The 57,671-nt window shown below is 41.5% G+C and carries 49 protein-coding genes and 8 pseudogenes (2 of these 57 only partly in view); 39 read left to right on the top strand and 18 right to left on the bottom strand.

The window, feature by feature from the left end; genetic code table 11:
• On the bottom strand, positions 1-610 hold the start of the coding sequence (locus tag K8P02_RS14645) for a TolC family protein (RefSeq protein WP_025867477.1). The gene continues 860 nt to the left of window position 1, outside the view; the window shows 610 of its 1,470 coding nt (coding positions 1-610); the start codon lies at positions 608-610; its stop codon lies off the left edge, out of view.
• Between the two features lie 550 nt (positions 611-1,160).
• On the opposite strand from K8P02_RS14645, the gene K8P02_RS14640 reads away from it, so the two are divergent.
• The 5 genes from K8P02_RS14640 to K8P02_RS14620 all read left to right on the top strand — a co-directional run bounded on the left by K8P02_RS14640 (position 1,161) and on the right by K8P02_RS14620 (position 12,910).
• A complete protein-coding gene (locus K8P02_RS14640; RefSeq protein WP_025867479.1) occupies positions 1,161-4,631 on the top strand; it encodes a SusC/RagA family TonB-linked outer membrane protein in 3,471 nt (1,156 codons plus the stop codon).
• A 33-nt stretch (positions 4,632-4,664) separates the two neighbouring features.
• Positions 4,665-6,416: a SusD/RagB family nutrient-binding outer membrane lipoprotein gene (locus tag K8P02_RS14635; RefSeq protein ID WP_025867480.1), complete on the top strand. Its 1,752-nt coding sequence runs from the start codon at positions 4,665-4,667 to the stop codon at positions 6,414-6,416.
• A gap of 12 nt (positions 6,417-6,428) precedes the next feature.
• Positions 6,429-8,357: a hypothetical protein gene (locus K8P02_RS14630; protein WP_025867481.1), complete on the top strand. Its 1,929-nt coding sequence runs from the start codon at positions 6,429-6,431 to the stop codon at positions 8,355-8,357.
• A gap of 120 nt (positions 8,358-8,477) precedes the next feature.
• Complete coding sequence (locus K8P02_RS14625; protein WP_223381441.1) at positions 8,478-12,218, top strand: LamG-like jellyroll fold domain-containing protein; 3,741 nt, start codon at positions 8,478-8,480, stop codon at positions 12,216-12,218.
• Positions 12,219-12,484: 266 nt separating this feature from the next.
• Positions 12,485-12,910 (top strand): hypothetical protein, encoded by a 426-nt coding sequence (locus K8P02_RS14620; RefSeq protein WP_025867482.1) that lies wholly within the window; start codon positions 12,485-12,487, stop codon positions 12,908-12,910.
• A gap of 332 nt (positions 12,911-13,242) precedes the next feature.
• On the opposite strand, the gene K8P02_RS14615 is transcribed toward K8P02_RS14620, so the two are convergent.
• Positions 13,243-14,115, bottom strand: a complete 873-nt coding sequence (locus K8P02_RS14615; protein WP_002562212.1) for a hypothetical protein — start codon at positions 14,113-14,115, stop codon at positions 13,243-13,245.
• A 353-nt stretch (positions 14,116-14,468) separates the two neighbouring features.
• Here K8P02_RS14615 and mdh point away from each other — a divergent pair, with 353 nt between their 5' ends.
• The gene (mdh, locus tag K8P02_RS14610; protein WP_002562211.1) at positions 14,469-15,410 is read left to right on the top strand and encodes a malate dehydrogenase; all 942 of its coding nucleotides are present in this window, start codon (positions 14,469-14,471) and stop codon (positions 15,408-15,410) included.
• Positions 15,411-15,558: 148 nt separating this feature from the next.
• Here the strand turns inward: mdh and K8P02_RS14605 are convergent, their stop codons facing one another.
• Positions 15,559-17,622: a HelD family protein gene (locus tag K8P02_RS14605; RefSeq protein WP_025867483.1), complete on the bottom strand. Its 2,064-nt coding sequence runs from the start codon at positions 17,620-17,622 to the stop codon at positions 15,559-15,561.
• A gap of 138 nt (positions 17,623-17,760) precedes the next feature.
• On the opposite strand from K8P02_RS14605, the gene K8P02_RS14600 reads away from it, so the two are divergent.
• Positions 17,761-18,345 carry a hypothetical protein gene (locus K8P02_RS14600; RefSeq protein WP_025867484.1) on the top strand — a complete coding sequence of 195 codons (585 nt, stop codon included), beginning with the start codon at positions 17,761-17,763 and terminating at the stop codon, positions 18,343-18,345.
• Positions 18,346-18,361: 16 nt separating this feature from the next.
• Here the strand turns inward: K8P02_RS14600 and K8P02_RS14595 are convergent, their stop codons facing one another.
• A complete protein-coding gene (locus tag K8P02_RS14595; protein ID WP_025867485.1) occupies positions 18,362-19,129 on the bottom strand; it encodes a LuxR C-terminal-related transcriptional regulator in 768 nt (255 codons plus the stop codon).
• Between the two features lie 235 nt (positions 19,130-19,364).
• Between K8P02_RS14595 and K8P02_RS14590 the strand changes: the two genes are divergently transcribed.
• Positions 19,365-19,805: a DUF6078 family protein gene (locus tag K8P02_RS14590; RefSeq protein ID WP_002562207.1), complete on the top strand. Its 441-nt coding sequence runs from the start codon at positions 19,365-19,367 to the stop codon at positions 19,803-19,805.
• Between the two features lie 248 nt (positions 19,806-20,053).
• On the opposite strand, the gene K8P02_RS14585 is transcribed toward K8P02_RS14590, so the two are convergent.
• Positions 20,054-25,729, bottom strand: coding sequence for a C10 family peptidase (locus tag K8P02_RS14585; protein WP_223381439.1), 5,676 nt, complete (start codon positions 25,727-25,729; stop codon positions 20,054-20,056).
• A gap of 650 nt (positions 25,730-26,379) precedes the next feature.
• Between K8P02_RS14585 and K8P02_RS14580 the strand changes: the two genes are divergently transcribed.
• From K8P02_RS14580 to K8P02_RS14565, 4 genes and pseudogenes are all read left to right on the top strand, one after another.
• On the top strand, positions 26,380-26,706 hold the full coding sequence (locus K8P02_RS14580) for a hypothetical protein (RefSeq protein ID WP_223381437.1): 327 nt from the start codon (positions 26,380-26,382) through the stop codon (positions 26,704-26,706).
• An 88-nt stretch (positions 26,707-26,794) separates the two neighbouring features.
• Positions 26,795-27,181 (top strand): annotated as a pseudogene (locus K8P02_RS14575) (epoxyqueuosine reductase); the annotation flags it as partial.
• Between the two features lie 390 nt (positions 27,182-27,571).
• Positions 27,572-27,868 (top strand): MerR family transcriptional regulator, encoded by a 297-nt coding sequence (locus tag K8P02_RS14570; RefSeq protein WP_025867487.1) that lies wholly within the window; start codon positions 27,572-27,574, stop codon positions 27,866-27,868.
• Between the two features lie 5 nt (positions 27,869-27,873).
• On the top strand, positions 27,874-28,203 hold the full coding sequence (locus K8P02_RS14565; protein WP_025867488.1) for a hypothetical protein: 330 nt from the start codon (positions 27,874-27,876) through the stop codon (positions 28,201-28,203).
• 389 nt (positions 28,204-28,592) lie between these two features.
• Here K8P02_RS14565 and K8P02_RS14560 read toward each other — a convergent pair whose 3' ends face one another.
• The 3 genes from K8P02_RS14560 to K8P02_RS14550 all read right to left on the bottom strand — a co-directional run bounded on the left by K8P02_RS14560 (position 28,593) and on the right by K8P02_RS14550 (position 30,641).
• The gene (locus K8P02_RS14560) at positions 28,593-28,991 is read right to left on the bottom strand and encodes a radical SAM family protein (RefSeq protein ID WP_394373213.1); all 399 of its coding nucleotides are present in this window, start codon (positions 28,989-28,991) and stop codon (positions 28,593-28,595) included.
• A gap of 72 nt (positions 28,992-29,063) precedes the next feature.
• On the bottom strand, positions 29,064-29,258 hold the full coding sequence (locus tag K8P02_RS14555) for a hypothetical protein (protein WP_016268107.1): 195 nt from the start codon (positions 29,256-29,258) through the stop codon (positions 29,064-29,066).
• Between the two features lie 93 nt (positions 29,259-29,351).
• Positions 29,352-30,641, bottom strand: coding sequence for a DUF3945 domain-containing protein (locus tag K8P02_RS14550; protein ID WP_223381433.1), 1,290 nt, complete (start codon positions 30,639-30,641; stop codon positions 29,352-29,354).
• A 257-nt stretch (positions 30,642-30,898) separates the two neighbouring features.
• Between K8P02_RS14550 and K8P02_RS14545 the strand changes: the two genes are divergently transcribed.
• Positions 30,899-31,672 (top strand): hypothetical protein, encoded by a 774-nt coding sequence (locus K8P02_RS14545; protein WP_025867489.1) that lies wholly within the window; start codon positions 30,899-30,901, stop codon positions 31,670-31,672.
• Positions 31,673-31,855: 183 nt separating this feature from the next.
• On the opposite strand, the pseudogene K8P02_RS14540 reads toward K8P02_RS14545, so the two are convergent.
• The 7 genes and pseudogenes from K8P02_RS14540 to K8P02_RS14510 all read right to left on the bottom strand — a co-directional run.
• Positions 31,856-32,529, bottom strand: a pseudogene (locus K8P02_RS14540) (TraM recognition domain-containing protein); the annotation flags it as partial.
• A 204-nt stretch (positions 32,530-32,733) separates the two neighbouring features.
• The gene (locus K8P02_RS14535) at positions 32,734-32,871 is read right to left on the bottom strand and encodes a hypothetical protein (protein ID WP_223381431.1); all 138 of its coding nucleotides are present in this window, start codon (positions 32,869-32,871) and stop codon (positions 32,734-32,736) included.
• Positions 32,872-32,969: 98 nt separating this feature from the next.
• Positions 32,970-33,254 (bottom strand): hypothetical protein, encoded by a 285-nt coding sequence (locus tag K8P02_RS14530; protein WP_025867490.1) that lies wholly within the window; start codon positions 33,252-33,254, stop codon positions 32,970-32,972.
• The gene (locus tag K8P02_RS14525) at positions 33,251-33,964 is read right to left on the bottom strand and encodes a hypothetical protein (RefSeq protein WP_025867491.1); all 714 of its coding nucleotides are present in this window, start codon (positions 33,962-33,964) and stop codon (positions 33,251-33,253) included. Before K8P02_RS14525 ends, K8P02_RS14530 begins: the two co-directional genes overlap by 4 nt.
• Positions 33,965-33,989: 25 nt before the next feature.
• On the bottom strand, positions 33,990-34,403 hold the full coding sequence (locus tag K8P02_RS14520) for a hypothetical protein (protein WP_223381429.1): 414 nt from the start codon (positions 34,401-34,403) through the stop codon (positions 33,990-33,992).
• Positions 34,396-35,622, bottom strand: a complete 1,227-nt coding sequence (locus tag K8P02_RS14515; RefSeq protein ID WP_025867493.1) for a nucleotidyltransferase domain-containing protein — start codon at positions 35,620-35,622, stop codon at positions 34,396-34,398. The genes K8P02_RS14520 and K8P02_RS14515 overlap by 8 nt, the downstream gene beginning before the upstream one ends.
• Positions 35,623-35,624: 2 nt before the next feature.
• Positions 35,625-36,749 carry an SAVED domain-containing protein gene (locus K8P02_RS14510; RefSeq protein ID WP_025867494.1) on the bottom strand — a complete coding sequence of 375 codons (1,125 nt, stop codon included), beginning with the start codon at positions 36,747-36,749 and terminating at the stop codon, positions 35,625-35,627.
• A 201-nt stretch (positions 36,750-36,950) separates the two neighbouring features.
• On the opposite strand from K8P02_RS14510, the gene K8P02_RS14505 reads away from it, so the two are divergent.
• From K8P02_RS14505 to K8P02_RS14495, 3 genes are read left to right on the top strand one after another with little or no spacing between them, the layout of a single operon-like run.
• Positions 36,951-37,469 (top strand): sigma-70 RNA polymerase sigma factor region 4 domain-containing protein, encoded by a 519-nt coding sequence (locus tag K8P02_RS14505; protein WP_025867495.1) that lies wholly within the window; start codon positions 36,951-36,953, stop codon positions 37,467-37,469.
• Positions 37,466-37,861 carry a hypothetical protein gene (locus tag K8P02_RS14500; RefSeq protein WP_025867496.1) on the top strand — a complete coding sequence of 132 codons (396 nt, stop codon included), beginning with the start codon at positions 37,466-37,468 and terminating at the stop codon, positions 37,859-37,861. Before K8P02_RS14505 ends, K8P02_RS14500 begins: the two co-directional genes overlap by 4 nt.
• Complete coding sequence (locus K8P02_RS14495; RefSeq protein WP_025867497.1) at positions 37,848-38,648, top strand: ImmA/IrrE family metallo-endopeptidase; 801 nt, start codon at positions 37,848-37,850, stop codon at positions 38,646-38,648. Before K8P02_RS14500 ends, K8P02_RS14495 begins: the two co-directional genes overlap by 14 nt.
• Before the next feature lie 88 nt (positions 38,649-38,736).
• Here K8P02_RS14495 and mobC read toward each other — a convergent pair.
• The 3 genes and pseudogenes from mobC to mobA all read right to left on the bottom strand — a co-directional run bounded on the left by mobC (position 38,737) and on the right by mobA (position 42,562).
• A pseudogene (gene mobC, locus K8P02_RS14490) lies at positions 38,737-40,749 on the bottom strand (conjugal transfer protein MobC).
• A 48-nt stretch (positions 40,750-40,797) separates the two neighbouring features.
• The gene (gene mobB / locus K8P02_RS14485) at positions 40,798-41,991 is read right to left on the bottom strand and encodes a conjugal transfer protein MobB (RefSeq protein ID WP_155921459.1); all 1,194 of its coding nucleotides are present in this window, start codon (positions 41,989-41,991) and stop codon (positions 40,798-40,800) included.
• A gap of 136 nt (positions 41,992-42,127) precedes the next feature.
• Positions 42,128-42,562, bottom strand: a pseudogene (gene mobA, locus K8P02_RS14480) (conjugal transfer protein MobA).
• A gap of 739 nt (positions 42,563-43,301) precedes the next feature.
• On the opposite strand from mobA, the gene K8P02_RS21810 reads away from it, so the two are divergent.
• The 23 genes and pseudogenes from K8P02_RS21810 to K8P02_RS14380 form a co-directional block, all read left to right on the top strand.
• The gene (locus K8P02_RS21810; RefSeq protein ID WP_138342084.1) at positions 43,302-43,394 is read left to right on the top strand and encodes a ParA family protein; all 93 of its coding nucleotides are present in this window, start codon (positions 43,302-43,304) and stop codon (positions 43,392-43,394) included.
• Between the two features lie 9 nt (positions 43,395-43,403).
• The gene (locus K8P02_RS14475; RefSeq protein ID WP_025867500.1) at positions 43,404-43,598 is read left to right on the top strand and encodes a hypothetical protein; all 195 of its coding nucleotides are present in this window, start codon (positions 43,404-43,406) and stop codon (positions 43,596-43,598) included.
• A 63-nt stretch (positions 43,599-43,661) separates the two neighbouring features.
• Positions 43,662-44,072 carry a ParA family protein gene (locus K8P02_RS14470; protein ID WP_025867501.1) on the top strand — a complete coding sequence of 137 codons (411 nt, stop codon included), beginning with the start codon at positions 43,662-43,664 and terminating at the stop codon, positions 44,070-44,072.
• A 2-nt stretch (positions 44,073-44,074) separates the two neighbouring features.
• Positions 44,075-44,503, top strand: coding sequence for a DUF3408 domain-containing protein (locus K8P02_RS14465; RefSeq protein WP_025867502.1), 429 nt, complete (start codon positions 44,075-44,077; stop codon positions 44,501-44,503).
• 3 nt (positions 44,504-44,506) lie between these two features.
• On the top strand, positions 44,507-45,388 hold the full coding sequence (locus K8P02_RS14460; protein ID WP_223381427.1) for a hypothetical protein: 882 nt from the start codon (positions 44,507-44,509) through the stop codon (positions 45,386-45,388).
• A gap of 355 nt (positions 45,389-45,743) precedes the next feature.
• On the top strand, positions 45,744-46,199 hold the full coding sequence (locus K8P02_RS14455; RefSeq protein WP_008781884.1) for a hypothetical protein: 456 nt from the start codon (positions 45,744-45,746) through the stop codon (positions 46,197-46,199).
• Complete coding sequence (locus tag K8P02_RS14450) at positions 46,196-46,351, top strand: hypothetical protein (protein WP_223382482.1); 156 nt, start codon at positions 46,196-46,198, stop codon at positions 46,349-46,351. Before K8P02_RS14455 ends, K8P02_RS14450 begins: the two co-directional genes overlap by 4 nt.
• Entirely contained in the window at positions 46,293-46,649 is a 357-nt protein-coding gene (locus tag K8P02_RS14445) for a hypothetical protein (protein ID WP_223382435.1), read from the top strand. The genes K8P02_RS14450 and K8P02_RS14445 overlap by 59 nt, the downstream gene beginning before the upstream one ends.
• A gap of 264 nt (positions 46,650-46,913) precedes the next feature.
• Positions 46,914-47,099: pseudogene (locus K8P02_RS14440) on the top strand (DUF4134 family protein); the annotation flags it as partial.
• A gap of 211 nt (positions 47,100-47,310) precedes the next feature.
• Positions 47,311-47,478 carry a hypothetical protein gene (locus K8P02_RS14435; protein ID WP_162173732.1) on the top strand — a complete coding sequence of 56 codons (168 nt, stop codon included), beginning with the start codon at positions 47,311-47,313 and terminating at the stop codon, positions 47,476-47,478.
• A 164-nt stretch (positions 47,479-47,642) separates the two neighbouring features.
• The gene (gene ltrA / locus K8P02_RS14430; RefSeq protein ID WP_223381425.1) at positions 47,643-48,911 is read left to right on the top strand and encodes a group II intron reverse transcriptase/maturase; all 1,269 of its coding nucleotides are present in this window, start codon (positions 47,643-47,645) and stop codon (positions 48,909-48,911) included.
• Positions 48,912-49,017: 106 nt separating this feature from the next.
• Positions 49,018-49,125: pseudogene (locus tag K8P02_RS14425) on the top strand (DUF4134 family protein); the annotation flags it as partial.
• Between the two features lie 23 nt (positions 49,126-49,148).
• Entirely contained in the window at positions 49,149-49,469 is a 321-nt protein-coding gene (locus tag K8P02_RS14420; protein ID WP_025868277.1) for a DUF4133 domain-containing protein, read from the top strand.
• Positions 49,470-49,472: 3 nt separating this feature from the next.
• Positions 49,473-51,992: pseudogene (locus K8P02_RS14415) on the top strand (TraG family conjugative transposon ATPase).
• Positions 51,993-51,998: 6 nt separating this feature from the next.
• Positions 51,999-52,130 (top strand): hypothetical protein, encoded by a 132-nt coding sequence (locus tag K8P02_RS21805; RefSeq protein WP_005655090.1) that lies wholly within the window; start codon positions 51,999-52,001, stop codon positions 52,128-52,130.
• Positions 52,131-52,406 (top strand): hypothetical protein, encoded by a 276-nt coding sequence (locus tag K8P02_RS14410; protein WP_025868276.1) that lies wholly within the window; start codon positions 52,131-52,133, stop codon positions 52,404-52,406. It begins immediately after the preceding gene.
• A 4-nt stretch (positions 52,407-52,410) separates the two neighbouring features.
• Positions 52,411-53,040, top strand: coding sequence for a DUF4141 domain-containing protein (locus K8P02_RS14405; protein WP_025868275.1), 630 nt, complete (start codon positions 52,411-52,413; stop codon positions 53,038-53,040).
• Positions 53,041-53,071: 31 nt separating this feature from the next.
• Positions 53,072-54,085, top strand: coding sequence for a conjugative transposon protein TraJ (gene traJ, locus K8P02_RS14400; protein WP_025868274.1), 1,014 nt, complete (start codon positions 53,072-53,074; stop codon positions 54,083-54,085).
• Between the two features lie 49 nt (positions 54,086-54,134).
• A pseudogene (gene traK / locus K8P02_RS14395) lies at positions 54,135-54,758 on the top strand (conjugative transposon protein TraK).
• Between the two features lie 263 nt (positions 54,759-55,021).
• On the top strand, positions 55,022-55,858 hold the full coding sequence (locus tag K8P02_RS14390) for a conjugative transposon protein TraM (RefSeq protein ID WP_025868272.1): 837 nt from the start codon (positions 55,022-55,024) through the stop codon (positions 55,856-55,858).
• A gap of 30 nt (positions 55,859-55,888) precedes the next feature.
• On the top strand, positions 55,889-56,275 hold the full coding sequence (gene traM, locus K8P02_RS21855) for a conjugative transposon protein TraM (protein WP_008781896.1): 387 nt from the start codon (positions 55,889-55,891) through the stop codon (positions 56,273-56,275).
• Between the two features lie 4 nt (positions 56,276-56,279).
• A complete protein-coding gene (gene traN, locus K8P02_RS14385) occupies positions 56,280-57,179 on the top strand; it encodes a conjugative transposon protein TraN (RefSeq protein ID WP_025868270.1) in 900 nt (299 codons plus the stop codon).
• Between the two features lie 18 nt (positions 57,180-57,197).
• Positions 57,198-57,671 carry the 5' portion of a conjugal transfer protein TraO gene (locus K8P02_RS14380; protein WP_008781898.1) on the top strand. Its footprint extends 117 nt past the window's final position, so only the first 474 of its 591 coding nucleotides appear in the window; the start codon lies at positions 57,198-57,200; its stop codon lies off the right edge, out of view.

Below are 57,671 nucleotides of genomic sequence, written 5' to 3'. Positions count from 1 at the left end.
CTTGCCAGTAAGCTTGATCTGTACTTAAAATAACTTCTTGTAAGCCAGAATGGTGTTGCTGGCGCGCTAGCTCTTCAGCATATTTAGTGATTTTGTTGTAAGCACGGATTTTACCTCCCATATATAGGGGTTGTGTCAATGTAATGGCACCTGCATATACATTTCGGGTGTCAGTGCGAAAGGCATCTACCAAAGATTCTCCTGCTCCGTTGAGAGCAGGGATCATTTCGTTTCCCATTTGTGTGATGACCGGGGCGAGCTTTTGTGCTAATTCAGGGGGGAGTTGTCCTAAAACGGCTTGTCCTGCTTGTTGTAAAGGACCTCCTATACTGTTACCTAATCCTGATAACGCACCCTTTTGAGCATCATTTAATAGCGAAAACTCTTTTTGATTTCTCATGTAGGCTCCCGTTGCCGAGATATTGGGAAGGTAGTTGGTAAAAGCAGCCTTTCGCTGGTAATGTGCAGCATTTATTTTCTCATTACTGATGAGCAACTCTTTATTATTAGCCAAAGCCAATGCACGGCAACTATCTAAGTTGAGTATACTCTGTGCTTTTGTTGAAAAGAAAATGCTTAGCAGAATTGTCAGAATGAATATTTTTTTCATTGCATCTTGCGTATTATAAAGGTGATACTTCTTTTTTTACAACATAAAATTCAAGTATTTTGTTTATGAAGATTTCCTGTTTTTCTCTTGCGATTAGCAGAATATTAATTGCATAAACAACGAAACAAAAGTAGAGGCTTTCTATGAATTGACAAAATGATTTAAGTTTTTTTGAGTATAATAATAAAGATACTTCTTTTATAGGATAATAAGACGGAATTACGGAACTAATGATAGATACTATCTTTTGTGTGTTGATCTTACTCATCAAAGGATTTACTTTACTTAGTTTGCTACATTTATTTTTCAATAATCAGGTTTGGGTACAAAAAATTTAATAAAATACTTTTCTTGTTTAGTATCATTTGTTTTTGGATTGTAATATTAATATATAACCTTAAAATGAGAATTAAAATTAATATATATTGTTTTATATTGAATAATGAAGAACATGAATGAAAAAAGTTAATGGAAGAAAATTTGTATTTGGTACAAAATGTACATCTACGATTAAGGTAATAAGTATTTTGTTAACGTTAAAAAATGCCCAATGAAAAAAAATCTAAAGTACAAGATTGAACTCTTGTTGTTTTCCCTATTTCTTTTTGTTCCATTCTTTACATATGCTACAGCACAAAATGATGTAGAAATAAGTTTGGATTTTACGAATGTTTCTTTAAGTAAAGTATTGAATGAGATTGGTCGTCAAGCTTCATTACGTATCGTGTATAATACTAAAGATGTGAATCCGGACCAAATTGTTTCAGTGAAAGCAAATTATCAGAAACTGTCTTCTGTTATGGCAAATTTACTGGAAAACACTAATGTAACATTTACGGTAAAGAATGATTATCTGGTGCTTTATTCTTCTAAAGGTACTAATGCTGTAAAGGAAGATGTTCAACAGAATAAGCGTATTATTAAAGGTTTGGTTTCTGATAATTATGGAGAGCCATTGATAGGGGTAAGTGTATTAGTGAAAGGAACTGCTACGGGAACTATAACTGATATTAACGGCAATTATTCTATAGAAGTTCCGGATGATAAGGCTGTACTTGAGTTTAGTTACATAGGTTATCAAAAGGCTATATTATCAATAGCTGGTATTAGTTCTTTTGATGTTGTTTTGAAAGAAGATACTCAGGTTTTGAATGAGGTGGTTGTGACAGCTATGGGAATCACCCGCGAAGCCAAAACTCTTACTTATGCAGCACAAACGATTAAAAATGATGAAGTAACTCGTATTAAAGAAACCAATTTCATTAATTCACTTCAGGGAAAAAGTGCGGGACTTACTATAACTCCTAATAATGCGGGTGCAGGTGGTGGAGCTTCTAAAATTGTACTCCGCGGTTCCACTTCTATTCTTGGAACCAATCAGCCATTAATTGTTATTGACGGTGTACCTATGCAAGATGGTATGGGGTCCCAGGTCACTGATGGAATAGCTTATGGCGGTGGACGTAGTGGCGACGATTTACTGTCTACTATTAATCCTGAGGACATTGAAAATATGACTATTCTTAAAGGACCGAATGCTGCTGCACTTTATGGTAGTGCTGCTAATAATGGTGTGATTGTTATCACCACCAAATCTGGTGCTTCCGGTACTGTAAAAGTAGATGTTTCCAGTAGTACATCTGTTGAGACAATCGCTATGTATCCTCATACTCAGCAACTTTTTGGTATTAGTGATAATAATCAGTGGTCGGCATGGGGACCTGAAATCGGTACACGTTCGGCAGATGATGTGGCGTCTGCTCCATATCTAATGAACTCTGCCCGTAATTCTATAAAAGACTTTTTTAATTTAGGTGTAACGCTTAATAACGGTATAACGCTAAGTGGTGGTACGGAAAATTCCCGTACATATTTCTCTTATAATAATACGTATCAAACAGGACTTATTCCTAATAATGATTTCCGTCGTAACAATGTGATGCTCAAGGAGGCATTCTCTTTGTTTGATAAACGTGTCAATATCAGTACAAGTCTTAACTGGATACATCAAAAAACAAATAATGCTCCGGTAGTTGGTAAGGCTTTGAGTACGCTTTATCCATTGTATCGTACTCCTGCTGATATTGATATGCGCTATTTTAAGCATAATTATAAACATATTGGAACAAGAGCGGATAATATAGTAAGCGATCCGGAAAAAGGAAATCCTAAGTTGGCAGGACAACCTGTACAGACTTGGTATTGGTATGATCAATATTTAAATAATCCATATTGGGTAGCTAATATGTATAATGATGTACAGAAGCGTGATCGTATAATGGGGAACATCACTTTGGATGCTATCATCTGGAAAAATATAAAATATCAGACGCGGTTTAGTGTAGACTATGTACTTCAAAATAATCTGAATGAAGAATATGCAGGAATGAATCGTGTAGGCTTTGATTATGTAGGTGGTAAATATTATTCAAGTGACTCACGTACAAGTGATATTTATAACGATCATATGGTTTCCTATAACGAACGTCTGGATGATAAAGTAGATGTTAATGTAGCAGTGGGTACTAGTTTTACTCGACATTATAGTCGTAATACATCTATCACTACTAATATTGATACTTGTGGTATACCCAATGCATTTGTTCCTCAAAATAGTAAGTATAGTCGTCCCAATAATCCAAATGGTAGTGCGACATCCGCTAATGATAGTTGGAATTATTCCGATTGGAGTACAGCTGTTTTTGCAACAGCTTCTATTGGACTGTTTGATAAAGTGTACTTGGACGGTAGTTATCGTTTAGAGTGGGCACAATCATTTCAACAGTTTACTCAAGGGTCTGGATACAAGTCTTTCGATTACTATTCAGCTGGTGTTAATGTGCTTCTGGATAAATTCTTACCTCATTTAGATTGGCTTAATCAGTTAAAATGGCGTGGAAGTTGGTCTGTTGTGGGTAATCCTATACCCAACACTCTTTTTTCCCGCCAAAGTTATAATTTCAGTAATGGTACTATAAATACTCGTCCGCCATTATTTGATGATCCTAAACCTGAAACTACGACTTCTTTTGAAACAGGTCTTGATGTATGGTTATTTGATAATAAATTCAATTTTGATATTACCTATTATAATTCTACACTTCGTAATCAATTTCTTTACGTTAGTACAGCCAATGGTGAATCTAAACCTGTGAATACTGGTAAGATTCGTAATTATGGTCTTGAGTTTTCTGCAGGTTACCGTTGGAATATTAGTCATGATTGGCGTTGGCAAACAGGTTTTAATTTTGCTTGGAACGACAATCGTATTTTGGAAACTTATAAAACAGAAAGTGGAGCACCTTACATCGTAGAAATGGGAACCAATGCATTTAAGATTAAGTATATAGAAGGAGGACGTTATGGAGATATTTATGTAAACTCTTTTGCTCGTGACGAAAACGGACATATAAAAATAAACGGTGCAGGTGATTATGAGAACGCTGTACCTGTGATGGAATCTGGTAAATATGAGACTTATGTAGGTAATACCACTTCTCCTGTTACTCTTGGATGGAACAATACTTTCTCTTGGAAGAATTTTAATTTGTATTTCCTTATTGACGGACGTATTGGTGGAAAGGTTATGTCTCTTACAGAACCTGACCTTGATTTGTTCGGTCTTTCCGAACGCTCGGCTCACGATCGTTTGAAAGGTGAGCGTGTTACGCAAAACGGAAAAGAATATGTTTTAAAAGAGCTTCCTGATGGTTCTGGTAATAAGGTTCCTGTTGAGAACTATTATACTACTATTGGTGCTTATCCTATGGAAGATCATGTTTACAATGCTACCAATTTGCGTATGCGTGATATTTCTTTAAGTTATAACTTTTCTAACTTACTTGGTAAGAATACGGGATTGACTGCACAGTTTTCAATAAAGAATGCATTCTTTATTTATAAAGATTCGCCAATTGATCCAGATATCTCTGTATCAGCGGCTAATGGTTATTCTGGTATTGATTGTTATTCATTGCCAACTACACGTAGTTATGCATTGACACTAAAATTCAGCTTCTAAATAAGTATGACTTCTTAAAAATAAAATACAAAAATGAAAAAAATAATATATTCAATTGGTTTCATTGCCGGGTCTTTACTGTCAACAGGTATGTTTATCAGTTGTGGTGACCAGTTTCAGGAAGAATATCCTTGGATGATAGGCAAGCAAGAAGATATGGATAATAGCAATGAAGCGGGTGCGGGAGCCACTGATATTACTGTTCTTGAGAAAGAACTTCGTGGTGCTATTCCTTTTATGATTAATTATTCTCATGAACCTAATGGTAGTTGGGCTCCTCATAAGTATCAATATTATCGTGCCAATAGTATTGACAACTATGCCGGATATTGGACTACTTCGAAAGGTACTTTTACTTTTGGTGGTCCGCTACCTACTCTTTATACATATCCCAATGACTACCTTGGTGGTCCTATGGATAATCAGATTTTTACACAGTCCGTTAACGCTATTTTCCATGCTACAGAACTAGGGAAACCAGAATGGCGTGCTGTCGGGTTGATAATTCAAGCGTATTCTGCACATGAAATTGTCGATTTTTATGGGGCTGCTCCTTTTACTGACTGGCGTAATGTAAATCGTATTCCACCGTTGACTTATGAAAAAGGAGCTGATATTTATGATATTATTTTTAAAGATCTTGATGAGGCTATCACTATCCTTAAAGAACGACAGCCATCAAAAGCTGAATTAGAAAAGATAGAAGATCCTAATAAGACAATTTCTTATGGTGATTGGCGACGTTGGGTGAAGTTTGCTAATAGTATCAAACTTCGTATGGCTATGAATATAGTGAAGTATGATGTTGGTAAAGCCCAACAAAAAGCTGAAGAAGCAGTAGCCGATGAGATCGGTGTCTTAACCCTAAACGATGATAAAGATATAGCATACTATCCAACCAGTGAGATTTCATGTTGCTTATGGAGGATTTGTAATGAATGGCATGATCTTCGTTTGGGTGCGTCATTGGAAAATATTCTTAAACACTTTGGAAATCCACTATTGACACGTTGGTTTGATACGAATGCATATCCTATTAAAGACAAAAATTCGGGTGTGGCGGCTCCTATTGACGTATATGGGATGCGTCCTGGTATTAATATGAGAAATAATAATACTACGGGAAAAGATAAAGGTGGTTATGGCCCTTTTGCTACATTAACCGACGAATTTAAATATATGCATCAGTCTTTTTTCAAGCGTACAGAATGTTTGTTACTACGTGCCGAAGGTGCTCTAAGAGGATGGAATATGGGAGGTACTGCTAAAGATTTTTATGAAGCCGGTATTCGTCTTGCTTTAGAAGAGAATGGAGTTACTGATCAGAATACAATTAATGAATATATCAATCGGACAGAGGTTAAGGATGTAGATTATAAGGACCCGCTTAATGAAATTCATAATATTAAAGGGCGTGTGAAAGTGGATGTAAAATGGAATGATGCAGATTCTGATGAGCTGAAACTGGAAAAAATCATTACTCAGAAGTATATTGCTAATTTTCCGATGAGCGCAGAGGCATGGACTACATTCCGTCGTACGGGATATCCGCGTTTGTTCCCTGTTTTTCTTAACAATATGCCGGGAGTGGATACTGAACTTCAACTACGTCGGATTCCTTTGGTAGAAACCTCTAATAACACTCTTGAGATAGCTTCACTTGTGGAAGCCCTTGGTGGTCCTAATAACGGTGGTACGCGAGTATTTTGGGATGTGCCGACTGAACAGCGTGGGGAAACGAGTGAAGATAATGATTATCAGATAGTAATTCCAGTAAACTTTTAATAAATATATCAGATGAAACTATATAGAAACATAATATTCTTTTTGATAGCCATCCTATGTATGGGGATTTTCGTCGGATGTAATGAAGACGATACGCTTGACGGTGCAACTGAGGTATATATAACCCTTAATCCAACGGATATTATTTTGAGAGTGGGGGATACGATAAAAATATCGGCATTAGTTACTAATTTGAGTGGTGATCGCATCAATACACCGGTTGTATGGTCTGTGTTGGATGAAAAAGTTGCAAAAATACTTGGTGATACAGCAATCGTTTGTGTGTTAGGTGCACAAGGGAAAGAGACTAAACTTAAAGCGGAGCTTGTAAATGGTAAATATGCTCTTACTTCTGTGACTGTTACTACCAATCTTCCTAAAGGTATTACTCCTGTAAATGAAGAGGGGCTTGTAATTTCCTCCAAACGTAGTTATGATATTACTCATGATTCTGTATTATTTGCAGTTTCACCTAAAGAACTTCTTGAAGATTTTACACCTCAATATACAATAGAAGGGCTTGAAGAGTACAAAATTCCGATGACAATAGATAAAGAAGCGGGACTTGTGGCGATTCATTATGCTGCCCCACGTAGTGCCGGTGAAGGTAAAATTACTGTTTCGATAGGGGAACAGGCCACCGCTCAGAGTGCAAGTTGCAGTGTTCTATTAATGCCGGTGATTTATGCTACTTTCTATGGTGAAAAATATGCTGATATGCCTTATCTTGATACAAGACCTGATAAAAGTGTACTACCACAATGGTTTGCCTATACTAATGAAACGAATATGGATATAAATTCGGAAGCTACGATACGTGTGGCCATGAATATTGAAAGCGGGGCTAAGGAGGATATTGAAGCTGCTTATAAGGCATATCGTTGGGAAGTAATATCAGGTAGTTCAGTGGTAGTTACAAGAATGGAGGAAGAATTTGTTGAGAACCAAGGATTTGATGCCGTGTTGACTGTACGTTCGGGGATTGATGAAGGGGAAGCGGAATTTCATTGTATTACTCCGGATACGGTACTGGTGGCAACTTTTACAGTTCAGAATTATAAAACCCGTTATCCTGTAGATGAAATTACAGTAGATCGTTCTTCGGTTTCTATGTCTATGGGTGATGTACTTATGTTGACTACAGGAGTTGTTCCTTCTACTTCTTATGCTTACCATAAACCAAAAGTGATAGCGGAAGATCCTACGGTTGTAGAAGTAGGCAAATATGATGGAAATATGATAACTCTGAAAGGACTTAAGGTGGGTACAACAAAGCTTGTATTGACATCCAGTGACAAGACACTCGAAATACCTGTTACTATTACTGAATCCATCAAGAGTGTATTGTGGGAATCTACTAATAATCGTACTCTGTTTGTCGGCCAGTCTGTTGAGTGGGGTGTTAATGTTACTACAGTTTCAGGTGGGCCTAATCCTTATGATGTGATTTGGAAATCATTTGATCCATCCATACTTACTGCGACCCCAGTAGAAGGAAGTAGAGGTATAATTACTGCTATTGCTGAAGGTACAACTACGGTTAGGGTGGAAGTAAATGGTGTTAGATCTGATGCAGCTTCTGTTAAAGTGATTGGTTTACAGGAGAATCTGTTGTATACTTCTTCTAATACAGATTATGAAAATACCGTTGTGTATTCTGACAAAGATGATCTTGTGATATTGGTTACTCCTGAATCCGGCTATGAACTTATTATGATTACATTGGCCGGTGTGGGTAAAGATGATAACTATGATGGAACTTATTCTGTCAGTGATCACCAAACAGATATTGAAATTGATGGGGCAAAAGTAAGTGCGACTTCAGGAAGTGTGACTATTGCTTCTCGCAATGCAGATGCATTGATTTCGTTTGATCTTTCATTTGAAGTTGATAATAAAACATTTACGCTTAAAGCAGAAAATGTATTAGGAGTTCGATAACACATTGGTAGGAGGTTTGAAACTTAGATATTTTGAGCCTCCTGCTTCAATATGAACAAATATTTGAAATTACTTCCAATTTGTTTAAATTAATTATTTTTTAACTTAAAAACTATTCCCATGAAAAGAAATTTACTTTTAATTTCCGGAATTGTGGCACTTTCTTTTTCTGCCAATGCGCAGCAACTGAAAGAAGAGTACATGTTTTGGCCTAATAGCGCAGGTTTAGCTGGCTATGTGAATGATTGGACTCCCGGTACTCCTTTATTTGAAGATGAAAACTTCTACATTTCTCGTGTGAAACCTAAAGAGCGTTTTCGTAATTCTGCAACTCAGATTAATGAATCTTTAACTGAGGCTAATGACAAAAAACTTGTTTTTTGGGTTCCTGTAGGTACTGCTACCGGAGGTAATGTGAATGCACGTCCAAACGGTGTATTTGATTCAGAAGTATTTAGTACATGGTCTTATGTAACTCATTATGGTAACTGGACTTCACCTCATGGTTGGGTACCTGGTGGTTTTGCAGATGTTGCCCATAAAAATGGTGTAGGTGTATCTGGTGTTGCAAGTATTCCTAATGCAGGTATTAGTGCAAATGACGGTGCTTGGGGACAAGCTTTAAATGATCAAGTTGCTCTTGATAATGAAAAATTGGCAAAATTTCTTTATTATCATGGAGTAGATGGACTTGGTTATAATTCAGAGTTTTATGGTATGGCCAGTGCTTTACCTCTTCTTCGTACTCAACATGAATTTATTCATAAATATCTTGTTGAGCATGGTAATCAATTGGCAGAAAACTTCTGGTATGACGGAACCAATGATAATGGTGGTATAAGTTTCGATACAGGTATTGGTAATCATAATAAAGAAACATTTGGAGATGGTGAACATATACGTACATCTCTTTTCTTTAATTACAATTGGTGGAGTTCAAGAGTATTAAATTCTCTTTCCAATATTGAAACTGTTGCTCCCGGTCGTAATCCATTGGATATTTATGCCGGATTCAATATGCAGGGAGGAGATCCTTCTACTTGGACTACTCTTACTCAGTATCCGATGTCTATTGGTCTGTGGGGAGCTCATGATTACAACATGCTTTGGGCCGGACGTTCTAAAAAAGGTAGTTCGGACATGGCTAAACAGGCTACATACCAAGAGATTCTTGATATGTTTTTTACTAACGGTAATCGTAATCCGGTGAAAGAAATCGAGGTTTATAATTCACGTAGTCACTTCCCCGATGAAAAGTGGTTTGGTATGTCAGCATTTATGTCTGCACGCAGCTCTTTGAAATGGGATCTTTCTGAAGAACCGTTTGTAACATTCTTTAATCTTGGTAATGGTCGTTTCTTCAATTGGAAAGGTGAACGTCAGAATAACAATGAATGGTATAATATAGGTGTACAAGATTATCTTCCTACGTGGCGTTATTGGTTTGCTTCTTCATTCATGGGTAAAGAGACTGTGGCTAATGGATTAGATGCCCAGTTTACGTGGGATGATGCTTATGTAGGTGGTTCTTGTCTTCGTATCTTCGGATCGAGTGCCAATGAATATCTGCATCTTTTCAAAACAGAGTTTGGGTTGAAAACTAATGATGTAATTACTGTTCGTTATAAACTTGTGAATGGACAGACTGATGTTAACTTGATTTTATCTGCTAAAGGTAATGAAACAGAAATTTTGCGCGAAAGTAATCTTAAGATAATTTCTGCTTCAGACAAGGCCGATGATGAGGTTTGGGTTGAAAAGACATTTAAAGTTAGCGGTACTCTTATAGCACTTAATAATAAAGAGATCGCGATGATTGGTCTTCATTTTACGAATGCTGAAAATCTGGAACTCTATCTTGGAGAGTTTTCTATTACCCGTGGTGCAGTTACTGTTCCTTCCAAACCTGAAATTACTGTAGCGAAAGTACTTGGTAATCACTATAAAGGGGTTGATGCTAAAGTGATTTTCAATATGGCTAACAATAAAGAAACCAGTTCTCCTGTTTATAATATCGATGTAAACGCTTCTATGTTTAAGTTGTATGCACAACAAGAAGGTGGTGAACCTGTATTTATGGGTATTACTACTTCTTGGGCAGGTATGTATTATTCTATTCCTACTGACATGGAGGGAGTACAACGTATACGTCTTGGTGTGTCGGCTGTATCGGTTGATACTAAAACTGACTCTGAAATAGCATGGAGTGACTATATGGATATGGGTGACTATACTACTATGGATGATATCCAGATTAATAAAACTACAATTAAACCAGGTGAAGATTTTGAAATCTCTTATGTAGATCCTCGTCATGCTGCTGCTGACTGGAAACTTTATAATAGTGATGGTAATGTTGTGGCCCAAGCAAGTGAAACTGTTAAATTTTCTGTAGCAAATGGTATTGAAGAACTTGGCGGATATGATCTTGAGGTAATCGAGTCAAACGGTACCCGTCGTTTTAATTATTACGTACAGATTACAGGTTGGGATGTAGGTGCTTTGCCTCAAATCCAAAGCTTGACAGTTGGTAGTGAGGAAGCAGGAGAATCATCTGTTAAAATCGAAGTCGGTGATAAATTGACTCTTGGCTATACAGGTAGAAAAGCGAATGGTGCTGCATCACGTGGTGTAGAAATTGATGAAGGTTGGGTAGGTGGCCCGGTTCAACCCTTAGGAATAGGTTCTTACCAGTCATTCTCTGTGTCTGCATGGGTAAGATTTACCTCTTTACCAGGTAGTACGGCATTCTTTAGTATTGAAGACCGTACAGCTACTTGGCCTGTTAATAACTGGGGTTGGTTCTGGTCTAATATTAACTCTGAAGGTAAATTGGATTCATATACTTTCCGTAGTTCAACTGCCGGTGGTTCTGCTGAACTTAAATATGTATTCCCTGAAACTATAGTTACACCTAATGGATGGAATCACATTGTATTGACATTTGAATACAACGAGGATAGTAAATTCCGTTCTAAATTCTATCTTAACGGTATTTTGCAGGAGTCCACATGGGAGTTTGCTAATGCAAAAGGAACAACTGAAGATTGGTGCTCTATACGTTTTGCTCTTCCTTCCACCTATTGGATGGGCTTAGGTGGAGGTCGTGGATCGAATCCTACTTTCAATAATGGTATAGTGGACGAATTGCAGGTTTGGAACGGAGTTATGAGTGAAGAAGATATTCAGGCTTCTAAAGCTGGGCTTAATGCTGATAATCTTCCGGAAAATGTATTGGCTTATTGGGATTTTGATACAGATACAGATGAAAGTAACTTCTTTGCAGCGAAGGGTACTAAACCTGAAGCGAAGGCTTGTGTATTTAAAATTGCCGCAGGAGAATTGGAAGGCTCAGGAACTCAAACTCCTCAGAATCCTCTTTATATTTCCGGTACTCCGTTTATTCCCGGATCTGCATATAAGATCGAAACATTACCTACGTGGAAAACTAAACGTGCTATAATCAGTGACGCTACCGGTAATGATATTGTTGGTTCTGCTAAGCTTACTTATGCAGAGAAAGGTGATTATACTGTAACTTTGACACTTGAAAACACACTTGGATTAGATTCTAAGGATTATCCGGTATTCTCCGTTATTGATCCTACGGGAATTGAAGAAAAAGAAGCGGGTGAGCTGCATACTTATACCGTAGATGATGTTCTCTTTGTAGAATTTGCTGAAGATGGTAACTATCAGGTTGCTGTGTATAATGTTTCCGGAATGCTTGTTACCCAGAAGGCAGAGGCTATTTATGCAGGTCAAAACATGCGTATTACTCTTGGAACTAATGGAATTTACTTGATTAAAGTAATGAAAGAAGGTAAAGAGGTTCGTACAATCAAAGTTCTTAAGAATTGATTTGCTATAAGATTAGATATTATTTGTAATAAATAGAGACTGAAAACATCTCTGTTGAGTTGGACGAATTAATATTTCTAACGAGTATAAGAGCCTGGTATTATACCGGGCTCTTTCCTTTTTTACATATTAATATTTTGATAATATAGTAGTTTCCTTATTTTTTTATTTGTCGATTTAAATTCAATAGGACTATTGATTGGTAACATTACCTCTTCAAATGTTTTATATAAACACGATTGTATCATCCTTTAAAACTTACGTTTATGAAAATCACAAAAATTATGTTATTACTTTTGGTCTTTTTATGTACATCCAACCTATGGGGGCAATTGAATAAAGATTGGCCTCAAAACCTTATTACGGAAAATAGAGTCATAAAAGAGATGAAAATCTATGTATCTAATCCCAACTGGAATGGGATGTTGATTATAGAATTAGATGGAAAACCATTGTGTACGGATTATGGTCAAGGAATATTGCTGTTGACTGGTCAGAATTTAATTGAACGCACAGCAGAAATTGATGTTTATTCAGGTGGTATACTTTCAATTCGAGCTTACAGAGACGGTATAGGAAATACCAATGTAATTTCATTGATAATTCCAGAAGATGAAATAGATCCAATATTAATCGTAGAATGTACCCCTAGTACCCATCTTCCTCTAAAAGCATATTTCGGCAAATACTGATAATTGTAAGATACTTATTTGAATAAACAGGCTGTTCGGAAAGTTTTGGTGATTAATTACGGAATCATCTTGGAGCTGACTAAAAAACTTTTCTTGGAAAAAGATCTTTTATCCGCTGATATGAGAGAATTTTAAAATATATCTGGACAGCCGGGCAATATAAATATACGAATCACATTTGTCATTATATACAACGTCCCATTACATATATTGTTATTTGCAATAACATATATTGTAATGGGACGTCAAATATATTGGTATTTTCCTTACAAAATCATTTTTTGAATAAATACTTTAATTGTTTGTCATACCTTTGGCGTATGGAAAAGCATTTATTCGAGGGTGAACCGTTGTGAACCAATCATAGTACCATCTGCAAAAATATCTACGCGGTATGTACCAGCAGAGAGATACTCTTCTACATTCCAAAAAACGGTGATGGGCTGTTCTTCTCCGTTGTATTCAATATACTTTTTGATAGAGTAGGGGAGTGAACGATTTTCATATTCAAACGTATTGGCAGCGTTCTTTGTCAGCACTTCATTGTTGGGCTTGTAGATATTGATATACAATGTACGTTCACCTGTTTCTGCAGTAATGTTCTTGACAATGGTAAAACCGATAGTAAACTTTACTACATCTTTTACCTTTTTCACTTTCTTGTCACGTTTGTTCTTGGGTTCTACCCAAATATTGGTAGCATCCAGTTGAGCAGCCAGAGTTACTTTCTTATTCAGATTCTTCTTCTCTTCCGACAGATTGTTTATCTGGCGTGAAGCAGCGTTATATTTCTGTGTTACTTCAGCGATCACTTGTTTCTGTTGGTTGGTCAGTTTATTGAGTGAGTCAATCTGGTTGATATAGCCAATCATAATTTTACGTAACGAGCTTAACTCTTTTTTCAGACGGCGAATTTCAGTGGCGTTACTACTCTTGACTGTACGTAGCTCTTCAAGAAGACGCTGGGTTTTAATTTGCTCCTGCTCTAATAAGACGGACAGTGAATCATTGGATACTGTAAGTTTCAGTTCATCATATTGCTGGGCAAAACGGGTATATTCGTTTTCCAGATCCTCTTTCTCAAGAGCAAATTCTTCAACCAGTTCGCGATTATTCTGCTTTTCGGTGAACAGTAGATACGTGATGCCGACAAGAGCAATCACCAATACCGATACGGCGATAATGAGCAGGGTCTTTTTATTCATGTTTCTTTAGTTAGATGATAATTCGCCGCAAATTTAATCATTTCACTACATAGTAACACAGCGTTTCACGTAGTTTTTTCTTTTAAGAGTTTGTTTAAGTTTTCTTTTCCTGAACACGTAAGTTAATAATCGGATGAATTGTAGCTGTTATTCGGACGGAGTACGATTGGCACTCGGATGAAGTGTAACTACTGATTTAATAAAAGAGAAGTATTAGTACAACTACATATTGGCAGGAGTTGTCTCTTTAACTAAAATTATTACGGAAATATTTCTTTAATAACGATTATCGTTGTACTTTTGTCGTCGCAAAAAGATAGAACTAATTATCAACTTTTTAAAATATAAGTATTATGTCAAAAGTAACCGTAGTAGGCGCAGGTAACGTAGGTGCTACATGTGCAAATGTACTTGCTTTCAATGAAGTAGCAGACGAAGTAGTAATGCTGGACGTAAAAGAAGGCGTTTCAGAAGGTAAGGCAATGGATATGATGCAGACAGCTCAACTGTTGGGATTCGACACTACCATTGTTGGTTGCACCAATGATTATGCTCAGACTGCAAACTCTGACGTTGTTGTTATCACTTCTGGTATTCCTCGTAAACCGGGTATGACTCGCGAAGAACTGATTGGTGTGAATGCTGGTATCGTGAAATCAGTAGCTGAAAACATCCTGAAATATTCTCCTAACGCTATTATCGTAGTTATCTCTAACCCGATGGATACAATGACTTACTTGTCACTGAAAGCTTTGGGTGTACCCAAGAATCGTATCATTGGTATGGGTGGTGCTTTGGATAGCTCACGTTTCAAATATTTCTTGTCTCAGGCTTTGGGTTGCAATGCTAACGAAGTAGAAGGTATGGTTATCGGTGGTCATGGTGATACTACTATGATTCCTTTGACTCGTTTTGCTACTTACAAAGGTATGCCGGTTTCTAACTTCCTGTCAGCAGAACAGTTGGAGAAAGTTGCGGCTGACACAATGGTAGGTGGTGCTACACTGACTAAACTATTGGGTACTTCTGCATGGTATGCACCGGGTGCAGCAGGAGCATTTGTAGTGGAATCTATCATCCGTGATCAGAAGAAGATGATTCCTTGCTCTGTAGCTTTGGAAGGTGAATATGGGGAAAACGATCTTTGCTGTGGAGTACCTGTAATTCTGGGTAAGAACGGTATCGAGAAAATCGTGGAACTTCCGTTGAACGAAGAAGAAATGGCTAAGTTCAAAGCAAGTGCTGAGGCTGTTCGCAAAACAAATGCAGCTTTGAAAGAAGTAGGTGCTCTTTAATAAAGAAGGGGTTATATACTTGAAATAATAAAAAGGACGGTTCTTCTGTAAGGGGGGAATCGTCCTTTTTCTGTCTGGTCTTTTGCTTTTAAAACCCTATTTGTAATCCAGCTGAAATATAATCAATACTAAGAAGAGTTACCTGAATTTAAGGAATAAATTTACTTAACTTTCCACAATGGGTTATTGTTAATTTATGCATAGCTCTTGTCACTGCTACATAAAGCATACTTTTATCAATTGCCGAACAATAGTTTCTATCATTCATCTGTGGTATAATAACTTCGTCAAACTCCAGTCCTTTCGCCATGTGCGACGAAGTGATGAGGATACCTTTTACAAAAGCCGAACTTTGGTTCGACAGGAAATAAACATTTTCTATGTATGTCTGAAGTTTTTCTGCAAGGGATTTTGCCTGAACTTCTGTTTTACATACAATCCCAAGTGATTTATAATTTGATTTCTTAAAAGTGAATATTAAATCTGTAATACCGGATATCTCTTCTTCTGTATTTCTGTATTGAAGAATCACTGGTTGTTTACCATGTCTTACGATAGGTTCTAACTCTTCATTGAGCAGAATTTTTTGTGCAAAACAGGTAATTTCAAAAGTAGAACGATAACTTTTGCATAGTTTCATCACCTCTCCCGTTGTAAATACTCTTTGAATCATATCAGCAGTGGATGAGCCATAGGGATTGACTGATTGGGATGCATCACCCAGAATCGTCTTCCGGCAAGGATAAAGTTTTTGAATGACTTTATACTGTATAGGAGAATAATCTTGCATTTCGTCTATCAGGATATGCTTGACATGACTGTGAGTTTTTTTTCCCTCCAATGCTATATGTAGGTATGCTAAAGGAGCTAAATCAGAATATTCCAACGTATGACTTTTGCGCATCCTTAACATTTCGCTTTTTCCTGCCCATTCAAAAAAGTTCTTATAGACCTGAATATCATTATTGCCGGCAAACATTTTTCTTACTTCTTTTTTCAACAGATTTTTCTCTGCGGTAGTAACTGTAAAATTGTATTTGATTGTCATCATTTCCAGAATATAATCGGTCATCGTCTCAAAACGTTGGCGCATTGGGTAGCGGCTGAATCGCCTGAATTGTTCATCAATAAATTCGGCCGGAATAGTGATGTGTCTGGTTAGTTTTACGTCTGTTGCTCTGAAATAGTTATTTTCCATATATAGAATAAACTTATCGAGGAGTGAGATGAAATCAAATGAAGCCTTATACTGTATCCTTTCGATAAATCCTTCTGTAGGCTTTTCAAGTAATTCTGTTACTTGTTCAAAGAAGTTCTGGTATTTATATTTGTGACCGAGTACATCCGAAAGAATATATTCCATACTGGTTTCGGGAACAGTCTCCTCACCAAGTTCCGGGAGTACATTAGAGATGTAATCGGTAAAAACTTTGTTGGGCGAAACCACCAATATGTTTTTGGAGGAAATATCTCCTTTCAGTGTATAAAGAAGATAAGCGATGCGATGTAAGGCGATGGAGGTTTTACCCGATCCGGCAACTCCTTGTATGATAAGTACGTGTGCATCTTCATTACGAATAATGCGGTTCTGTTCCCGCTGAATGGTTGTGACAATGTTTTTCATTTTATCATCAGCGTTCGAACTTAGTTCTTTCTGTAAAATATCGTCATGTACAGTCAGAGAGCTTTCAAGCATATATTCCATTTTGCCATTACGGATATGGTACTGACGTTTCAGTAAAATCTCTCCGCTTATTTCACCCAAAGGGGATGAATATGTAGCTTTCCCCAGTTCATTGTCGTAAAACATGCCTGCGATGGGAGCTCTCCAGTCATATATCCGGTTTATCTTTTTGTTGGTGTCATAAAATGTGTGTATTCCTATATAAACCGGTATTGTCGTCTGGCTTTTCTTCCTTTCTTCTTTAAAATCTATCCGGCCGAAGTAAGGACTGTCTACTATTTTATTCAGTCTTTTGCGCTTGTCAATCACATTTTCACCCAATGCAAAATGATTTAAGATACTTTCTCTCATAGAACGAATTTCATGTGGATCAATATCTTTATTTGACCATAAATACTCTTTGTACTCTTGTAGTGTATCTACGTGTTCTTTCACTGATACACTCGTATTATTAATCACGTCGTTGAGGGTATTAATTATCTCCTGCAAATATTCTTTCTCTTGCTCTTCTGTTTTATTAAATACCATAACTCTTTCATTATTATATTAAAACGGTCTGAAAAGACAGCAAAGTTAGTTCATTCCATTGGGGCGATAAATAGTTATTTATAGCTATATATCCAGCCTTTTTTCTACTTTTGTATACTTTATTTCAAATGCGGAAAGATGGATATTCTTGATATGGCGGGACGGAACCAGCAAAAAGCCTGGGAGATAATAGAGAGTACCGGTGTTATCCCGATATGGGAAAGTATTGGTGCAAAAGTGAATTTGGTGGGTTCCTTGAGTACAGGGTTATTAATGAAACACCGGGATATTGATTTGCATATTTATACCTCGCCTTTGAGCCTGGCTGACAGTTTCCGGGCAATGGCGAAACTTTCAGAAAATATAGCTATAAAGAAGATGGAGTGTGTAAATCTTTTGCATACTGTTGAAGCCTGTGTGGAGTGGCATGCCTGGTATCAGGATTCTGAGAGTGAACTTTGGCAGATTGATATGATTCATATCCGGAAAGGTTCCCGATATGATGGCTATTTTGAAAAAGTGGCGGAACGTTTGAGAGCTGTTTTGACTGACGAAACAAGACTGGCTATTTTGAAATTGAAGTATGAAACTCCTGAAACGGAAAAGATTATAGGGATAGAATATTATCAGGCTGTTATTCGGGATGGAGTAAGAAGTTATGCGGAATTTGAGGTATGGCGGCAAGAGCATCCGGTTACAGGCATTGTAGAATGGATGCCATGATGTGTCGATATGAGATTTAACTCAACAGCCCCAGTTTCAATCCGGTATTAATGGCTTCAATAGAATTTTGTACACCTAATTTATGTAATAGATTCTGCCGATGGATATGAACCGTATGGATACTGATACAAAGTTTGTCAGCTATCTCTTTACTTAGAAGCCCTTTCTGAATATACTGTAAGATTTCGGTTTCACGTTGCGTCAGAATTATTTGTGTTGTTGATAATAGAGAGGGAGAGAATATTTCTCCGTTTTTAAGATTTAGTACAGCACAATCTACTTGATTGGATTCCTTTTGATTGGGGGCAATATCCATATTTCCTATTATGAGCCAGGCTTTTCCGTTATGAGCCTGTTCTAAAACCTGCTGTTTGCTGATAACTCGTATATATTGTTGTCTGGCATTACGTACCCGGAAACTATAGATATTACAGTAATCATTCCTTTGTTCGATAGGTAAACTGAATATAAACTTACCAAGATCAACCTGCAACCGTTTTAGTTGTGATAAATCATCAGGATGAATGCGTGATTCTAAATAATCACCTTGTCTTTCCAATGTGGCTATCTTGTGGCTGTCATATCCCAGTAAATCTACGAAGTTGGAGGATGCGAAAGCATACCTGCATTTATAAACATCAACAACAAATGTACAGTTGTGACTTAGTTTAGACATGCGGTGAAGCATGCTTTTGTCACGTTCCCAAAGACAGTAATCAATGTCTGATGCTGATAGATGCTGCTTTGCCCACATTTCTTCCCTGGTTATATTCATTGACCTCATATAGTATGGCTATAAATTATTGTTTTTGTTCCACAAAGGTAAAATTAATCTTTAATGATGGAAATAATTATAGAGGTTAGATACTGTTTTATTATTGGGAATGGTGTAGTTTTACTTTAGCTAAGTTTTCTTTTATACTCATTTAATGATAGAATAAAGAAAGAATACACTTATCTTTGTATTAGTGATTGTTTGTAACCGGAATATTACAATAATGCCGGGTGATAATAAAATTATGAAGACAAAAGAAATAGATCGTTTTTCGGAAGTTCCACAAGACTATCCTCTGTGCATTAATTATCAATGTCCTCGGGCGTCTACTTGTTTGAGGCAATTAGTTGCACAGGAAGCTGCTGATAGTATAAAGTTTTTAATGATTATCAATCCGAAGCATCAAGCTACTTTGAAAAAAGATTGCCCTTATTATCGTTCAAGTACCAAAGTTCGCTTTGCCAAAGGTTTTATGAATATCATAGAGAATCTGACTCAAAAGCAAATACGGGAAGTTATTCCTCAACTGATAAATCGATTCAGTGAAAGAACATATTATCGTATTCGTAAAGGAGAGCGCTTACTCTCACCTGCCGAGCAACAAAGTGTGGTGAATATTTTCAAAAAGTATGGGCTGACCGAGCCGATTGTATTTGATGATTATATAGAGGACTATGAGTGGTAGAACTGGCTATAGTATAATGTACTTTTTGCCATCACATTGGCAGGACTCTGCCAATGTGATGGCAAGGTGTTGCCAATAGGTTGGCAAAGTCTTGCCAGTACGATGGCAAAAGAGGATATAATATCTGTGTAAATATCGAATTACGTATAGGCTCTAAGAAAATAATAAAAGTTGGTTATAAAGGTTTGAAAAACCTTTATAACCAACTTTTATTATTTTTCAATCCGTATTTGTCGGATAGGCTATGATTAGAAAATCACTTTAATACCATCGATTATGTAAACACCCGGATTAAGGGTAACCGTGTTAGAACCGGGTTTAACGGAGATTGATACGACAGGTATACCTGAGATGGCAAATATGTCGATATCTTGTTCCACATCCGAAATTATCACAAGGTTTGAACCTTCTTTGATAAGTTTTATTTTTTCTCCTTGAGGGAGTGTCTGGTTGTCAGTACCTGTAATGTTTACTTTACCAACTTCGAATGAATCTTCGACTCCGAAAGTATTAGCCTTAGCATAAACCGAGAAAGGCGCGATCATAAGGTCTGTTTCTTCATCGGCGATACGGTTAAAGCTGTAACCTTCATCATCAAGTAAGTATGTGTCTGGAGCAACGTTGGTGGAAGTATAGTTACCAAACAGAGTGAAATCCTTACCCGCTTTTGTGATAGATTCTGCCACCGGAGTCATAGGTACGTCAAACATAAGCGATTCGTCTGCTTGTGTGGCAGGACTACCATTCGCACGGAATGTAAAGTCGACAGTATCATCCACTTCTCCGTTAAGATGTATCATATAAGGTTTATTAGCTTCAATCGAGGGCTGGTTCTCAAGTATTATAGCGTCTTCGTTGAATGATAATATACTGACTGTATGGTTACCCGAAGTACCAATCGTATAGTCATTACCTTTTCCATCCGACATGTACTTGGGTACGAACGGTAAGACTATACCTTTCCATTCTTTACTTTCATTTCCGGTTGGGTAGTTCAGTTTGACTGACAGTGAGATATTTTTTTCACCGAGATTAAAACTTGCCGGAGCATTGAAAGCAAAACCGTCAGTGAGGACAATGTCGGTTGAAGCCACGCGTGAACCACCACTGTTGATCACAATGTTTGATTTTGAAGAGATTGATTTTTCCAAACCTTCTGCAAGATATATTATACAGTTGGGGTTTATACCCTCAAACGATTGATCGTTTATGCCTGTGGTATTACGTACACGGGTAGAACTTTGATCCTTGTCAGACTGTGAGTTTCCAAAAAGCGTGATACTCGTCAACGAAGAACATCCGTCAAAAGCTCCGGCGTCTATCGCATCGACCGAATTGAGTGTTAGCGATTCGAGTTGCGAACAGCCGGCGAACGCATTTTTTCCTATAGAGGTAACGTTTTCCGGAATCACTACATTTGTGAGGTTTTCCATTCCGGCAAATGCATTTGAAGGTATTTCGCTGTTTTCAATGGCAGACATGTCAATGGTTTCCAAAGACGTGAAGTTTTCACGTATGTGTTCAAAGGCCTTATCGGTCATTTCTCCCGACAATCCGAGTTCAACAATCCCATCGGCTTCTTCTTTATCAATATGGATCACTTCTTCCGGTTTAAGAACCGCACCTTCAACAGGAACCATCGTGATTTCAACTTCCATATCCGACTGTAGGTTAGTGATCACATAAATACCGTTTTCATCTGGAAGAGCAACTTCACCGGCTATTTTGACTTTAGGAGTCATATTCGGAGTTTCGGAAACGACCGTAAATTTGTAATCGCAACCTTCCTTGTAGAGGGTTTTACGTTCATTAGAACCTTGAACAAACAGAGCCATATTGACACCATTCCATACATTTACCTCATTAAGGTTTACAAAGTTGACTTTAGATTTTCCGGACACATCTTTGACCTTGATATCATAATGGAACACCACGTCAATGATATGGTTTTGCGGACAAGATAGATATTTCGGATCTGTTACATTACCATAGAATTTCACTAGATAATAACCGCCGGGATTGAAGAAATCAGTGGGATCGAGTGGATCAAGCTGATTTGTTACATCTTGTTTATTGTCATAAAGTTTAAATGCAACTCCAGGACGGTAGGTCGGATTGGGTTTATAAGAGGTTGGCTTAAAATTGGGCAAGCCAAGCATTACAGTTTTAGTTGCACTTCCTACAGGTCCCTCAATTTGGGTCAATGGTTCTCTTTCCGAATATTGGAAAGTTCTGTCCGGGTCAATCTGAATGTTATAGAATACTTTTGAAGTTGTATGTTGGAGTTCTTTCCAGAATTCACTGTTCGTATATGCCGATTCAGTACCTTTGGGCACTTCAAGGGTTATTTGAGTATTCGTTGGGAATGGATTACTTTTCAATGGTACCGGAGTTTTTGACAGAACAACTATCTTTTCAAGTTTAATGCATGCTGCGAAAGCGCCACTTCCAATATAAGCTACTTTTTCCGGAATTGTAATTTCTTTTACATTGATACAACGATAGAATGCATTTTCTTCTATACTCTCCAGATTCTTAGGCAGAAGGATTGTTGACAGAGCCGTTTTTCCCATCGGATTTGATGCTGCAAAAGCATTTGTAGGCAGTGAGTTTGGAGTGGGCAGACTTTTTATTGTCACATCGGTCAAGTCAAGAGCTACAAGTTTATCTGCATTCTTCTGCAATGTCGCAAAATCGGAGGCATTCATCTCACCCATTAGTTTGAGTCGTGAAGGGAAAACTTCGGAAGTTTTTGATGCAAGCTCTCCTGCATGGAGGTTCATAGCTGTATAAGTTTCGTCTCCGGCAGCCACTACTTGTATGGCTATGTCAAGATCTTCACGTACACTTTCAACCTTTATTTGGGCTACTCCCTGACGATCAGCCACAATCTTACCATTGATCGACACCGTTATTGCGTCGGCAACAGAAACCGGCATGATCTTACATGTAAAGTCCATACCATGGACGATCTGATCAATAGCCCCCTGGATAGTGGCTCCCTGAACAGAAGATGGCATAGTGATCTTGTGGTACAACACCTCATTACCTACAGCCTTGATTGAATCTTTTACGTTTTCATTTATTCCTTTGACGAGATGCCATTCTTTCTTGTTGTACGAAGTTGCGACACGTACAAGATTGCCCTCACGTACCGAAGCTTCTTTCACCTGACAACTGAAGCTACATGGCAGGTCGCCGTAATTCGTTCCTGAGTTAGTAAACACAGGCGAAATGAATTCTTTAATAGCACCATTAGCATCCGTAAGTACGGCAGCATAGAACATTAAGGCGTCATCCTGAGGAATAGCCAATGCGTTGGCACGTATGGTAAATGTCTTGCCGGAAATAACATTGATTGCGTCGGTTACCAGTCCTACACCACCCCTTGAATCAGTTAACTTCCACGAAGATATGCGAGTAGTAGGTTGTGGCTGAACAAAATTAGCGTGAATCATAGTGTTGGCGTTGACGGTGATGGTATATCTGTTATCAGTTCCGGCATTCAATTTGGTTGTATTGGCGAAAACTTCCATTCTGGCATCACCAAAACGATTGTCAGTTTCAACGGTGAATGAGAACAATGAACCGGGTGTCACTTCAAGACTTTCGGAATCAGGAGTGATCTTTACACCTTCTGTCTCCTCAAGAACAATCATATAGGAAGAAGCCGGAACAGGATTTTCTTCAACGATCTCTTTGAAATCCTGCCAGTTCTCCTTTGACGAATATGCTGTTTTTGCGTTAACCGGTACTACAAGTTTAGATTTAGGTGTTCCTGTGAACACACACCAGTTGATCCATGCCGGCGATTGACGGCGTACAATGACTTCTCTCAGATTACTGCAATTTAAGAATATATTGTATTCGTAAGTACCCACTGATGCCGGAATTTCGATTTTTTGCAGACCAGTGGCATTGAAACAGCCATTTTTCAAAATGGTGAGAGACTTTGGCAACTTAATATGTTGTAACGAATGGTAGCCACTGAATGCTTTAGTGGGGATAGCGTTAGCAGGATTCGAACCATTGGCTACTATGTTCACACCAGAAATATCAAGCATGGTTAGCTTCATACGTTCGCGTATAAATGTGAAATCACGGACGTCGATCGTTCCATAAAGTGTCAGTTCCTTAATCGTTCCGGCATCGGCTTCACTGATAAGCTTTTCAAGGTTACCGGCAGTTACCCATAGATTACGTTTATTCACTACATCCTCCATTGACTGTACGATAATACGGATTTGCTGGTCAGTGGTGACATTTTCAATTTTGTAAACATTATCGGCACTTGGAGTCAGGATGAATCCGTTTGCTTTGACTGTAACAACCTTGTCAGGGGAAGCGGATTGGACTTTAAATGTGTAGTCGCGACCTTTGATTACTTTTACATCGGCATACGATATGATAGCTCCGTCTACGTTGAGCGGTATGTCAATTGAAAAATACGGTATGGAATTGTTTTTTGCTTTAATCTCATTTATTGTGATGAGGTCGCCGGTAACGGGCAACCACTCGTCAGAGCCGTTGGCTATAGTGACCATACGGATTATATCATCGTTAGCGACAACGGTTTCGGCAGGTACCGAACATGTAAAATCAGAATAAAGTCTTGGCATCATCACCTGCATTGCTTGAAGTGATAGCCCTTTACCATCATGCAGTAATGTTTTCAATTTCCCATTAGCAGAGAAAAGAGCCACAGAAATTTTTCCTGAGAAATTTTCATATGAAACGTTTTTAAAGGCACCTGCTCTTATGCTGAACTTCATTCCAGGGTTGATATCTACTGCGTCGGAAGTTATACCGATCTGACGTTCGTCGGCTGTGATATGAACAGGTGACCACTTGACTGTTGTTTCGGCAGGTTTGATATTATAGATGATAGTGGTCTGGTCGTTGAAACTGTGTGATGTACTTACAGTGGGGTTGAGAGCGTCGGAAGAAAAATAACCGTTGGCCGAACCACCCCAGCCCCAATTGATGTGGAAATAAGGTACTGAACCTTTTATCTCATATCCGTCGCACACAAAAGCATGACCTACTGAGACATCTTGACCACTATAGATCACTGGTCGTCCGGCATTGATCTCGTCAACAATTATGGCATCCCATACAGTACGGTCGGTTTCCGAACGCTTTTTATAGGATACCCCTGGGTCATATCCGAAAAATGATATAAGGGCGGCAGGAACACGTACTTCAAAGGCACTCGAACCATACATTCCGAAATCTGTTTTTATTGATATAGCACAATGAGCCATCAGTGTAGCCACAGCATCAGCTTCGGCTGTAGAATATCCTGAACGATAGTTATCCATTCTCATATTACCCCAATCATATTGGGTATTGAAATCAGTACCGTCAAGTGAGCCATTACCCATTGAGGGGTAATTATAATATTTCATAACGGTAGCCATGGCAGTACCAACGCAACCTACAAGGCGGCGGTTAGGTATCTGACTGTTGAATGGAGCTTCCTGACTCCATTCCGGAGTTTTGATAGACTTTGTCAGTGAAGTTTGCATACTTACACGCTTGCGAAGCTCGGTGATATTATTTCCAACCGGTTTTACAGCATTGTTAAGCATCATTGTAGTGACATCAGATATTTCATCTGGCACATATGAAGACTCATAGGAGTATCCAACAACCGGGATTGCCTTGTCATCAGCCGATATGATGATAAATCCTTGTCCATCCTTGGCATTAAATACATAATAAATAGGTGTTCCGTCACTTTTTTGTGAGGTATACACCAATTCAAAAGCACTGGGAGAGCTTAGTCGCGAAATGTTACCAGCATTAAAAAAATTAGCAGCGGCTTCAGCAGCTTCTTCTGTAGTCAACATTTTGGCATGGAGGCTGTACGGGTAAACAGCACACACCAGAAGAAGCAGTACTTGTAAAAACTGTTTCAGCATAAGATAAATAGCTTTTAATTAAGTTATAAATAATATAAATGTTTAATATGAATACGGCAAACCTGTGAGGCGTATAGGTTATGAATCAATAAACATAAATTCGCTCATTATTAGTGTCTTATTTTATCGATAGGACACTTGATTTTTATCAAAAACTATTACGGGGTGCAAATTTAACTATATTTTCATAACAAACTATCTCATTTTTTTATTAAAAAATACAAATAGATGTCCAAAATCAGGTGATATAATAAAGGATAAAAATAGTTATTCAGGTCAGAAGATGATAAAGAAATGGAAAACTCAAATCACTCAGTATGATTCAAGGTTTCGATCTGATTGTTAATGTCACCTAAAAAAACTTTATGCTTATAAATAAATTGGTGGAAGGGAAGCTTTCGAGTATATTGCCAAAGTATTCGTACGTTGTTAATGAAGAAATTCAAAATATTTTTGGCTGTTTTATAGAATAGTTAAGAACTGCCAGTCCATTTAAGCAAGATTATTTCGAAATTTTTGGGATACTGGATATTACTTATCGTTGATTAATATATCAAGGTATTCTATTCTTATTATATCGAGAGGGAGATAAATTCAATGGTGTATAATTGTTATGAAATGAAGTCTTTCCTTTTCAAAATTAAAGTAAAATGAAAAAGATTAATTACTATTATTTCGTTGCTGGATTTTTAGCGATTCTATTTTCTATAACGCATGAATTGAATGGACAACAAGTCTTACTTCCAGCTCTATATACCGGGGAATTAGATATAACAACTGTAACGACATTCAAATATATTTGGCATATAATTACAGCTGAGAATTTTGTTTTTGGTATTATGTTTATTATCATGGCATTTTATAAAAAACAAGAACAAGTGAGGTTTGCTGCATGGTTGATTTGTGTAATCCTGTTGATTCGTTTATTTGTTATTGTGATTACAACTTTGATGATGGGAGGTAAATGGACAATTTAGGCATTGATATAATTGCGATAATAGTCTATACAACGATTATTCTTTTGGGAACACGCGCCGGGAATAGAATTAAAGTAAATGGATAGAAATGAAATATTTAAATCGGGAAATAGAAACTCTATTAAAAAAAAGAGGAGCAGAATTGATACGATGTGTCAGCATATCCCATTTAGATCAAAGGCAAAGCAGGCGATTTTCTCATGCCATTGTTTTCACATTTCCACTAACCGCTAAATATATTAGAGAGGTGGCCGATACTCCCAATTATGTCCAGGCGCGAATAGATGATAATTTTAATTTTGATGATGATGAATACTTACAAGTTGAACTCAAAACAGGAAAAATAGCAGATGAATTAGCAAGATTGCTTAATGCCAAGGGCTATAAATCTATATCTCAATCTGATGAGGAATTGATAACAGAAGGAGCATTTGATTTTGATACAAAAACTTCTGTTTTACCTCATAAAACAATGTATTTTAATGTAACTCTCTGAAAATAAAGAAAATATAGAGAGTTTAAAAGATGCAGGTAACGATTTAGTGATGGAAGTCCTGCTTCGGGTTACACTGCTTTGCATAGTTTCAAATAACTCATATACAAATGTAGGCAAAATTTGGAATAGAACAAAATATACTGCTAAATATTTTTGTATGAATCTGATTATTAATATATTAAGAATTTAGAGTGTAACTCATTGATGCTTACTTACCATAGAATAGCCGGGGACAGTGCCTCCCGGCTATTTTTTTGTCTCCAATTGGCGTTTTCTGTCTTTTTTTGTCGGTTGCTCAACGGTTGAGTAACCAATGGCCTTATAATATCTCCGTAGTATTGCACCATAAACAATAAAAATAAGGTCAATATGAATAACAGAAGAACTGCACCGGGTGGACAAACAGCCCACATGCTTAGTGCCATACTTGCTAAAGTTACCAACATTGAAAAATTATTGGCTCCTGCCGTACATAATTTGCCGGACAGCGAGATACTGGATTCAAAAGGCGTGCGCCTGCTCACCAAGATGTCGGACAGGACACTTTTAAGACGGCGCAATGATGGGACACTTCCCTTTCACAGAGACAAGGGGAAGATATATTACCGCCGTTCGGACGTACTCCGTGCCATGTTACTGGAAAAAGAAGAACACTCTAAAAAATAAGCGTTATGAAAAAGATGATTAAAATTGAAAGCGGTTCTTTCGCTGCACTCGTGAGAAGTTATAAGAAGTCGTTGAACATGTTGGCCGTCCTGCAACATATCTGTCAGGAAAATGATGTGGCGCTTTCCATGCTGCCCGATGAAGTCTGCGAACTGATAAATCTCAATCCGGCAGAGATTGAGAAACAACGTTTGAGCGGACGGTTACGTTTTGCGGAAGAAGAGAACGGGACAAGGCATTATTCGATTGTGGATATAATCAATTTGAAGGATACGATTGATTGCAAGGCAATAAACAGGCAGGTTGAAGAGCTTTCCTTTGAGGAAGAAGAATGATGTGTTCCATTCCCCATAGACAAGGGAACGGCTGGCAAGGTCGGATTTATCCGGGTACCAGCCGTGCCTTTGTCTTTTCCTGAAAAGCGGCACATTGCTGTAACCTGCGGAAGCTACGCAGGCTTCACTTCCGCAGGTTACAGCAATGTGCCGTGGGAAAAGTACCTATATTAAGATTATTTTTTGCTGAGATTGCAACAATCAAGGGGATTCGGATTTATTTTGTTTTTCCAGTATTCGTAATGCTCCGTCACATCTTCACAAACAGTCAACTGCTTAAATCCGCTGATTTGTTCGAGGTATTTAATCTTCAGTTCAAGTGGCAGGTGCTGATAACCACTTTGTTTGAAAGTATATTCTGAATAGTCAATATTGAACCATTGTTTTATTCAGGTATTCACTCTTAGAAATTCCACTAATATTTTGTCACATTTGATTGTATTCAATTTTTTGAAATCTATGTATTGCGGAATAAAAGGTGATAATCTTAAAGATACGTCAAAATTATGTTGCTGTAATTTCTCAAGCGCATTTATCCTTTGTGACGGCACGCAGGCTCTTTCATATGTCCGTGACAGGTCATCGTCCATCGTTGTTATGGATATTTGGATATGTGCAAGTTTTTTGTCCATTAATCTGATATATTTATCATCAGCCACCATTGATGATTTGGTAACTATCAGATAGCCGATACCTTGTTTGTTCAGTTCCTTTATAGCTTCATAGGTTACGTGGCAGCGGCTTTCAATGGGCTGGAAACAGTCAGTCATACCTCCAAGCCTGACGATGGAACCGGATGGGATTTTACGGATAACCTTTAATACCTTATTAATATCTGCTACTGCCGGATGTTCCGCATCTCATAGTTTGCGGAAGTTCAACAATGATTTTGCATAACAATAGGAACAATCATGATAACAGCCTTTTCCGTAAAGGTCTAAACGTGTCGGATAATTACATTTTTCTCCTTCATTTCCTCCGACTGATTTATAAAAGGATTTATATTCGGAATGCCCCGGAGAAGACTGGATATTCTTTTGTTTTTTCAATTCCATAATTATGGGGTTATTAGATGATACATTAAATATATACCCGACATCCATAACGACAATCGGGTATATAAATTGAGTAAGCCGGTTCCCTGTCGGCTATACGACAGAAAAACTATTTTTCTTGCCTTTAGACTTAATGGTAGCAACATGCCGGGGTGTCTGCTTGGTTTCTTGTTGTTTGCCCTTTTTCGGTTCATCCAACTTCGGCTTGTATTCACGGGCGTTGCGTCCTATCAATAGTTGGTTGCTCTTGTTGCTGAAACGTACATCATCGGAAAATACCCTGCCTTTGTAGCGCATATTCTCAACGAACACCATTTCATGGTTTTGGAGCATCTTCTTCTGTTCAGGTGTAATTCTGGCACCCATGATAGTATCGTTGACTTTCAATTGTTCGCCGGACTGCTTGAATGCGATATCCATTATTTTCGGATCGACGAAAGCAACGCCGGAAAGCAGCGTGTCATTTTTACGCTGTATGTCGTTGATGGGAAGCTGGCCTCCTGACGCAAGGATTTGCTTCTGTTTGTCATCCAGCCTTTTTCCGTAGATATAATCGGGTATCTTGATGGCATCCACCGGCATGGTGATGATACGGTTGCTCGGTTCATGAAAGGATACATAACAGTTGCAGACCGTTCCCGTATGGGTATCTTTCATCTCTTTGATTGTCCCTAATATCCCGGTGTCTTTAAGCGACTGCTTTTCCTCGTCCGTGAATACTCCTTTATAGGCGGGCAGGTCGTACTGCGGTTTGTCGAGCCTACTTAGAGTTTTCAGTTGCACCTTGCCGTCCTCCCCTTTGACACAGAGAAAACAGGCTTCTCCCATATCCTTCTTTTCTCCGTTCACTTCCTTGCTGATGGGAAAAGCCATAGAGGTAATTCTACCTTTCAGCATCTCACCCATGCAGTGGTTATCAAAGAGTAATTGCTTGTCAACTCCCAATGCGGCAAGTTCTTTCCACGGGAGCTGGTGTTCGTCGAACTTATACCTTCGGGCAAGTTTGGCGATACGCCCTTCATCGTTGAGTTCGCTGTTCTCCACCAGTTTTTTACCGTCTGCTCCGGGGTCTTCCCCTTTCCGGATCTGGATAACGGCATTCAGTGTCTTTTCCAAAAGTACGAGAGGTACAAGGAAAAAACTGAAACTCGTGGGATTTTCGTACTGGTTTTTGAAATTCGTGAAGAATAGTTCCAGCGGTGAAGTACGATCCAGTTTGAGGAAGCTGCCGCTGTTCTTCTTGTCGGGTGGCACGATTTCGAGACTGCCGTCCTGCTCGTTCATTTTAGAAACGACTGCGGTCTTGTTCGTTCGCTTGTCAAGGATGACCATTACATGCTCGTCCTGACTCTGTTCTTGTTGTTCTTGCTTTTTCTTAGCCATAAAATCAATAATTTAAGTGATACAATAATTAATCAATACCGGGTAAACTTTAGCCCGTCGGTGCGAATGTAGAGGTTTAATTGATAGGTTATTATGGTTTAGGACGCAGTGGGAATGAATGGCGGCATTTGGCATTTCTTGGCGAGTTATACAAATAAGATTTAGAGATTGCAATTCAGAAACTAATAGTATAAAAGTCAAAAAGTTATTGTTTTTTTGGTATATTTGTACATGAATATTTTTATAAAATATATCAAATGGATACAAATAACTTATCTCACTTAGCTAAAATAATTTCAGACTTAGCCAATAGTAATCTTGAACAGCTACAAGGTAAATGTCAAGATGAAAAAGATATGCAGGATTATTATTTAGGTATTTTACAAAAACAAGCCCTCTTATTGTTAGACTTATCTACAATTCTGAAAAATAGGCAAAGCAAATATATATCAACGCCATATATTATTCTTAGGAGTTTATTGGATGATTTCATGCATCTTATGTATTTGGAACTTTCTAACAATAAGGAAGAAGAGATTATTAAAATTAATGCCGAAGCATATAAACATTGTTTTGTTTCTTTGCAAAACTTAACGGATTCTAATTATGAACATTTTGATGGTAAATACCCTTTTTATTTAAAACAAGAAGAAGTGGAAAAAGTAAAAAATCAATTTGTTAATAAAGATAAAAACAAGAAATATTTTAAAGAGATTACAAGGTTTAAATTTAAGTCATTTATGACTTTCAATACATTGGTTGGTCGAATCAACCATTCTCGTGAAATAAAGATTTATAGGGATAGAGCATATTATTTATGGAAAGAGTTTTCTGAATTTGTCCATTATTCAACTTTCTCCTTTAAAATGGAGCAACAGGATACTCCTGAAAATATGAATAAAATAGATGAATCATTTCAATATTGTTATAATTCTATTTATCTGTCGTTTAAATATTTCGCCTCTGAATATGATCTAAATTTTATAGATAATGAGGCATTAAGAAAGAGATATGGTATTATACTTCCATAATTATGGTAAAAACGCCCAATTAGAGATAGGAGCATGGCAGGCCGGTCGGACTTGTCCGGGTGTCTGCCATGCTTTTATCCTTTCCTGAAAACGGCTCTTTACGGCAATCTACGGAAGTGAAGCCTGCGTAGCTTCCGGGATTGCCGTAATGTGCCGTGGGAAACATACTGTTATGACACTGTTTTAGGCCTGACCCGGTTCCTCTTCGTTATTTCCCAACAGATGTTTGAGTTCCGGGTCATTCTCTATGCGGATCAGTTCGTTTTCCACCAGTTCCACAATATCCTGCTTGATTTGTCGGTAGTTGGCTTGTATCTGCTGCTCCTTGTATCATTACCATCCTCGTCCAGAAAGCTGCTGATTTCAGGAATGGGTTGATAGGCCGCCGTCTCTTTCTGTACCGCTTCATTATCCACTACTATCTGCGCATGGAAAATCTTCTGTTCTATCGTCTCTCCGAAATTGTCCGTTACGGCACCGACAAACCTCCCTTGCGAAAGTGTACTGATTTTGCTGGCAGGTATCAGACTGTCAAGTTGCGTGCTGATGGAAGTGGAAGTGTCACTGCGGTTGATGCTAACAGACTCACGTTTTTGCAGGATTTTTCCAAACCTTTCTGACAAAGTCTTGGCAGTTTCACCCACCACTTGACCGCTAAAAACATTACCCACAGTTGACATGATTACAGTAGCCTCCTTGTCTCCGTAATCCCTTTTCAATTGCGAAAAGTCCTGAAGGCCTAACACGACCGCCACTTTGTTGCTTCATGCCGTGGCAATCAGATTATCCAGACCTTTAAAGAAAATTGTTGCTAACTCATTAATAATCATGCAGCTTTTCAGTTGTTTCTTCTTGTTGGCGGTAGTAAATAGCTAAAAGAAGCTAAAAAGACGACCCATAAAACTAGATTGTCTTTTCTTTATATAATAATGTGACTCTCGCTAAAAAACGGAACGGGTGTTTCTTCTTTCAGTTTAATTTAACGCTTACGACGAGAAGAAGAGTAAATATTAAAAGAGCGTAGCTCAAAATAAATCTCTCTACGCTCTTTTTGGGGCTGCTTATTTTCTTTTTCTACTTTTTTCTCTTTGAGAGAGTGCACTTCCTGCGGCGGTTTTGCTTGCGGCACTTGTCCGTCCATCTCTCAATACTTTTGAAGCGGCACTAGCAGCGATTTTTCCAGTAACTTTTTTAGCCATTACTTTTAAATTTTATTTCCAATCCGAACAATGCAGGTGGATTGATTCCTGTCGAAAATCTTTCTTGTGTAGCGGATTTTTTGACGCTACGCTTAATGCTAAAATAGTGCAGCCCAGCCAGGTATCTTTTGGGCCAATTTAATCGCTGAAGAACCTAAATCTTTTATTTTAGATATAAGTTGGGCTTGTGCCAAATTATTTTTGGAAGCTTTCTCTACAACTTCAACTAATGCTTGATAGGTTTGCATACTATTTGATGCTGGTATGATCGCATCAATTTCTTCCTTTGATAATCCTTTTAACAGTTTTAGTTCAACACCATACATATCGTTAAATACTGCATCTGCATTCGCAAATGATTCAGAAAATCTGTTTGTTTTCATTTTGCTGTTTTTTTAGTTAATTCTTTGATTTTGTTTACTATATCTTCGATTTGCTGTTGAGCCTCATTGCTTTTAATATCAATCTGTTCCCCTTTTTCAAGAGCCATATCTACAAATCCTGACAACTCGACCAATCTGTTAGTAACCGTAGTGTCTAAACCATTAAGGCCAACTATGCTCAGTGCTTCGTTTTGACTTTCTTTGATTTTCTGAACCGATACAAGGTAAGCTGTAAGGGTCGTATTGGCGTATATTGTATTTTGATAGGATTGGTCAATTGCATTCAATATTTCTCTCTCTTGCTCTAATATAGGAAAAAGCAATTCATTCCTTTTTGCATTTATTTGTTGATTCGCAGCTTCTTGAAATTCCAACATAACATTCAAGGCTTCTTTCGTCTCAGCCTTACCACCCGTTTTTCCAGCGTTTTCTATAATGCCATATATGGATGCTTCCCCTCTTATATGCTGGTTTAGCTCTGCTTCCAAAACATGATGAATAACGAATGTAGCATACACATCGTCGATGAACGTATTTACATTGAGCTTAATTCTGTTATAATACAGTTGTACCATATTTCGGTGAGAGTCATGCAAAATCTGCAAATCTGAGCCTATCGTTTTCGACAGGATTATAGTTTCTTTAGGTATTGAGGCACACGATACCAGTAATAACGAAGAAAAAATAACGGTTAAAATCTTATTGTTCATATTTTCTGTAGTTTAAATTATTCTTTTAATGTATTCCTCCACCATGCCAAGTACCAGTGGTTACCCAAATTTCATAATGAAATAACCATTCACTCGTCCACGGTATAATCGTTTTTGCAATCATTTTACGTTCATTCCATTCATTCATTAGTCTATGATATAAACATAAATGCTGCTTTTCGTGATTATAAGTATGGGGAAGTTTAGTCGCATCCTTTGCCAAAGGCAAAGGATTGGGGCTAATTACATATATATTGGGATTATATCCGATATTATACTCTATCCTAATATCATAAGTTATACTTAAATTAGTTGGTTGAAGCTTTCCTACCCAAATTAGCCCTTTATCATATCCAACGATTTTCAAGGTAGAGTTAGGGAAGAAATGTCGAAGCATTCCTCCCTGAGCATGTACTGAAATTCGTTTCTTTTTAGTCATTTCCATGAAAATTGTGGGTCGCAGCGGTCACAGAGCCAACCGAACTGAGAATACCTGTTCCTATTGCCATTTTCAAAGCTCCACTTTCTCGAAGATTAAGATTCCTTTCGCCTAAAGTGGAGAACGTTTTCGTAACAGTTTGTTCCCCGAAAGGCTTTTTCATTGCTTCAGCTATATATTGCAATCCTCGTTTGTGAACAATTGTTTGTACATCGTATTCTACTTGGTCGAGCCATTTGTAGAAGTTCTTTTCCCTCTGAGGATGCTCGACCCATTTATCTGCAAAATTTTCTTCAGGATTTACCGGGTTTGGAATCCATTTAACCATCCTGCCGGCATTTGAATCATAGCGGCTTTCGATATAGTTACGCATATTGGAAACTACATTTGTCAATGCATCTATGATAGATGTTTCTTTGTTATATCCCCTTGAAGCTAAAGTTGTAATAATAATGGATATGGGTTTGTCTTCATCTCCGTTAAACATCATATCCCGATGTCGTTTCAGAATTTGGACAACCCGCTGAAGTGGTAACTTCTCTTTATTATATTTTGGAACAGGATTTACAGCTTCCGACAACATTATGGATTTACGTAATGATAAAACATCGGCTGCATTGAAAAACCATCTACCATAACCGAATGGATTGCTTTTCATCCAGTTTTCGGCAATCGTATCGGTATAATAGTTGTTTTGCTTATTATCTGTTATACGTATTGCCAATGATTCGTAATCTTTATCCAATGTTGTATTCGAGAAGGCTTTTTCAAGCACAATATTATATCCATTACAAACAAGGCTGGGAAGTATATCCATGTGATAATTCGCACTATCGGAATACATCAATGTCCAACATCTTCGTCCCTCCTCATCAAGCATATTTTTGTAGGTTTCGTTATCTTTAAGTCGATTCCCTACCACTTGTTTGAGATGATATTGTGTCCACTGTGGATTCTTGCCGGTCAGTTCACACACTAAGTCAATATCCAAATCGTCTTCTTCACAAATAGGTTTAATCATTGTTCCAAGCATGAATGAACCTTGCGGACGAACGACCGGTTTATATGGAGCAAGTGATGATTCTGGTTTTGCAAGCCATTCACCTACTGCACCATAACTACTAACTGCGGCGTTATATTGGGTTTCTGTGATGTCCAATGTTTGCCCGAGTGTTTCTAAAATTTCACTGAATTGTTTTTTTTCTTCTTGTGTCAGCATATTTATTTTATTGTTATTGTCTTATAAAAATCGTTCTTTACCTTATTTGCATCATAGATTACCATAGGCATATCAACTTTAGGCATCCATACTCTACCCAATTCAACGGATGCAGAAACAGGCATAGCAGGAAAAATGTGTAGTTCCGTACAACCATGATGCGATTTGATTTTATCAAAAGTATGTCGGACAATGCGGCGAAAGTCAGTTAGTAATCTTTCTGTTTTCAAGAAATCGTTATATGGTGTACTATTTATTGTGATTTCCCATATACTTGTATTCTCACCTAATACTTTTTGTATTCTATCATGTGTTATTGTTGCACTCAAACTCAATATGAGAACAGGAACTTTCCTTTTTTCAATAGGCTCGTGAAGGATATATTCAATATCAGAAGGAATTGTTTGCCATTCCCAGGTAAAAGGTTCCCTATGCTTTTGATATACTTTTACATTATTCAAATCGTTTAATAGAACTCCAAATTTTATTAGCAACGGCTGTGGTGCAATGGCAAATATGGAATAGTGGTCTGTATTACCTTGCATCAGCCGATGTTTGATTTTTTGATTAAACTGTAAAATAAGGTTAGCTTCCTCTGCTGTCCAATAAGTATCTGTATCATCTGTGAAAGGGGAATTTCTTAATCCCAACTCAATGGGATAATCATTTGCTGGATAATAATTGTATAATAAAGCCTCCCGAGCCAATTGATAAGATAAAGGAGAATTGTTTGCACCTATGTTTGCTCCATAAAGAATTATCTCACTAGACATGTTAGAGGCAATATCTGTTATTCGTTTGATACGCTCCTCATGTTGTTGTTTCATAGCTAACAATCTTATCTCTGAATGCCCCTCTACATCTACTTTATCTATCAAATTGTGATGTTCATTGCATAATAACATCAAATTGTTAATGTCATCACAGAGTAACCCTGAACGTTCAATGTCACCTCTTGGCCCATTAGGCTTATCTGCAACTATATGGGCGATATAAGCACTATTATATTTCTTTTTAGTTAGGATATCCCTATGTAGGACTTTATTGCATCCTTTATATTCACATCTTCCGGCAGAGATTGCCCATAAAAGGTTTTGATTTTTTGTAGTAATACTTGTTACACTCATTCTATTATAGTTTTATTGATATTCATTTATAGAGACAGAGATATGTATGTTCTCACATCAATACTGCCAATTGTTAAAAGTTCAACAGCTTTTGAGAAATCTCCTCTTCTATACTAACATATGCTAAGCTTTTTGTTAAATTTGCCATTGAGTGGCGTTTTTTGTTTTTTAGATAGCATATTAAATTAGAAAAAGTGAATAATGACAATTGAAGAGGCAATTTTATCCCATGATATGGAAGACATTGTAAATAGAATGATTCTATATGCAAAAGAGAAAATAAGATTGATGGATGTCAAAGTCTTGGAGGGAAAGGAACCCTTTGACTTTGTACAAGATGTTATTTGTAAGTCTCTCGAAGGGAAACGAAATTGGGATGAATCCAAGTGTAGTTTTGTAGAATATCTATTCGGTTGCTTAAGAAGTGAAATAAGTAATTACTTCTCTTCTAAACAGGTATATTGCCGTGATATCCCAGATAATCTATCTGAAAGCAATGAGAATATTGACGAGGAAATTTTAGAAATTACAAGGGTTCTAAAACAGGAAGGTGCTGATGATGACGAAATCTTTTTATTTTCATGTTGGGTTGATGGGATTTATAAACCTGCTATTATTTCAGATGATTTAGGTATTGACGTTAAATCGATATTCAATATCACGAAAAAATTAAGAAGACGATTATTAAAAATTCAATCAAAAGTAAGACAATTCATATGAATAAGACTGTAAATAAGAAGATAGAAGACGCTTTGCTAGATTTTTATTTAGAAGCTGACAAGAATATAATTGAAGAGATTATACAAGAGGATATTAATGATATAGAGGAGTATAAAAAGAAAAGAAATAAACTCCTATTTATGATTAAAGCAAAAGCCAAGAAACAGGCTAATGATGCATTAATAGAAAAAGTTTTAAATTACTTCGAAGATGCTATCCAGAAAAATACCGCAAAGCCGATCGCATACCTCAAACAATTGATGTCTGAAAATCAGTCTTTTGCTTTGTATCACAATTTTGAAAAACTTTCCAAAGAGGATATTTTAGCAATTATTAAAGATAAGAATTTAATCGACATTATAGAACAAATAGAAAAACATGAAGCAGAATAATAATCCACAAAATAAGGCTCAAGAATTATTGGATAAGTTTGGGCTAGATGATATTATAGATATTCCAATGTCTGACTTTGTATCTGGTATTGATCTTATTTATATGGAAGAGCCTCTCAAAAATTGCGATGGGAAAATTATTTTTGGTGATAAAAAGACGATTATTAAGGTTGACTCTCAAATTGAATTTGAGCAAAGGAAACGATTTGTTGCTGCTCATGAGATTGGTCATGCTGTTATGCATCACAATATGTCTCTTTCTGATGATATTTTCTCCAATTTTAATTTGTTTAAAAATGTTGAAAAGCAATTAAGAAGTGGGCAGCAGGAAGTGGAGGCGAATTTATTTGCTAGTGAATTATTAATGCCAACCAGACTATTCAAAAAGGAAGCTAAAGGAAAGTTTTCTCCTTTATTGATAAAACAGCTTTCAGAAAAATTTAATTGTAGTTTAACCGCTGTTTCTTTTAAATATATGGAGATGAACTTACATCCAATCTGTCTTATTTTAACAGAAAGAGGACGAGTAAAGTATTGGAAGAAATCAGAGGATTTACATGTTTTTGTAAAAGAGTGTACAAAACTTGCACCTCCGAGCGATTCTGTCGCAATGGAATATCTACAACAGAATTATAAGTTTATCTATAATTTTGAAGAAAAAGCTCAACCAATAAATAAGTCAATATGGTTTGAACTAAAACCCTATGATGAAGATTCTGATTTTTATGAATATTGTATTCCAACAAAAAGTCATCAAACTATTTTGAGTATTATTTGGGAAGATTAAAGTCATACTTGCATGATATAAGAGCGTAGATAGGCTGGAGTGTAGAATGCCTTTCTATGCTCTTTTGGGTTGAAATAAACTGTTAATACTAATTTTCCTCCCCTCCCAACAAATGTTTGAGTTCCGGGTCATTCTCAATACGGATTAACTCGTTCTCTACCAGTTCGACAATATCCTGCTTGATTTGCCGGTAGTTAGCTTGTATCTGTTGTTCCATTGTATCATTGCCATTCTCGTCTAAAAAGCTGCTGATTTCTGGTATGGGCTGGTAGGCCGCCGTTTCTTTCTGTACAGCTTCATTGTCAACAACTATCTGCGCATGGAAAATTTTCTGTTCTATTGTCTCTCCGAAGTTGTCTGCTACGGCACCGACAAACATACCTTGCGATAACGTACTGATTTTGCTGGCAGGTATCAGACTGTCCAGTTGCGTGCTGATGGAAGTTGATGTATCATTGCGATTGATGCTCATAGATTCCCGCTTTTGAAGAATTTTCCCGAACCTTTCCGACAGTGTTTTGGCGGTTTCACCTACCACCTGGCCGCTGAAAACATTACCAACAGTTGACATGATTACGGCGGCCTCTTTATCTCCGTAATCGCGCTTTAACTGGCTGAAGTCCTGAAAGCCCAACACAACCGCCACTTTATTACTTCGTGCCGTGGCAATCAGATTATCCAAACCTTTAAAGAAAATTGTGGGTAACTCATCGATAATCACACAGCTTTTAAGCTGTTTCTTCTTATTTATCAGTTTAACGATTCTCGAATTATAGAGTCCCAACGCTGCCCCATAGATGGAAATTCTATCGGGATTGTTGCCCACACATAACACTTTCGGTTCCTTCGGATTGTTAATATCCAGCGTAAAGTCACTGCCGGACATGACCCAGTAGAGTTGGGGACTTATCAGCCTGGACAACGGGATCTTGGCAGATGCAATCTGGCCCATCAGCTGCTCGGCAGCTCCCCCTTTCCATGCATCGACAAAAGGTGAAAGGTAGTTCTCCAAATCAGGATAGCTTGTCAGAATGGTGAATACGTCTTCATACCTTTTATTAAGCAATTCAATGGCATGTGGGAACGTGCAATACTTGCCGTTTTCATACAATTTCAAAAACCATATAATGGCAGTGAACAGGACGATTGGAGATTCCACAAAGAAGTCTCCCTGCTTCTGTACCCAGCTTTTATTGAGATTAAGCATGATTGTGTAACTCGATTCGTAAGCATCGGAAATATCCGTCATCAGTTCCGGTGCCAACGGGTTACAACGGTGGCTTTTTCTCGGATTATCAAAGTTTATTACATAAAATTTAGGCGGTACCTTGTAACGGTGCCGATACTTAATCAGATGGTTATAGGCGATAATGGATAAATCATCAAACTTGAAGTCATATATGTAAAGTGCATAGGCTTTCTCGATAGTCTGTTTAATGAATTGATTGACAATCGCATAGGATTTCCCGCTGCCGGGAGTTCCAAGTATCATTGTCGCACGAAAAATATTTACTAAGTTAATGAACCCATTATACATTTTTCCCTTAAACCAGAATTTCGTGCGCAGGTTAACGGAATATTCATTTTCCATTAATTTGGTCTCTTGCAAAAAAGATTCGTTTTCCGTATTGAAAACGTCTTCAAGCAGATTGTTTTTGAGCAAACGGCTTATCCATAAACCGGACGCCAGCAGACAGAAAAAACCTCCGGTCAACGTCGTGGTATAAAGCACGGCACAGACACCGGATGAAGCATTGACGGACAGTAGCCACCAGTTGAAGAAAAACAACAGGGTGCCTGATATGGCCGCAATGATAATCCGCCTTCATGTGATTTCATGTTTCTTCACTCCTTTGTTGCCCATGCAGGACAGACCGAGGAAAAGGACACAAAACAGCTTTGTGTAAAGCAAGGATGAAAACAGTCCGGTGGTACGTTGGAAATTGGATAGTATCTTATTTACTATATCGAGTGTTCAGCCCATTTCGTAAAGCCAGCCGTAACAAAACCAATAAATGTGTATCGCCAAAAATAAAAAACTGATGGCCCGCATAAAATCCGTGACTTTGGCAAGACCTCTTAAATCATCTTCATTCTGCATAATTGTAACTATTAAAATTAAACTTCTTGTTCTATACCTTATTATATATTATAGCTTGCGCCTGCGCTTCTTCTTTTTCTTGCGCCCATAGCGGAAGGCCGGATCAATGTACTCGTGCGTATGGTCATCTTCCATAAGCACGGAGAAAATGTCAACGGCACCGAGTGCGGATGTATCAATCAAGCTGCCGGAAGATTCATTCTGATGATGACTTTGATTTTCCGGCTGCCGGTATTCTGCCTCTTCCTGCTTTTCTTCCGCTTCAGTGTCCCTTTCCTGCCGGGACGCTTCCTGCTCCGGCACCGGTATCAACCTTTTCCGGTCTGCATCCGGGTTGTTGAACAGTTCGTTGAACACATTGGCCGTAAAGGGCTTGCCCAGACGTGAACCGTTAAATACCGTCCGGCCCGCATGGTCTATAAAGGTAATGCCATAAAGACGCCCATCGGGATTGATACGGTAAATGACTTCTATATCCGCCTCTTTCAGCCTGCGTGCAAAGTCCTCTTTCGTGCTTATGCCCTGCATGGCTTTGACGACTTCCTTGCGTATCCTTTCGGCGAGATTATCTCTCTTTACCTTTTCAACGGATGCGGCAAATTTCTTTTGCAGTGCTTCATAACCGAATGCCTTACCGAATTTACTGGACTTGAAAGGTGTACCTGCCTGCTGACCGTTGTCATCCAGCGCTCCATACATGATGCCGTGGTATTCTTTCCCGTTCACACTTCCCCGGACTTCATAAACCGTCACGTTGTACAGTTCCAGCAGGGTGTTGTATTCGGCAAGGGAATGAAAATTGTAACATTCCAACAAGGTGCGAGCCGTATGCTTCACCTGCGCTTTCACGCCACCTTTCGGATAATCCACTTTTTGCAAGGCCAACAGTTCTCGCTCGCCGTGTTCTCCGAGTATGGGATGAAGTCCGTATTTCATTTCCATTTCACGACAGATATTCTGTGCCCGAATAGCTTCCCGGTTGTGGTCTATCTTTTCACCCTGCTCGTTGATACGTACCGATACGATGTGCATGTGCTTGCGGTTTATGTCTTCGTGCAGCCAGACAATATAAGGCTGGTTCCCGTAACCGAACTTTTCCATGAACTCCTGCGCCAATACGGTCATCTGTTCCTCCGAGAGAATGTCTTTCGGGGAAGGATTCAATGAGATATGAATAACCGGTTTCCTGACGTGCGAGTTCAGTGCGATGTAAGGTTCAAAAGCCTGTACGCAGTTTTCTATCGGAACATTGCCTGAAGTGTCCGCTGCAATTCTGGGGTGTCACAATACCTTCGCCGTACCGTCGTCCACCTTTATTTTATTATAGGCTATCACTCCGTAAAATGAACTGCCTGATGTAACATTCGGCACCATGACATTATTCCTTTTTAGTAAGATGCTCCTTTTCGTACCGCTTTGTCAGTTCGATTATCTGTTTGCACAGTTCCTCCAACTTACGTGTTTCCTCCGCCAGTTTATAAAGGAAGGCAAGCGATTTCTTCTCCCCGTAAATGGTATGGATGGTCTTTACACATTGATTGTAGTTGTTCCCGATACGGCGGAACTGCTGATAGAAAGCGGTTAGCTGTGCATAATATTCCTGCGCTTCCTTATCAATCTTTACGACCTTGAACTCTCAACCGAAGATACGGGCGAAGATAAATTCGGCCTTGTTCTTCATGCCGGACTGCTCGAACATGGAGATAAACTTTTCGTCTTCCTCGTCATTGAGACAGAGATAATAGCGGTGCGTGCGCGGGTCTGCCAGCACCTTGCGCCCTGCGGCGTTACGGATTCTTGTTTCATCTTTCATAACATGAAAATTTTAAAAGGTTCGACTTGGGAGAACCTTTGCCCCCGAAACACCTTTCGGGCGAGACTTTCAGCGGTTGGAAATATTTTCAACCGCTGAAAGTACACCTCGCTATATGCTGACGCATATTAAAATCCGGCTGGGCCGGATTAAAGGTCTGAAGGATTTGTTTTACGTTCTCTTACCGAGAACGGGCTCCGCTCTCCCGGCGACAAAGGTAGATAGTTTTTTCTGTCCGTGCATCATGGCGTATCACGCCAACACCCGCCAATGAATGACTTTGGAGCCGGGGGTACTTCATGGATGCTCTTTTTGAGGTTTATTTGTAGCCGGATAGCTATTTGAACGGATAAACAGATATGCAATCAGGCAGATATTCAAACAGGCATTTATCCGGATATATAGCTATACATATATATAAATGTGTAGACGGATAAACAGCAATTCGGATAAATGGCTATGCAATCGGATATGTGAATAGTTATCCGAATATGTACATAGCTATATAGCTACATAGCCGAATAGACAGATAGCTGAATAGCTACATAATTAAATAGCCATGTAATAGAGTAGCCATATAAGTAGATAGCCGGATAGCCAAGTAGCCGCATAATTAAATAACTATATAGCTAACCGGACAAACAGATAACAGAATGAGTAACCGGACAGATAGCCCCAAAGACAGACGGCTGTTCATCCGGCTGTCTATAAATCAATTTATTCACTTAAATCAGTAACAATGGAAAAGAGAAAGAAAACCGTGTTCGTTTCGTTCGCCTCCCAGAAGGGCGGCGTGGGTAAATCAACCTTTGCGATTTATGCGGCGTCGTGACTGCATTATGTGAAAGGTCTGAATGTGGCGATAGTGGATTGTGACTATCCGCAGCATTCAATCATCAAACAGAAAAAACGGGATATGGAAGTGGTAAAGACCACACCCGTCTATCAGAATCTTCTGGTGGAACAGGCCGGGCGGTTGAAGAAGAAGGCTTACCCTGTTATCGGCAGTACCCCGGCGGATTGCATGACGGACTGAAGGGCGTTTGAGGAAAAGGCAGACGTGCATTATGATGTGGTGCTGTTCGACCTGCCCGGAACAATGGGCAGTGACGGGGTGATTGCCACAATCAGTGCACTCGATTATCTGTTCGTACCGATAAAGGCAGACCGCCTTGTGCTGGAAAGCACGCTGAACTTTGCCACGACTGTCAATGACCGCCTGATAAGGACCGGCATCTCCAATCTGAAAGCCTTGTGCATGTTCTGGAATATGGTGGACCGGAGGGAACGTACCGTCTTATATGACATTTACCAGCAAGGTTTCTCCCTCCTGGGACTGGACTGTCTCCAAACCCGTGTCCCCGTGCGCAGTAACTTCACCAAAGACCTCTCCACTACGGGCGGCCCGGTTTACCGGAGCACCCTGTTTGCACCGGATGCGGGCTTTACGAAGGAGTGCGGCTTTGATGCGCTTATGGATGAAATCATGCGGACAATCAAAATTGTATAGTCATGGCAAAGAAAACGAGTGGACAGAATCCGGTGGATGAAGCCTACCTGCGCAGCCTGATGGCGGGTAGCCCGCCGGAAAAGGTAACACCGTCCATTCCCCCCAAAGAGGAAACGGACAGGGAAACGGCTGAAAAGGCAAAGACGGAATCTGAAGCGGAAGAGACGCCGGAAAAGGCCGCATCCAAAACGTTGAAAGCCGCACAGACCGAATTTATGAGGAGATTCCTCACCCCTTACAAATGCGAAGGCAGGCAGGGTGTCTATATAGACAAGGAACTGCACCGGAAAATATCGGTCATCGTCGGCATTGCCGGTAAACGGCAGTTGACGGTGGGCAATTACATTGACAATGTATTGCGGGAACATTTCGAGAAACATTCGGATGAGGTGAAGGCATACTGCCAGAAGAGTTACAACAAAATCTTTTAAGCTATGGATATGCGATTATGTTATGAAGCCGGAGCGGTTCTGTTCTGGCTGCTGTTCGCCTATCTGTTCATGGACAAGTTCCTGTTCAGGGGGCAGCTTGGCGAGATATGTTTCGGGAAGGCACGCCGCCGCATGGCGAAAGCCCTGCGGGGTGCGGCAGGCTGGTTCGATCCGGTGAAGGAGGAACGGAAGAAGGGACGTGGACAGGCGAAAGGGAAAACGGGCAGGAAAGAGATTCCGGCAGTCGTGAAAAGGCAGGAGAAAGAGCTTCCACCTGTCAAGGCGGCGATGAAGCCCACAGAAAAGACTGCGGAGAGAAACAGTGAAAAAACGGTGGAAAAACAGTCGGAAACGGACAGCCTTGTCGTCACGAAAAGCTATGGGACACGCCAGCAGCCGCCAATGAACGCCACCGGTTCCGGGGCTATTGCAGGTAAGGAAAATGCCTCTACTTTTGCTGGCAGAAACGGGGACACGACACCGCCAAAGGCTGCACAAGTGCCGCCGGAGCGCATCCCGGATCTGTTCCGGGACAAGCGTGTGGAAGAGTGGCGGGCTTCCCCGGACGGGAGTTCCGGCGGACATGAAGGCGATGACGGACAGAGAGGAAACGGTGACGGAGTGGATACCGACGAGTTGAACGAGGAACTGGAAGACCTGAACTGTGTCCGCGAAGATTATTCGGACGGGGCAACCGGCATAGGGCCGGAAGAGCTTGATTTAATCATCGACCTCTGCAACGGCAGGGAGATTCCGACAGACAGACGGTTGTCCCTTTTAAGGGCGATCCACCATATCAGGGATACGCAGATTGAACGCTCGATACTGGAAAGTATCAATGGCAGCGACAGCCGTATCAGCAAATTTCTGGATGAAGCCGAGTAAATGGGCGGGGCTGCTCCGGACAGTGACTAACCGATTAAAAAAGGAGGTAACAATGGCAAGAGGCTATTTCGATACGGGTTGATGCCCGTATCACTGTAAAAAGAGAGAACCGGCAGGAATACCAACAACAAAACGTATCATCCATGTTTATGACGTATTTCGATTCAAGTTGACAAACGGCGGCTTCCCCTTATGGGGGAAACGTGCCGACTCCCGGAGAGACAATCATTCCATTAACTTATCCATAAAACGACAGCGGCAATGACAAAAGGCCATTACGATTCGGGATGACAGACCGCTTGCGGCATTCACCCGGTAAGACAACAGGAACTATTCACCATTAAATTTTATTTGTATGAACATAGGACTGGTAGATGTGGACGGGCATAACTTCCCCAATTTCGCACTGATGCGCCTTTCGGCCTGTTACAAGGCAAAAGGGCACCGGGTGGAATGGGCGGCACCGCGACAGCGGTATGACAAGGTATTGGCAAGCAAGGTATTCACCTTCACGCCTGATTATGACTATGACCTGCTGGATGTGGGGGAAGTGGTAAGGGGCGGCACCGGGTATGACATAGCCGGCAGGCTTCCCGAAGCTGTGGAGAACAGCCGGATGATGGACTATTCCATTTACCCCGAATACCCTTTTTCGCTCCAGTTCTTTTCAAGAGGCTGCATCCGCAAGTGTCCTTTCTGCCTCGTCCGTGAGAAAGAAGGATACATTCAGACCGTGGAACCGGTGGAACTGAACCCGAAAGGGAAATGGATTGAGGTGCTGGACAACAATTTCTTTGCGAACCCGCAGTGAAGGAGTGCGGTAAGCTATCTGATGAAAGCGGGCCAGCCCGTGAAGCTGCACGGCGTGGACGTAAGGATTATGGACGAGGAACAGGCCTGGCACCTGAACAGGCTCAGGATGAAGCAGAACATCCATATCGCATGGGACCTGCCGCAGCTTGACCTGAGGGACCGCCTGAAAGAGATGGTAAAGCACGTGAAGCCCTACAAGATAACCTGTTATGTACTGATAGGATTCAATTCGACCATTGAGCAGGACCTGTTCCGGTTGAATGTACTCAGGGAACTGGGAATTACCCCCTTTGTCATCCCTTTCCGGGATTATGGAAATGAACGGACGCCTACGCGGTACGAGCGTGACCTTGCCCGGTGGGCGAACCGGATGTGGCTGTTCAAATCCTCCTCCTTTGAGAACTATATGCCCCGCAAGGGATTCAAGTGTGGGGAATATTTGAAATAAACCGATAAGGACAGTAAAGACAATGAGAGCAAAAGGCTATTACGATTCGGGATGATTCAGACCCTCATCCCGGGAGAGAATTAACAATGAAGTTTCACCATTCAATCATGTAACCATGCGAAAGATGTATTTTGACTCCGGCTGATTGCCTGCCGGAACTTACCCCCTGAACCATTAAACCATAAGCGGCTGCGGGCTGCCTTATGGGGATAGTGCAAGGGGCAGCCCGTGGCTTTTTAAATCACTTAAAAATCACGGAATTCAATGAAACAGAAAAGATTGATTATGATGCTGGCCGTACTGGCGGCAGCGGGTGCGGCAATGGCACAAGGAAACGGACAGGCGGGCATCACGGAAGCCACGCAGTTGGTGACGGGATATTTTGACCCGGGCACGAAACTGGTGTACGCGGTGGGTGCCATTATCGGCCTGATAGGCGGCGTCAAGGTCTAGTGTGCCACGAGCGAACTATCGCCTGAATAACGATAGTTCGGTGCTTCGTAAGAGATGAGGGTAGGTCCCTCGAAACCGCCTTACAGGAGGAGGTTTCAAACCACGACATGCGGCTGTAGTAAAGAGCTATGGTCGTGAGCGATGTTCGAAAAGTCTGTAAGAAGGCAGGCAGGTGTCCATGTAAAAGGTGAATGCAAATGAACCGTTGATGAGGTACCGAAATACACAAGACGATGTCAAAACCGAACTCCTAGACTTGGTTCGGGACAAGCCAAAGGGAAACCTGCTTACTGCTTTGGCGGCATCCGGTATAGAGGCGGCACGATTTACATGGTGGCTCTTACGAGGAACGTGGGAACCTGTACAGAAATGTTAAGGGAAAAATCCAAGCAGAGACCCTGTTAGGGTGAAAGTACCGATGTTCTGTATAGGGACAGACTAACCCGTAGTAGTGTTGAAGTTTCTGTAATGGGAATGGAGCGAAGGGGTTAGCTTATTCAGCGAATTGAATTGAACAACTATTAAAAGTAGGAGGATTTAATGAAAGACGCAAAGTCATTTGAAATTTCCAGACATCTTGTCATGGAAGCATACAAGAGGGTAAAAGCCAACAAAGGAGCGGCAGGTGTGGATGACGTATCCATTGCAGATTTTGAGAGCAATCTCAAAAGCAATCTGTATAAGATATGGAATCGCATGAGTTCGGGTAGTTATTTTCCGCCTGCTGTAAAGCTGGTGGAAATACCAAAATCCAATGGTGGAAAACGTCCTCTTGGCATACCAACGATAGGAGACCGTGTGGCTCAAATGGTAGTTGTAATGACTATCGAGCCGGGTATAGAACCTTATTTCCATGAGGATTCCTATGCTTATAGACCGAACAGGTCTGCACTTGATGCAGTGAGAAAAGCGAAAGAACGCTCTTACACATTTCATTGGGTACTGGACTTGGATATCAAGGGCTTCTTTGATAATATCGACCATGGACTCCTGATAAAGGCACTTGAACGGCATGTAAAATGCGAGTGGGCAATGCTTTACATCAAGCGTTGGTTGTCCGTTCCTTACCAGTTGAAAGATGGGACACAGATAGAAAGGACTAAGGGCGTGCCGCAAGGCTCGGTAGTCGGTCCGATTTTGGCGAATTTGTTTTTGCATTACGTTTTCGACGAATGGATGAGGAGAAATCACTCGAACATTTCATTTGAAAGATATGCTGATGATACAATATGCCACTGCGTAAGTCTGAAACAGGCAGAGTTCATATTACGTGCTATAAGGAAACGGTTTGCCGAGTGCAAGTTGGAACTTAACGAAGACAAGACGAAAATTGTCTATTGCAAGAAGAATCATCGTGATATACCTTATGAGTGCATCCAATTTGACTTTCTTGGCTACACATTCAGACCAAGACGTTCGATAGATGCCAACGGTGAAGTTTTCCTGAACTTCTCTCCCGCAATCAGTAAGAAAGCGAGGACGAAGATATGGGAAGCCATTCAGAATTGGAACTCCAATCATTGGGTTCCAATGGAACTGGAGGATATTGCGAAAGAAATCAACCCTGTCATTCAAGGGTGGATAAACTATTATGGGCAACATAATCCCAGAATATTGAAAGAGGTTCTTCAGCATGTCAATGACAGGCTTGTCCGTTGGGGTCGTAGGAAATTCAAAGGTTTGAGAAAACGCAAGACAGCGACTGTACATAGGTTGGGTGATATTGCTTTGCAGAAACCTAATCTGTTTGCACACTGGGCTTGGGGTGTCAAACCTACTGCCAGTGAGAAAAATCGGAAACGAAAGTAACGCACTATGCAGTTTGACCGAATAAGAAGAGCCGTATGAGAGGAGACTTTCACGTACGGTTCTGTGAGAGGCTTAGGGTGAAATTCCCTTTGCCTACTCGATCCAGAAATTCAGTTCGGGCGACCCCGACACCTCGAAAACTGCCAGCTCGTGGTTTGGAGCCTGCATCTTCCTGATAGTGGCCGCCACTATCCTGAGATCGTTCTTCCTCTAAGAACAAATAAAAGCCAACAACTTATGTCTGACTTTGAGATAAACAAAGGCGTGGGCCGTGAGGTGGAGTTCAAAGGACTTCGTGCCCAGTACCTTTTTATTTTCGCTTTCGGGCTGCTTGCCGTGTTCGTGGTGTTTGTCATCATGTACACGGCGGGCATCGGGCAATGGACGTGTATCGGCTTCGGGGTATCGGCTGCCACGGCAGTGGTCTGGCTGACCTTCTCGCTGAACAGGCGTTTCGGCAGCCACGGACTGATGAAGCTCCTTGCCGCCCGGCAGCATCCCAGGAGAATCCTCTCACGAAAACGTATCACACGTCTGATTAAAAAAAAACAATCGTAAATCATGAGAAGTACATTGACAACATCCACACTGGAAAGCAAATTCCCCGTCATGGCGGTGGAACACGGCTGCATCGTCAGCAAGGACGCCGACATCACGGTGGCCTTCCGGGTGACACTGCCGGAAGTGTTTTCGGTATCATCCGCGGAATATGAGGCGATGCACGCCACATGAGCCAAGGCAATCAAGGTATTGCCGAACTATTCAATCATCCACAAGCAGGATATTTTCATCACGGAGAAATACAGGCCCGACGTCGGAAAAGACGACCTGAGCTTCCTCTCCCGCAGTTTTGAACGTCACTTCAACGAGCGGCCTTACCTTGACCACACCTGCCACCTGTTTCTCACCAAGACCACCAGGGAACGCTCCCGACAGCAGAGCAACTGGAACACGCTGTGCCGGAAGTTTCTGGTGCCGAAAGAGATACGGGACAAGGAGATGATGGAGCGTTTCATGGAGTCGGTGGGACAGTTCGAGAGTATCGTGAATGACAGCGGCCTTGTCAGGCTGGAGCGGCTGTCCACGGAAGAGATAACGGGAACGGAAGACGGACCGGGCATCATCGAGAGGTACCTGACCCTGTCTGCGGACGGAAGCGTCATGTTGCAGGACATGCAGCTGAACCCGGACGGGATGCGTATTGGCGACAAACGGCTCTGCCTGCATACCTTTTCCGACCTCGACGACCTGCCGGGCAGGGTACGGACCGACGGACGCTATGAGCGTCTTTCCACGGACCGCTCGGACTGCCGCCTGAGTTATGCCTCTCCCGTGGGTATCATGCTGCCCTGCGATCATATCTACAACCAGTGGATATTCATAGACGACAGCAGCGAGAACCTCGCCCGTTTCGAGAAGACGGCGAAGAACATGCAGTCGCTTTCACGCTACAGCCGGAGCAACCAGATAAACAAGGAATGGCTGGACGAATACCTGAACGTGGCACATACCAACGGGCTGCAATCCGTCCGCTGCCATTGCAACGTGATTGCATGGGCCGAAAACGGGGATGAACTGCGACGGGTGAAGAACGACGTGGGCAGCGCACTGGCACTGATGGAATGCACACCCCGCCATAATACCATTGACCTGCCGGTCCTTTACTGGGCCGGCATACCGGGAAACGAGGCGGACTTCCCTTCGGAAGAGAGCTTCTACACGTTCACCGAACAGGCACTATGCTTCTTTACGGCAGAAACCTGCTACCGGAACTCGCTCTCCCCCTTCGGGCTGCGCATGGTGGACCGGCTGACGGGAAAGCCCGTCTTCCTCGACATATCCGACCTGCCCATGAAAAAAGGGGTGGTGACAAACCGGAACAAGTTCATCCTCGGCCCGTCGGGCAGCGGAAAGAGCTTTTTCACCAACCATATGGTGAGGCAGTATTGGGAACAAGGCACGCACATCCTGCTGGTGGATACCGGAAATTCATACAAGGGGCTGTGCGACCTGATCTGCCAGAAGACGAACGGGGATGACGGAGTTTATTTCACTTACCAGGAAAATGACCCGATTTCCTTCAATCCGTTCTTCACCGAGGATTACCGGTATGACATCGAGAAGCGGGACAGCATCAAGACGCTGATTCTGACCTTATGGAAAAGGGAGGACGAACCGCCCCGGCGCTCGGAAGAGGTGGCGCTATCGAACGCAGTCAGCCTGTATATCGAGAAGATAAAGAAGAACCGGAAGATAAAGCCGAACTTCAACTCGTTCTATGACTTTGTAAGGAAAGACTACCGCAAGGTGCTGGCGGACAAGAATGTGCGCGAGAAGGACTTTGACGTGGACGGTTTTCTGAACGTGCTGGAACCCTATTACAAGAACGGCGAATACGGGTATCTGCTGAACTCGGACAAGGAACTGGATTTACTGAACAAACGGTTTATCGTATTCGAACTGGATGTCGTGAAGGATAATCCCATACTTTTTCCGGTGGTGACTATCATTATCATGGAGACTTTCATTAATAAAATGAGACGCTTGCAGGGTATCCGCAAGATGATACTGATTGAGGAAGCCTGGAAGGCAATCGCACGTGAAGGGATGGCAAACTACATCCGCTATCTCTTCAAGACGGTCAGAAAATTCTTCGGTGAAGCGGTTGTGGTGACGCAGGAAGTGGACGATATTATCTCTTCCCCCGTTGTGAAGGAGACAATCATCAACAATTCGGACTGCAAGATACTGCTTGACCAGAGGAAGTACCAGAACAAGTTCGACCAGATACAGAACCTGCTCGGTCTGACGGACAAGGAACGCTCACAGATACTGTCTATCAATCTTGCCAATGCGGCCAACCGGCTTTATAAAGAGGTCTGGATAGGGCTTGGCGGTACACAAAGTGCGGTATATGCGACAGAAGTTTCGGTTGAAGAGTACCTTTGCTACACCACTGAAGAGACTGAAAAACTGGAGCTTACCCGACTTACTGAAAAGCTGGATGGAAACATCGAGCTGGCTATCAAACAGCTTGCCGAAAACAAGCGGCAGGAAAACAAACAATCCTTTAATCCATAAAACACAATGAGTAAGAAAGATTTATTAAGCCAATGCAGGGAAGCGCTCGGAGACGCCACCCTGACCAATCTGGACCTGCTGAACCTGATTGGGGAGATGAGAAAGGAACTGGAACATGACCGCATCTGCGGGCACTGAATGAACAGGGAAGACGGCTCGACGCTGACCATCCGTAAATCCAACCGGGTGACGGACGGCTTCAAGGGATACAAGGCCACGCTGTTCGCCGGAGAAAGGGCCTACATTGAAATCAGTATCCCGTTGTGCAGCGGTGACGACCTTTTCCTGCACGGGAACAGGGATGCCGGATGCATCGGGTATTTTTCAGGTAGTGAGGTATTGCTGTTCGGCAGTTACGGCCTGTTTGCCCGTGACGACGACAGCCGGTATTTACTGACTAAAGAAAGGAGATAGACGCATGAAAAGGAAAATGACAATTCTACTGACGGCCCTGCTGTCCCTTTCGGTGACGGTCAGGGCGCAGTGGGCGGTTTTCGACCCCAGCAATTTCGCGCAAAGCATCGTGAACTCGGCCAATGAAATCGTACAGACTTCCTCGACGGCGCAGAACATGTGGAGCAATTTTCAGGAGACTGTGAAGATTTACGAGCAGGGAAAAGCCTACTACGATGCCTTGAAATCGGTGCATGACCTGGTAAAAGGCGCTCGCAAGGTGCAGCAGACCATCCTTCTGGTGGGTGACATCAGCGACATCTACGTGACGAACTTCAACACGATGACGGGCGACCCCAACTTTACGGTGGAAGAGCTCTCGGCCATCGCCTTCGGGTATAACAGACTGCTCAAGGAGAGCAGCGACCTGCTGCTGGACTTGAAGGAAGTGACCACGGCAACCGGACTCTCGATGACCGATAAGGAACGGCTGGACATCATCAACCGGATATACGGCGAGGTGCTGGAATACAAGAACCTGACATGGTACTATACCCGCAAGAACATCGGGGTGTCGTACCTGCGGAGCAAGGAAAAGGGAGATGCCGCACGGGTGCTCTCCCTGTACGGGACACACGACCAGCGTTATTGGTAATCATTCATCCGTTAAATCAATCAAGAAGACTATGTTATTATTATCAATAGACTGGACGAACCTTCACGAGCTTCTGCGCTCGCTGTATGATGAAATGATGCCATTATGTGAAGACATGGCTTCGGTAGCGAAGGGAGTGGCGGGTCTCGGAGCGTTGTTCTATGTGGCCTACCGGGTATGGCAATCGCTCTCACGGGCGGAACCGATAGACGTGTTCCCGCTGCTCCGGCCCTTCGCGTTGGGTCTTTGCATCATGTTTTTCCCCACTATGGTATTGGGTACGATCAACGGGATTCTCTCCCCCGTATGCAATGCCACCTCCTCCCTAGTCGAACAGCAGACCTTCGACATGAGGAAATATCAGGAAGAGAAAGACAGGCTGAAACGCGAAGCGATGCTGCGTGACCCTGCGAAGGCCTTCCTGGTGAGCGACGAGGCGTATGACAAGAGGCTGGACGAACTGGGCTGGTCGCTGGGGGACATGGACACGATGATAAACATGTACGGACAGAAGAAGATATACGAGCTCGGCGAGAAAATCCGGGGATGGTTCCGTGAATTGCTGGAACTCTTCTTCCAGGCGGCCTCGCTGCTGATAGACACGCTGAGAACCTTCTTTCTGATCGTACTGTCCATCCTGGGGCCCGTCTCCTTCGCACTGGCCGTCTATGACGGATTCCAGAGCACGCTGACCACCTGGTTGTCCCGGTATATCTGCATCTACCTGTGGCTGCCGGTGAGCGACCTGTTCGGAGCGGTCCTCTCGCGCATACAGATACTGATGTTGCAGCAGGACATAGAGAAGATGCAGGACCCGGCATTCATACCGGACTCGTCGGGGAAAGTGTACTGCATTTTCATGATTATAGGTATCATCGGTTATTTCTGTGTCCCCACCGTTTCATCGTGGATTATCCAGGCGGGCGGTGCCGGAGCTTACGGACAGAAGGCAAACGGTGCCGGAAAGATGGCCGGTAACGGTGCCGCGGCGATAGGCGGTGCAACAGGCGGAGCGATAGCCGGACGTATCAAGAAAATGTTCTAACCTTACATCAATAATTGTATAACGACAACATTAAAAACAGAAGAAGAAAATGGAATTCAAATCATTAAAAAACATCGAGACATCGTTCCGGCAGCTACGGCTATTCGGGATGATATTCCTGGGGGCGTGTACGCTGGTAACGGTATTTGCCGTATGAAAGGCTTATGATTTCGCCGAGGCACAACGGCAGAAAATCTATGTGTTGGACAGCGGAAAATCACTGATGCTGGCCCTTTCGCAGGATATGCAACAGAACCGCCCCGTGGAGGCGAGGGAACATATCAGGCGTTTCCACGAGCTGTTCTTCTCCTTGTCACCGGACAAGAGCGCCATTGAAAGCAATGTGGAGCGTGCCCTTTACCTTTCGGATGAAAGCGCCATCGGCTACTACCGGAACTTGCAGGAAAAAGGCTATTTCAACCGGATGATAGCGGGAAACATCTCGCAGACGCTGACGGTGGACAGCATAAGGGGGAACTTCGACAGTTATCCCTACGAGATGAAGGCCTATTGCCGGCAGCACATCATCCGTTCGAGCAGCATTACCGAAAGGTCGCTTGTCACCACCTGCCGTCTGAGGAACGTCACCCGGAGTGACAACAACCCGCAGGGATTCCTGATAGAGAGTTTTACCATCATCGAAAACAGGGACATTGGACAGTATGAAAGATAAGGGGATCAAAAAGGTCTTCCACCCGTTCAGAACGGGGATAGACCGCCATATGGCCAGACTCCGCAGACGCTGGCTGCGGCTGAGCTGCCGGCAGCAAAAGGTTATCATTCTTTACTTGCTTGGACTCTTCGCCGCCATCGACCTTGCCTGCATCGTGGGCGGTTTCTGCGGAACAGACAAATTTCTGATTGAGGTACGGCATCTTCAAAGGATTGCGTTTCCCCAGACGGACAGTATCCAACCATTCAAAAACAATGTATCCAATGACACAATCCGATAAGAAAGAAAAGGACAAGGAAACGTGGAAAGCGGAGTCCGTATCCGAAAAGGGGAAAAAGTTAAGCTGCAAGGTTGCCGACAAGCTGAAATTCTATGGCGTGGCGGCTGTTCTGTCCCTGCTTTGCGCCGGGTTCATCTGGTTTATCTTCAAGCCGGACACAACGGAAACGGTGGGAGGGACGGCAGGTATCAATACCACGATACCCGACGCTATTGCACCGGAGACGATGGCCGACAAACAGAAGGCTTACGAACTGGAAGAGATGAAGAGGCGCAGGCTGGAGAAGGTAAGAACCTTGCAGGATGTGGCCGGGGACTATCTGATGCCGGACACGACAGACGGGCTGAAACCGGAAGCGGATGCACCCGGAACGGATGCTATCCGGGAGTCCAGAGAAAAGCAGCGGCAGATTTCAAGGCAAATCACCTCGTTCTATCAGGAGCCGAAGGAGAATCCCAGGGTGAGCGAACTGGAACGGCAGGTGAAGGAACTCGGCGAAAAGCTGGAACGGGAACGGAACGGGCAGGACCCGCTGGAACTGATGGAGAAGTCGTATGAGATGGCGGCACGCTATTTCCCCGGACAGACGGGCGGGCAGGTGAAAAGCATACAGTCGGGCGGTCCGTCCGGTAACCCTGCCGCCATAGCCGCCGGACGTGCCACGGAAAACGTGGTCTCGTCGCTGGCTGCGCCACCGGCTCCCGACACGATACCCCGCAATTACGGTTTTGCCACGGCGGTAGGTGCCGGACAGCCTGCCGGAACCAATACGATACGTGCCTGCGTGGCTGAAGACCAGACAGTGACCACCGGGGCATGACTGAAGTTCCGGCTGCTGGAACCGCTGCAAGTGGGCGGCGTGCCTGTGCCTGCCAATACTCCGCTATATGGCACGGTGCGTATCGAGGGGCAACGGATGGCGGTCACGGTAAACTCCATAGAGAGCGGCGGCAATATCCTGCCGGTGGAACTGGTGGCTTACGATATGGACGGGCAGGAAGGGCTTTTCGTCCCGAACACGGCGGAACGTACCGCCATGAAGGAAGCCGCCGCCAATATCGGGGGCAGTTTCGGGACAAGCATCTCATTCGCACGCAGTGCCTCGCAGCAACTGGTCATGGACGTGACAAGGGGCGTGCTTGGCGGCGGGTCGCAATACCTGGCCACAAAGATGCGTGAGGTGAAGGTGGCCGTGAAAGCAAATTATCAACTTCTATTAATCTCAAAAAAACAGTAATCAGATGAAGACAAGAATTATTTTATCATTAGTAATGCTTTTGACCGTATTGTCGGTAAAGGCGCAGGAATCCGTGGAAACAAGGATTTTCCCCACCAATCAGATTATCGCACCGCACCTCATCGAGGTGACTTTCTCGAAGACCGTACATATCCTGTTCCCTTCGGAAGTGAAATATGTGGATTTGGGCTCCTACGACATCATTGCCGACAAAGCTACGGGGGCGGAGAATGTGGTACGTATCAAGTCTGCCGTAAAGGGCTTTGAGGGCGAGACGAACTTCTCGGTCATTACGGCTGACGGCTGCTTCTATTCCTTTAATGTGGTATATAAGAATGAACCGGCACAACTTTCCATTGAGATGGAAGACTGGCTGCGGAAGAACCCGATGGGCGGGGCGGCTGACGACCGCATGTTCGTGAAACTGAAGGAACTCGGCGGGGAGACACCGCTGGTGGTGAACCGCATCATGTACACGCTGTATAAGAAGAACAAAAGGGACATCAGGCATATCGGCTGCAAGAAGTACGGCATACAGACCCTGCTCAAAGGAATCTATATCAACAATGACCTGCTGTACCTGCATACTTTCCTGCGCAACACCTCGGACATATCGTTCGACATTGACCATATCCGTTTCAAGGTGGTCGACAAGAAGGTGGCCAAGCGCACGGCCATGCAGGAGAATATTATAGAGCCGGTAAGGGCTTACAACCGTCTGACAACGGTGGACGGCAAGGCCACGGTACGCAACATCTTCGTGTTGCCCAAGCTGACACTGCCGGATGACAAGCTGCTGGTAGTGGAGATTTACGAAAAGGGTGGTGCCCGTCACCAGTCGTTCCGCATAGAGAATACAGACCTTGTGGCGGCAAAACCAATCAGTGAGCTGCACCTGAAATAATAACCTATATATAATATAATGTATATGCAAAGAATATTATTCATATTGACAGCTGCTGTACTGTCGCTCCTTGCGGGCGAAGCATACGCGCAGCGTGACTTGCCGGGGCAGACGGGCATACAGTTTACGACGGGCGGGGTGAATCATTTCCTTTCATGGAAGAGTGGCGGTGAACGCCACTACTTCACCTCGCTGGCCTTTACACATACCAACCGTAACCGTACCTATTGGCTGTATGGCCTGGATTATCAGATAAAGGAGTACACCTATGAAAATAAGGCGATACCCAAAGCGCAGTTCACAGGGGAACTCGGTTACTTTATTCCCGTATTGTGGGACAAGGGCCGGAATGTATGTCTACGTATCGGACTCTCGGCATTGGGCGGTTTCGAGACGGTCAACCGGGGAACCTCCCTGCTTCCTGACGGGGCGACGGTGACAAACGGTGACTGCTTTATCTATGGCGGTGGGCTGACTGCGGCCTTTGAGACT

It is taken from the genome of Bacteroides nordii, assembly GCF_019930665.1.
Taxonomy (GTDB): Bacteria; Bacteroidota; Bacteroidia; order Bacteroidales; family Bacteroidaceae; genus Bacteroides; species Bacteroides nordii.
Note: the sequence above shows the minus strand (reverse complement) of the source record. Positions and strands in the feature narration are given on the sequence as shown.

Bases quoted from the DNA above. Each gene is read 5' to 3' on its own strand.
- K8P02_RS14640 (WP_025867479.1), top strand. From the start codon at position 1,161: ATGAAAAAAAATCTAAAGTACAAGATTGAACTCTTGTTGTTTTCCCTA.
- K8P02_RS14635 (WP_025867480.1), top strand. From the start codon at position 4,665: ATGAAAAAAATAATATATTCAATTGGTTTCATTGCCGGGTCTTTACTG.
- K8P02_RS14630 (WP_025867481.1), top strand. From the start codon at position 6,429: ATGAAACTATATAGAAACATAATATTCTTTTTGATAGCCATCCTATGT.
- K8P02_RS14625 (WP_223381441.1), top strand. From the start codon at position 8,478: ATGAAAAGAAATTTACTTTTAATTTCCGGAATTGTGGCACTTTCTTTT.
- K8P02_RS14620 (WP_025867482.1), top strand. From the start codon at position 12,485: ATGAAAATCACAAAAATTATGTTATTACTTTTGGTCTTTTTATGTACA.
- K8P02_RS14615 (WP_002562212.1), bottom strand. From the start codon at position 14,115: ATGAATAAAAAGACCCTGCTCATTATCGCCGTATCGGTATTGGTGATT.
- mdh (WP_002562211.1), top strand. From the start codon at position 14,469: ATGTCAAAAGTAACCGTAGTAGGCGCAGGTAACGTAGGTGCTACATGT.
- K8P02_RS14605 (WP_025867483.1), bottom strand. From the start codon at position 17,622: ATGGTATTTAATAAAACAGAAGAGCAAGAGAAAGAATATTTGCAGGAG.
- K8P02_RS14600 (WP_025867484.1), top strand. From the start codon at position 17,761: ATGGATATTCTTGATATGGCGGGACGGAACCAGCAAAAAGCCTGGGAG.
- K8P02_RS14595 (WP_025867485.1), bottom strand. From the start codon at position 19,129: ATGAGGTCAATGAATATAACCAGGGAAGAAATGTGGGCAAAGCAGCAT.
- K8P02_RS14590 (WP_002562207.1), top strand. From the start codon at position 19,365: ATGAAGACAAAAGAAATAGATCGTTTTTCGGAAGTTCCACAAGACTAT.
- K8P02_RS14585 (WP_223381439.1), bottom strand. From the start codon at position 25,729: ATGCTGAAACAGTTTTTACAAGTACTGCTTCTTCTGGTGTGTGCTGTT.
- K8P02_RS14580 (WP_223381437.1), top strand. From the start codon at position 26,380: ATGAAAAAGATTAATTACTATTATTTCGTTGCTGGATTTTTAGCGATT.
- K8P02_RS14570 (WP_025867487.1), top strand. From the start codon at position 27,572: ATGAATAACAGAAGAACTGCACCGGGTGGACAAACAGCCCACATGCTT.
- K8P02_RS14565 (WP_025867488.1), top strand. From the start codon at position 27,874: ATGAAAAAGATGATTAAAATTGAAAGCGGTTCTTTCGCTGCACTCGTG.
- K8P02_RS14555 (WP_016268107.1), bottom strand. From the start codon at position 29,258: ATGGAATTGAAAAAACAAAAGAATATCCAGTCTTCTCCGGGGCATTCC.
- K8P02_RS14550 (WP_223381433.1), bottom strand. From the start codon at position 30,641: ATGGCTAAGAAAAAGCAAGAACAACAAGAACAGAGTCAGGACGAGCAT.
- K8P02_RS14545 (WP_025867489.1), top strand. From the start codon at position 30,899: ATGGATACAAATAACTTATCTCACTTAGCTAAAATAATTTCAGACTTA.
- K8P02_RS14535 (WP_223381431.1), bottom strand. From the start codon at position 32,871: ATGGCTAAAAAAGTTACTGGAAAAATCGCTGCTAGTGCCGCTTCAAAA.
- K8P02_RS14530 (WP_025867490.1), bottom strand. From the start codon at position 33,254: ATGAAAACAAACAGATTTTCTGAATCATTTGCGAATGCAGATGCAGTA.
- K8P02_RS14525 (WP_025867491.1), bottom strand. From the start codon at position 33,964: ATGAACAATAAGATTTTAACCGTTATTTTTTCTTCGTTATTACTGGTA.
- K8P02_RS14520 (WP_223381429.1), bottom strand. From the start codon at position 34,403: ATGACTAAAAAGAAACGAATTTCAGTACATGCTCAGGGAGGAATGCTT.
- K8P02_RS14515 (WP_025867493.1), bottom strand. From the start codon at position 35,622: ATGCTGACACAAGAAGAAAAAAAACAATTCAGTGAAATTTTAGAAACA.
- K8P02_RS14510 (WP_025867494.1), bottom strand. From the start codon at position 36,749: ATGAGTGTAACAAGTATTACTACAAAAAATCAAAACCTTTTATGGGCA.
- K8P02_RS14505 (WP_025867495.1), top strand. From the start codon at position 36,951: ATGACAATTGAAGAGGCAATTTTATCCCATGATATGGAAGACATTGTA.
- K8P02_RS14500 (WP_025867496.1), top strand. From the start codon at position 37,466: ATGAATAAGACTGTAAATAAGAAGATAGAAGACGCTTTGCTAGATTTT.
- K8P02_RS14495 (WP_025867497.1), top strand. From the start codon at position 37,848: ATGAAGCAGAATAATAATCCACAAAATAAGGCTCAAGAATTATTGGAT.
- K8P02_RS21810 (WP_138342084.1), top strand. From the start codon at position 43,302: ATGGAAAAGAGAAAGAAAACCGTGTTCGTTTCGTTCGCCTCCCAGAAG.
- K8P02_RS14470 (WP_025867501.1), top strand. From the start codon at position 43,662: ATGGGCAGTGACGGGGTGATTGCCACAATCAGTGCACTCGATTATCTG.
- K8P02_RS14465 (WP_025867502.1), top strand. From the start codon at position 44,075: ATGGCAAAGAAAACGAGTGGACAGAATCCGGTGGATGAAGCCTACCTG.
- K8P02_RS14460 (WP_223381427.1), top strand. From the start codon at position 44,507: ATGGATATGCGATTATGTTATGAAGCCGGAGCGGTTCTGTTCTGGCTG.
- K8P02_RS14455 (WP_008781884.1), top strand. From the start codon at position 45,744: ATGAACATAGGACTGGTAGATGTGGACGGGCATAACTTCCCCAATTTC.
- K8P02_RS14435 (WP_162173732.1), top strand. From the start codon at position 47,311: ATGAGGTACCGAAATACACAAGACGATGTCAAAACCGAACTCCTAGAC.
- ltrA (WP_223381425.1), top strand. From the start codon at position 47,643: ATGAAAGACGCAAAGTCATTTGAAATTTCCAGACATCTTGTCATGGAA.
- K8P02_RS14420 (WP_025868277.1), top strand. From the start codon at position 49,149: ATGTCTGACTTTGAGATAAACAAAGGCGTGGGCCGTGAGGTGGAGTTC.
- K8P02_RS21805 (WP_005655090.1), top strand. From the start codon at position 51,999: ATGAGTAAGAAAGATTTATTAAGCCAATGCAGGGAAGCGCTCGGAGAC.
- K8P02_RS14410 (WP_025868276.1), top strand. From the start codon at position 52,131: ATGAACAGGGAAGACGGCTCGACGCTGACCATCCGTAAATCCAACCGG.
- K8P02_RS14405 (WP_025868275.1), top strand. From the start codon at position 52,411: ATGAAAAGGAAAATGACAATTCTACTGACGGCCCTGCTGTCCCTTTCG.
- traJ (WP_025868274.1), top strand. From the start codon at position 53,072: ATGTTATTATTATCAATAGACTGGACGAACCTTCACGAGCTTCTGCGC.
- K8P02_RS14390 (WP_025868272.1), top strand. From the start codon at position 55,022: ATGACACAATCCGATAAGAAAGAAAAGGACAAGGAAACGTGGAAAGCG.
- traN (WP_025868270.1), top strand. From the start codon at position 56,280: ATGAAGACAAGAATTATTTTATCATTAGTAATGCTTTTGACCGTATTG.